The following is a 57,671-nucleotide window of genomic DNA, read 5'->3' as shown; positions in this document are numbered from 1 at the left end:
CGCACTCAACCTGCGCGCGCCGGTCGCTGGGCAGCTGTCCGGCTTCTCGATCCAGGTCGGCCAGTCGATGCAGCGCGGGGAGCGGATCGGCCAGATCGACTCGCCCGGCCGCAACAAATTGCAGGCTGGGGTGGACGAATTCTTCCTCGGCCGGGTGGAGGTGGGGCAGGTTGCCCGCATCGACACCGGCGGTCGCCAGCATCGCGCGCGTGTCACGCGGATCCTGCCACAGGTGCAGAACGGACAGTTCCAGATCGAACTGCAGTTCATCGGTGCGGAGCCGGAGCGGCTACAACGCGGCCAGACGGTGCAGGCGCGCCTGACGCTGAGCGATCCGGCGCCCGCCATTCTGGTCCCCTATGGCGCGTTCCTCAACGACACCGGCGGCACCTGGATCTTCGTCGCCGCGCCTGATGGCCGATCGGCCATCCGCCGCAACGTCCGGCTCGGACGCCGCAATGCCGATCATGTCGAGGTGGTCGACGGCCTGTCGCCGGGCGAGCGCGTGATCATTTCCCCCTACACCGGGTTCGCCGACAAGGACGTGCTCGATCTTGCCCAAGGAAAGGACGTTTGATGCTCCGTATGCGCGAGGTGATGCGATTGTACCGGACCGACAGCGTGGAAACGGTCGCGCTGGACGGGATCGATCTCGACATCGCCGATGGCGAATTCGTCGCCATCATGGGGCCGTCGGGTTGCGGCAAATCGACCTTGCTGAACGTCATCGGCCTGCTCGATAGCCCGACCAGCGGCTCCTACATGTTCGACGGGACGGAGGTCGCCGGCCTGCCGGAGGCGAAGCTCGCCGATTTTAGAAAAGCGAACATCGGCTTCATCTTCCAAAGCTTCAATCTGGTCGACGAACTCACCGTGCGCGACAACATCGAACTCGCGCTGCTCTACCACAATGTCTCGGCGAAGGAGCGGCGCGCGCGCGCCGAAACGGTGATGGACCGGGTCGGCATCGCGCATCGCGCCCGCCACCGGCCCAGCCAGCTGTCCGGCGGCCAGCAGCAGCGCGTCGCCGTCGCCCGCGCGCTCATCGCCGCGCCCAAGCTCATCCTCGCGGACGAGCCCACCGGCAACCTCGATACCAATCATGGTGAGGAGGTGATGCGCATGCTTCAGCAGCTCAACGCTGAAGGGTCCACCATCGTCATGGTCACCCACTCGCCGGCGCATGCCGATTACGCCAGCCGCGTCGTCAACATGCTCGACGGACGCGTCCTGCAGGAGCGGCGCCGCGCGGCCTGATCGCGGCGTCTCGACCCTCCACCCCTCGATCGAAGGCGACCGTCGGCCATGTGGCGAAACTATATCACCGTTGCATTCAACGCCTTGGCGAAGAACCGCGTATATTCGATCATCAACCTGCTCGGTCTGGCGATCGGCATGGCGGCGTGTCTGCTGATCCTGGTCTTCATTCGCTATGAGACGAGCTATGATCGCTGGCTGCCGCGCGGTGAGGATACCTACCAGTTCCAGACCTGGAGCCCCAATCCCCGCGATGGCGCGCCATACATGCTGCAAATGGCCAGCTACATCACCGCCGAGCGGCTGAAGAAGGATTTCCCGCAGGTGGAGGCGGTCAGCTACGTGCTCGGCGGCAGCCCGTCGATCACGCGGCAGGGGGAAGTGAGCACCGCCCAAAACTATCTCACCGCCGACAATGACTTCCTGGCGGTGGTGGACCTGCCGATCCTGCGCGGGTCGAAGAATGCGCTGAACGCCCCCGACACCGCGGTGCTGACCCGATCGGAGGCGATCCGCCAGTTCGGCACCGACGATGTCGTCGGCCGCACGCTCAGCCTGATCCAGAAGGGCAAGACCTACGATTACCGCATCAATGCGGTGCTGCACGATCTGCCGAAGAACTCGCACTTGCGCATCAACGCCGTCGTGCGCCGCGACTTCGGCTCCTATTTCACGCAGGAGCCGGATTTCCTGACCTGCTGGCAATGCCAGTCGGGCTGGGTCTATGCCCGACTGAAGCCGGGCACTGATGCCGCGTCACTCAATGCGCAGCTCCCCGCCTGGGAAAAGCGCAACATCGCCGATGAGAATTTGGCCGGCACGCGCTACAATGCCGGTGACGATACCGATTGGGCGCTGGTTCCGGTCGCCGACGTGCACCTTGGCGTCGCGCAGAGCGGAACGATGACACCGGGCAATGATCGCCGCTCGATCGTCACCTTTGCGATCATCGCGCTGCTGATCCTCGCCATGGCGGTGGTGAACTTCACCAATCTGGCGACTGCGCGCGCCGGCCAGCGTGCGCGTGAGGTCGCGCTGCGCAAGGTGCTGGGCGCGACGCGGCGGCAATTGATCGTTCAGTTCGTCGGTGAATCGCTGCTGATCGCGGCGCTGGCGATCGCGATCGCGCTGGCGCTGGGCGAGCTGCTGGTGCGCCCCTTCGCCGCCTTCCTCGATGCCGATCTTCGTTTCAGCTATCTGGGCGCCGACGGTATGCTGTTGCCGGCGCTGGCGCTGATGCTGATCGTCGGCGTACTCGGCGGCCTCTACCCCGCCTTCTTCCTCTCGCGCTTTCAACCCGCGAGCGTGCTGAAGGCGAACAAATCGTCCACCGAAACGCCCGGCACCGGCATGCTGCGCAACATGCTGGTGGTCGCGCAGTTCGCCATCTCGATCGGGCTGATCATCTGCACCGCGATCGTTTATGGTCAGACGGTCTACGCGCGCTCGGTCGATCCCGGCTATCAGCGCGATCACTTGCTCCAGGTCGGCAACATGAGCCGCTACCAATTGGTCGGCCGCGGGGAGCAGATCGCCGAACGGATGAAGCGTATTCCCGGCGTCGTGGCTGCGGGTCGAACCGAGATCGGCGTCGCCACCGACAATACCAACACCACTGGCGTGATGGTCCCGGGCAATCCGCAGCCGGTCGCGCTGGGGCGGTACCGCGTCGATCACGACTTCCGCGATGCGATGGGGCTTCAGATGGTCGCCGGCCGCTGGTTCGATCCCGCACGCCCGATGGATGATCAGACGCTCGCCTTCCCGGAGGATCCGGCGCAGGTGAGGGCGCTGGTCGCGCGCGGCGCGAATGTGGTGGTCAACGAATATGCCGCGCGAAAGCTGGGCGCGGCCGATCCCGCCGCGGTGATCGGCAAGACCTTCCGCATGGCGCTGGGCGAACAATATGGCGACGTGCCGATCACCGTCGTCGGCGTGGTGCGAGATTCCCGTTTTCGGTCGGTGCGCGAGCCGCTCGATCCGATCGTCTTCATCGGCGCACGAGAGGGGCATACGACGATGGTGATCCGCTACAATGGCGATCCCGCCGCCGTCCGTACCGCGGTGGAGCGGGTCTGGCGCGACAGCGCCAGCGACGTGCCGTTCGAAGGACAGTTCAGCGAGGCGATCATCGAGGATCTCTACGATGCGGAGGAGAAGCGCGCGCAGATCTTCGCCGGCTTCGCGGTGCTCGCGGTCGTGATCGCGTGCCTCGGCCTGTTCGGCCTCGCCGCCTTCACCGCCGAACGCCGTACGAAGGAAATCGGCATCCGCAAGGTGCTGGGCGCCCGCACGATCGACATCGTCCGGCTACTGGTATGGCAGTTCAGCCGGCCGGTGCTGATCGCGAACATCATCGCCTGGCCGATCGCCTGGTGGTCGATGCGCGACTGGCTGAACGGCTTCGACACCCGCATGGCGCTGACGCCCGTTCCTTTCCTTGTCGCGGGCGGGCTCGCGCTGGGGATCGCGGTCGTCACCATCGCCGGCCATGCGTTCAAGGTGGCCCGTGCCAACCCGATCCGCGCGCTGCGCTACGAATAGGGAAAGCCGCGCCGCTCCTTGTTCGCTCGTGATCGCCGTGCGATAGGCGCCGCCCCTTCGGCGGGTCACGTCACCAACAAGGAGCTTCGCGTGGACAGCGGCGCCACCGCGCTCGGCCTCGATTTCGGCACCACCAACACCGTCGCCGCTTTGGCCGACGGTTCGGGGGAATCGCATCTCGTCGACTTCGCCGGCGATCGCGCGACCGGCCCGGTGTTCCGCTCGGCGCTATGCTTCTGGGAAGATGAGGACGCCTGGAACGGCATCGCGCATGAGGCGGGGCCATGGGCGATCGGCGAATATCTCGATTCCCCGCTCGACAGCCGCTTCGTGCAATCGTTCAAGACCGTCGCCGCCAGCGCCTCGTTCGAACGCGCGCTGATCTTCGGCAAGCCCTTCCGCTTCGAGGATCTGGGACAGCGTTTCCTGCAGCGCGTTGTGGCGCACAGCGGCGGGCAGCTCGATCAGCGCCCGCGCCGCGTCATCGTCGGCCGGCCGGTGGAATATGCCGGTGCGCGTCCCGATCCGGCGCTGGCACGGCAACGCTATGACGCGATGCTCGACGGCTTCGGCGTCGAACTCCACTATGTCTATGAACCGCTCGGCGCGGCCTACAGCTATGCAGCGCGGCTGACCGATCCGGCGACGATCCTGGTCGCCGATTTCGGCGGCGGTACGACCGACTTCTCGATTGTTCGGGTCGAGGCGCCCGGCGCGCCGCGTCGCTGCGTTCCGCTCGCCTCCGCCGGCATCGGCATCGCCGGCGATCGTTTCGATCAGCGTATCGTCAACCAGCTGCTGCTGCCGCTGCTGGGAAAGGGCGGCAGCTATCGCTCCTTCGGCAAGATACTCGACATTCCGGGCGGCTATTTCGCCGACTTCGCCGATTGGTCGCGGCTCGCGATGATGCGCAACCGCCGCACGCTGGAAGGGCTTCGGCGGTTGCAGCGCGACGCACTCGATCCGGCACCGATCGGCCGGATGATCGCGCTGATCGAAAACGAGCAGGGCTTCCCGCTCTACGATGCCGTGGGCCGCGTAAAGCGGGCGCTGTCGCAAGGGGAGGAGGCGGAATTCCGCTTCGAGGGCGGCGGAGTCGCCCTGCGCGCGCCCGTCACGCGCCACGCCTTCGAACAATGGATTGCGGATGATCTGCGCCGGATCGAGGCTGCGATGGACAATGCGCTGGAACGCGCGGGCCGGGACACGGCATCGATCGACCGCGTGTTCCTGACCGGGGGATCGTCGCTCATCCCCGCGATCCGCGCGATCTTCGACCGGCGCTTCGGCACTGAACGGATCGCGACCGGCGGCGAACTCACCTCGATCGCACACGGCCTGGCGCTGATCGGGGAGCAGCCCGACCTCAGCGACTGGACGGCCTAACGACAAGGGCCCGGCCGCAGCCATTCTGCGACCGGGCCCTGTGGTGATGCGCGGCGGGCGATCGCTGACCGCCCGCCGCCTGTCCGATCAGAAGCGGATGCGTCCACCGATCGTGATGTACCGCCCGATCGTGTCGTACAGCAGCGGATCGACCACGCGCGACGTGCCGAGCGAGATGTTGTTCGTGTCCGACGGCGGCGGATCCTTGTCGAACAAGTTGTTGATCGACAGGAACAGTTCCGGCTTGGCGTTGCCGGCTTCGATCTGCTGGCGGATCGTGAGGTTGGTGTAGAACACCGCCGGCACATGATCCTGGTCGACCGTCACCGGCGGGATCACGCGGCGGTGTGCGCCGATGAACCGCTCCTGGATCGCGATGGTGGTGCCACCTGACGTGTAGGTCGCCTGCAGGTTCGCGCGCCAGCTCGGGAAGGAGCCGGTGCCCGCATATTGCACCGCCGCCACGCCGCGCGCTTCCTGCGTGTAATTGTCGAGATAGGTGGCGATACCGCGCAGGCTCAGCTGGCCGCCGGCGAAGCGCGTCTGGTAGCTCGCGTCGAAATCGACGCCAGAAATGTCCACCGTCGCGATGTTCAGCGCGATGCCGTTGACGTCGGTCAGCCGCCCATCGGCGCCGCGCACGGTCAGCGCGCACAGCCCCTGGTCACCCGCGAAGCACTGGTTGACCAGCTGCTGTGCCGACAGTGTCTGGATCGCGTCGTCGATCTTGATCTTGTAGTAATCGACCGAGAAGCCCAGCCCCGGCAGGAAATCGGAGCGATAGGATACGCCGGCCGCGATCGTCTTCGCGCGCTCGGGCAGCAGGTCGGGGTTGCTGCCGGTGAAGGTGAACACGTTCTGCGTCACCAGATTGTTGTTGAACGGGTCGACGATCGCCACGACGTTGCGCGACCGCGGCCCGAACAGGTCGCCGATATTGGGTGCGCGGATATCCTGCGAATAGGTGCCGCGCAGGCGCAGGCCGGACAGCACTTCGCTCGTCAGGCCCAGCTTCCACGTCGTCACGCCGCCGCTGGTGCTGTAGTCGGTGCGACGGATCGCGCCGTTGAAGTCGATCGACTTCAGGAAGCTTTCACCGCGGAACAGCGGCACCAGCACTTCGCCGAACACTTCCTTCACATTGTATCCACCGCCCGACGGCTGCGGATTGGTGGCGTTGAACCCGATCACCTGGGAAATCGGATCGACCGTGATGGTGCCCGACATGTCGCGATATTCGGCGCCCACTGCGGCGGCCACGTCACCCGCCCAGGTGGAGAACAGATTGCCACGCGCGGTCAGCGCTACGACGTCCTGCTTGGCGACCGACCGGGCGAACCCGGCACCCTGCTGATAGGCGCGCTGCTCTGCCGTCATCGGCGTCTGGCCGAACGGGTTCCACGGCACGCAGCCATTGTTCGGGTTCGTCAGCGACGAACGGCACACGATCTGGCCGGTTGCGGGATTGACCACCGCGTCGGCCGCCAGCCGCGTGTTGGCGTTGATCCGCTGGTTGCTGGTTTCCAGCAGGTAGCGTGATTCACCATGCTCATAATAACCATCGATGGTGAACTGGCCGACGGTCGCCTTGAACCCGGCCGTCAGGTTCAGCGTCTTGGTCGTGTTGGTCACCCGGTTCTGGCCAAAGGTCATGTCGACCTTGCCCAGCTCGATCGCGCTATAGCCGTTGGCGGCCATCGCGTTGCGCAAATTGGCGGGAAGGTAGGCGTTATCCGCCTGGACCACCAACGCCGCGGTGCCGATGAAGAACGGCGCCAGCAGCGGATATTCGCTGCGCGAATAGCCATAAGCCCCCTCGGCAAAGACCGAGAAATTGTTGCTGAACTCATATTCGGCATGGCCGAAGATGTTCTTGGCGTTCAGCTCGGACACGATCGCCGCCGGATAGCGCGGGCCGTCGCCGCCCACCTCGACGGTGCCGGTGAACAGCTCGCCATGGCGATAGGCGGATTGCGAACCATCCGCGCCGAACTGGATATCGCGCAGCGGCCCGGTGGTGACTCGCGTCCCGCCGCGGCGCATGCCGGTGATCAGGCCGCCATAGGTTGCCGCCGCCAGATTGACGTTCTCGCGCAGCAGCAACTGCGGCTGGCCGGCCTGGCCCGACAGCGGGTTGGGCACCATCGCCCAGCCCCGATTGGCCCATTCGCGCGCGCGGCCGTCGACCGGCGCCTGTTCGTTGATCGATCCGCTGATGACGATGCTGCCCCGATCGTCGTCGAAGCCGAATCCGGCGGATGCTTCCGCCGCCCAGCTATGCCCGTCGCCATGGGTCGAGATGCCGTTGCGCAGTTCGCCCATCACGCCGCGGAACTTGGTGTCGAGCACGAAATTGACGACGCCGGCGACCGCGTCGGATCCATAGGCCGCGGATGCGCCGCCGGTGACGATGTCGACGCGCTTGATCAGCTGTTGCGGGAACATCGAAATGTCCGCCGTGCCGGTCACGCCCGATGCCGGGGGACGGCGCCCGTCCAGCAGCACCAGCGTGCGGGTTATACCCAGGTTGCGCAGATTGGCGGTGCTCGACGTGCTCGATACCGAGCCGCCCGGTGTGAAGCTGGGGGTGGAGGGGCCGGTCGATCCGGTCAGCTGCGGCAACTGGCGCAGCGCTTCGGTCAGGTTCGGCGCGGCGTTGCGCAGATCCTGGCTGCCGACGACGGTGATTGGCGTCGGCGCTTGGTAGCCGTTGCTGACGACGCGCGATCCGGTGACGATGATGTCACCGTCAGTGGAAGAGGCGGAATTGGGCGCGGCCGCCGGTGCGGGCTCCAGCGTCTCGGTCTGCGACTGGCCGGGGGTGCCGGCTGGCGCCGTGCCCGCGACGGCATCGTCCGGCACGGTGCCCAGGCCAGTTGGTGCGCTCTGCGCCGCCGCGGTGGTCGCGCTGATGGCGATGATGGAGCAGCACGCCAGCATGTTGATGAGCTTCACAGACTTCCCTCTCCCTTGCACGCATCCCCCGCCATCCTGTCCCTGCCGCGATCCGTTTGCTCGGATGTCGCTGACGGGGGATGGCCGCGGACTTGACTGCCGCTCTCTTTAACGGGCGGACAACGACATGTTTAATGCTCTTTCACACGCTTCTTTACAAGCGTGAAAAATGAAGTCTATCCAGGAACGGCAAGGGATCATGTGCAAATGCGGGGCGGTGGAATGACTTACAATCGGGCTGCTGGCCAAAGTTCGCCGGAAGGCGGCCGGACGATCCCGGTTTTCCGCCATTGATGGGCCAGGAACAGGCCATCACTGATCGTGCAACGGCCGGCGCCGCGGCCCGGTTGGGTGCGTCTGCCCGCGATATCCTGCTCGATGCCGCGCGCGATCTGATGATCGAAGGCGGCAGCAGCGACGTGTCGCTTCACGCTATCGCTCGCCGCGCCGGCGTCACCGCGCCGCTCGTAAAATACTATTTCGGCAGCAAGGAAGGCCTGCTCACCGCACTGGTGGAGGCCGATACCAGCCGCTCCTTGTCGCAGCTTCAGGAACTGCTCGCCCTGGACGTTTCCGCCACGCAGAAACTGACGCTCCACGTCACGGGAATCATCCGCAATTACGCCCGCCACCCCTATCTCAACGGCCTGCTCAACCGCCTCGTGCGTGATGCGGGCACCGAGGCATCGGAGCGGATCAAGGCCAATTTTGTTGAGCCGCTGATCCACGCCCAGCGCCGCATTATCGAGGAGGGGATCGCCGCCGGCGAGTTTCGCGCGATCGATCCCGACCATGCCTATTTCCTGATCGTCGGTGCCTGCCAGTATCTCTTCGGCACCCGCGTCCCCTTCCGCGATCTGATGAACGGCGCGCCCTCTCAGGACACGTTCGTGCGCACCTTTACGGCGGAGGCGGTCGACTTCGTCCTGCGCGCCCTGCGAGCAAAGCCATAGCCATGCATCCCCGCCATTTTTCCGCGCAAACCCCTGACAAGCCAGCCTATATCATGGCGGGCAGCGGTGAGGTCGTCACCTATGCCCAGCTGGAGGACCGAGCCAATCAGGTCGCTCATTGGCTGCGCGATCAAGGTGTGCGGGCGGGCGACGTCGTCGCGCTCATGGCGGAGAATCACCCGCGGCTGTACGAATTTATCTGGGGGGCGCAGCGGATCGGCGTTCACTATCTCCTGATCGCCACTGCCCTGACCGCCAGCGAGGTCGACTACATCCTGCGCGATTCGAACGCCGCCATCGCAATCCTGTCAGCGCAGGTGCTCAATCGTCTTGATCATCCTCCCTTCCCCTGCCGCACGGCCACCCTCGACGATGATCTGATCGCGACGATCCGCCACTATCCGGCCGCGCCCGTCAGCGACGAAGCGCCGGGGACGGACATGCTGTATTCGTCGGGTACCACCGGCTTTCCCAACGGGATCAAGTCGCCCCTGCCGGTGGGGTTTGAGCAGCCAACGCGCGCCGTGGAGATCGGCAGCCGGTACTTCGGCTACGCGCAGGACAGCGTCTATCTGTGTCCCGCGCCGCTCTATCACGCCGCGCCGCTACGATGGAGCCTCGCGGTGCATCGTCTCGGCGGGACGGTCATCCTCATGGAGAAGTTCGATGCCGCCGCGGCGCTCGCCGCCATTGCACGGCACCGGGTCACCATCGCTCAGCTGGTGCCGACGCACCTTGCGCGCATGCTCGCCCTCCCGGCGGCGGAACGCGCTGCGCATGACCTGTCGTCATTGCGATCGGTATTCCATGCCGGCGCGCCATGCCCCGTTTACCTGAAATATCAGGCGATTGACTGGCTTGGGCCGATTGTCGGCGAATTCTACAGCGGGACCGAAGGGGTGGGGCTGACCGTCGCGACCTGCGACGACTGGCTCGCCCATCCGGGCACCGTCGGCCGCGCCGTTCAGGGCGAGCTCCGCATCTGCGATGAGGATGGGGAAGCGCTCCCGATCGGAGAGGAAGGGCTGGTGCGCTTCGCCAATCCCAATCCCTTCGCCTATCACAACGATCCCGATCGCACCGCCGCGGCGTACAACCAACATGGCTGGCCGACGCTCGGCGACATCGGGCGCATCGATGCCGACGGCTTTTTGTACCTGACCGATCGCGCCAACTTCATGATCATCTCCGGCGGCGTGAACATCTATCCGCAGGAAGTGGAGAACCGGCTAGTCGAGCATGCGCAGGTCGCCGACGCCGCGGTAATCGGCCTGCCAGACGCCGAAATGGGCGAGCGCGTCGTCGCCCTGGTCGAGCCGCGCTCCTGGCCGATCGCGGACCCGGCAGCATTCGCGCGCGCGCTTGATGGGTTTCTGCGAGAGGGGCTCAGCCCTGTGAAGGTGCCTCGCCGCTATGTGTTTCGCCAAACTCTGGAGCGAACCGACGCGGGCAAGCTGGTGAAGCGGCGCCTGCGCGATGCCTTGCTTGCCGAAGATGCAGGAGCCGTAACGGTATGAGCGATGTAGCCACAATAGAGCGACCCGGCACCCACCCCGAACCCGCAGCGTCATCGGTCGCCTCCGCGACCGCGGCAGATGCCGCATCCTTTCCGCTGCCCAGCACCGCCGCCGCCCAATATTCGGTGTTGCTGCTGACCGTCATCTACATGCTGAACTTCGTGGATCGGCAGATCGTCAACATCCTGGCGGAACCGATCAAACGGGATCTGGGCCTTGCCGACTGGCAGCTTGGGGCAATGACCGGCCTCGGCTTTGCCATGCTGTACACGACGCTTGGCATCCCGATGGCACGTCTCGCCGAGCGGTACCATCGCGGGCGCATCATCGCTGGATGTCTCGTCGTATGGAGCGGCTTTACGGTCGCGTGCGGCCTTACCACGACGTTCGCGCAGATTCTGTTTGCGCGTATTGGCGTTGGCGTCGGAGAGGCCGGCTGCACGCCCTCTGCACAATCGCTCATCGCGGATAGCGTCCCCGCCAACAAGCGCGCATCGGCGCTTGGCACCTTCTCGATGGGTGTGCCGATCGGCTCTTTGGCGGGCCTGATGATCGGCGGCCTCATTGCGCAAAGCTACGGCTGGCGCGCGGCATTCCTCGTGGCCGGTGCGCCGGGCATCCTCCTGGGCGTGATCGCCTTTGCTACGTTACGTGACCCGCGACCGGCGGGCACGGCGAAGGACCGGGCTACCCTGCTGCCGCTCAGCGCCGTGCTGGCGCAATTGCGGCGTCAGCCGGCCTTCTGGTGGCTGGCGGCCGGCTCTGCGATCACGTCCTTTGTCGGCTATGGGCAGCAGGCGTTCTACGTATCCTTCTTCCTGCGCAACTATACGCCGGAACTCACCGCGGCGGCGCAGGCGATCGGTTTCGCAGGTCCTTTGGCATTCATCGGCGTCGCGCTCGGCATCGTTCTTGGCGTCTCCGGGGGCCTCGGAACGCTGATCGGCGGCCGACTGGGTGACCGCTATGTCGCTCGGGGGCCAGGCGGCTACGGCATGGTGGCAGCAGTATCGATGCTGCTCGCCGGTCCCTTGCTGGCAGCGGTCTTCTTTCTGGGCAGCGGGCTGACCATCCTTGCGCTGCTGACACTCCCCCTGTTCCTCAAGAACATGTGGTTCGGGCCAGTGTTCGCGGCAATTCAGGGAATGATCGCGCAACGGTCGCGTGCGACGGCGACGGCGGTTTTCCTGTTTGTCCTTAATGCCGGAGGGCTGGGCCTCGGCGCCCTGCTCACCGGTCTGATCAGTGACCTGTTTGCCACCAGTTATGGCGAGGCGGAGGGCGTCCGCTATGCGCTCGCGGCCACGTCACTGATCTCTTTCCTTTCGGCGGCATGTTTCTGGCGTGCCGCGGTCGTGATGCGCCGCGAGGCCGCGAGCGCATGATTTCGCACATTCTCTGAAGGGAGTTCCGAATGCAGATTACCGCCGATACTGCCGCCGTCGTGACGGGCGGCGCTTCCGGCCTCGGCCGGGCGAGCGCCGAAGCACTCGCTGCCGCCGGCGTCAAAGTCGCCATTTTCGACCTGAACGAGGAAGCCGGGCAGGAGGTCGCGCAGGCGTTCGGCGGCATGTTCTGCCACGTCAACATCATGAGCGAGGAGTCGGTGCTGGCCGGCCTTGAGAAGGCACGTGCGGCGCACGGACAGGAGCGGATCCTCGTTCACTGCGCGATGGCGAACCGCAAGGGGAAGACCGTCGGGCGCAACAAGCAGACCGGGGAGTTCACTCGCTTCTCGACCGAGGATTTCGCCTTTGCGACGGACGGCATCCTCATCTCCAGCTACCGTATGGCGTCGCTGTCGGCGTTCGGCATGGCCGGCCTCGACCCGCTCGAGGATGGCGAGCGTGGCACAATCATCATGACGTCGTCGGTGGCCGCTCAGGACGCGCAGATCGGCCAGGTCGCTTATGGCGCCGGAAAGTCCGGCGTAAACGGCATGGTGCTGCCGATGGCGCGGGACCTCATGGACCTCGGCATCCGCGTCAACGCGATCATGCCGGGCATCTTCGGCACGCCGTTGCTGGGCAAGCTGCCCCAGCAAGTGTTCGATAACCTCAATGCCTCGGTGCCGTTCCCCAAGCGGCTCGGCAAGCCTGAGGAATATGCCTCGCTGGTTCTCGAACTGGTGCGCAATGCCTATTTCAACGGCCAGTCGATCCGCCTCGACGGTGCGATCCGGATGGCGCCGCGCTGACGCGCATGGCCCTGCGGCGGCGGTGCTGCGGGGCCGTTTGATACTGTTCTGGAAGGAAGTGACGCCATGTCTGCTGCCTATATCGTTGATGCCGTTCGCACGCCGCGCGGGGGCGGCAAGCTGGGTAAGGGCGCCTTGACCCACCTCCATCCCCAGCATCTTGGCGCCACCGTGCTGAAGGCGCTGCGCGAACGCAATGCACTGGATACCTCGCGTGTCGACGACATCATCTGGTCGACCAGCCAGCAGCGCGGGAAGCAGGGCGGCGACCTAGGGCGTCTGTCGGCGCTGTATGCAGGCTACGATACCCAGGCGTCCGGCGTGACGCTGGACCGCTATTGCGGTGGCGGGATCAGCAGCGTCGGCTTTGCCGCATCGCAGATCATTGCGGGGTTCGAGGATGTGGTCATCGCGGGGGGCACCGAGATGATGAGCCATCATGCCGAGGCGGACGGGTGGGAGCAGGGTACGCCCTTCGCCGAGCTTGGCCGTGCCAAGGGCAATTACGCGCTCTATGACGAACACCCGATTTCGCATGTCGGCGTCGCCGCGGATGCGATCGCCGCAATGGAAGGGATCAGCCGCCAAGAGCTTGATGCCTTTGGCGCCGAGAGCCAGCGCCGCGCCGCGATTGCCATCACCGAAGGGCGCTTCGATCGCAGCATCGTTCCCGTCTACAACGACGATGGGACGCTGGCACTGGACCGCGACGAATATCCGCGGCCGGAAACGACGGCGGAAAGCCTCGCGGCGTTGAGGCCGAGCTTCACCGCTATCGCCAACGTGCCTGCCTCGCCCGATGGCACGACGATGAAGCAGATGATCCAGCGCAAATATCCCGATCTGGATTGGGAGCCCGCGCATCATGCTGGCACATCCTCGGGGGTGGTGGACGGATCGGCGGCGCTCTTGCTCGCTTCTGAAGAAGGGCTGCGGGCAAACGGCTGGAAAGCGCGGGCCCGGATCGTTACCGCGATCAACCAGGGCGATTGCCCCACCCTGATCCTGAACGCGCCGGTGCCCGCCGCGCGCAAGGCGCTTGAGCGTGCCGGGCTGACGGTGGCGGACATCGACGTCTGGGAGATAAACGAGGCATTCGCCGTCGTGACCGAGAAGGCGATCCGGGATCTCGGGCTCGACCGAAACAAGGTCAACATCAACGGCGGTGCGATCGCGCTTGGCCATCCGATCGGCGCCACCGGATCGATGCTGATCGGAACGGCGCTGGACGAGCTGGAGCGTTCTGGCGGCCGCTATGCGCTTGTAACGCAATGCGCTTTTGGCGGGATGGCGCCAGCGATCATCATCGAGCGGCTGGAAGGCTGACCGACCGGGGCTAGCCAGTCGCGGCTACGTGCGAGGAGGGATCGTTGCGGAACGGGCCGTCTGGCGCTTCGTTGCCTTTGGCAGGACATCAGCGAACCATGGTCACGGAGGCTGTGGTTCGCAGCCGGAGGTGACGATGAGCAGCAAGCAACCAATGCAGGCAGACGGCGCCGGGAGCAAAGCGGCCCACGGCGGGACCAGCGGCGAAGAGCCGGGCCAGGAGAAGACGGGGGGCGAAAGCCAGGGGGCGGCGTACCCCAATCCGCATACCGGCAAGAAGGGCGGCAAGTTTGACGGTGGGCAGTCCGGCCGGGCCTATCACGGCACCGGGCAGCTGGGTGATGAGAAGACCGGCGAACAGCCGAACGCCGGATCCACCGAGTAGCTATTCACGCCGGTCGGACCTGCACCGACGGGGCAATCGTCCGTAAAAGGGAGGGTTGCCGCGGCCGCCCCCTGGGGCAGTTTGGCCTCGACCGGGTCAGCGCCGGCGCAGGATCGGCCTGTATGCGGCGAAGATTGGCCAGTTGATGTGCGCGTTGCCGCACGAGCCGCTCGACCGGCAGAACCATGACCCGAAAAGCGAAAGGCCGCCCTCTTTCGAGGACGGCCTTTCCATTGTCAGCCGTTCAAGGCTTTCGTCAGGCGGCGACCATCTCGGTGGAGGTCGCGTTCATCGAGTGGGCCTTGAGTGGCGTGGGACAATGAGACATTCGACCACCTCCTTTCAGTTGTTGCAGGGTAGCAGCGATGTAGAAATCATCGTTGCTGTTTCAAGAGGTTAGCGGCGCGGGCCCAGCCTACGCCGCTGATGATCACACCTTGGCGGCGGCGGCCCCGCTGTCGGCGTAGAGCGTGGCGTAGCGACGGGTAACCATGGGCAGCGATTCGTCGATCCAGGCTGCCATCGCCTCTTCCTCGCCGAGCGACTGCTTCAGCAGCGGGGTGGCGGTGGCGAAGCCGCCGTCGTCGGCCATGACGAGCAGCGATTTGTACGCCGCGATCTCGAAATGCTCGAACGCGTAATTGGCGAAGCTGTTCTTGACGATCTCGTCACCGGCGATGCTGTGGGTCATCGCCGCCATGCTGCCCGACATGCTGAGGCCGAGATCCTTCAGCGTCGAGCTGCTGGTGTCGAAGCCGGCGAGGATTTCCTCGAGCCGCGCGATCTGACCGTTCGTTTCCTCGATATGGGCGCGCAAGCGATCGGCGACCTCGGGATAATGTTCGATGCGGGCGACCTGCGGGGTCATGATCGACAGGGCCTGCTTTTCCACCGCATGGGCATTGACGAGGCCGGTGATGAACAGTTCGCGAAGTACGTCGTGATTGGGCATCGGGCTACACTCCTTGCGTTTCAGCCGGTCACGATCGCGGTCGGTAAAGGCGTCCAGAACGCTGTCCGGACGCCTGCCGTCCCCTCGATCGTCTGCAGTTCCCAACCCACGAACGTGGCGATCGTCTCCGACCAAAGCCGCGGAAATACTGGCAAAACAACTAACTCAGATCAGGGGGCAAAGGGCTGGGCGGTTCGCGCCAAGATGATCGGACATGCCGATGTCGCGATTTGTTGCATACGCGGAACGCTCGCGATCTGCCGCATTTGACCGCAAACAACGCTTGAACTTTTAGCGTTCTGGCACGTACCGCATCATTGATGCCTGCCTCGCACGAACCGTCCGATCCCACCAAGCACACCGATTCCCAGGGGGCGGGCCAGGCACGCGGGCGGCCGGCCGCCGGCACGCTGGACGACGGCAGCACCGAGACGACCCAGGCGCCCGGGCTTCACCATTGGCGTGAGAGCACGATCACCGATCCCGATCTGCAAAATCGCGGCGGCGTTTTCTTTGCCGCGATCGAGATGACGCGGATGCCGATGGTGCTCACCGATCCGAACATCGACGACAATCCCATCGTGTTCGCCAACAAGGCGTTCCTCGACCTCACCGGCTATGAGGAAGAGGAAGTGCTGGGGCGCAACTGCCGCTTCCTGCAGGGCGCCCAGACCGATCGCAATTCGGTGGCCGAACTGCGCGAGGCGGTGACGACGAACGGATCGGTTGCGCTGGAGATACTGAACTATCGTCGTGATGGCACACCGTTCTGGAACGCGGTGTTCGTCGGTCCGGTCTATGACACCGCCGGCAAACTGCAGTTCTTCTTCGCCAGCCAGCTCGACGTCACGCGGCGGCGCAACACCGAGCAGTCGTATCGCCAGGCACAGAAGATGGAGTCGATCGGCCAGCTGACGGCCGGGCTGGCGCACGATTTCAACAATCTGCTGCAAGTGGTGAACGGCAATCTGGAGCTGGTCACCACGACCGACGATCCCGACCGGGTGAAGCGATATGTCGCGGCAGCGCAATTGGCGGCGGAGCGCGGCGCCAAGCTGACGCGCCAGCTGCTGGCCTTTGCGCGCAAGACGCGGCTGGAGCCGCGCGCGGTGAACCTGACCCAGCTGGTGTCGGAATTCAGTGATCTGATCGACAGTTCGGTCAACAAGCAGGTCGACATCCATTTGAGCCTGCGCCGCGGGCTTCCCTATGTCGTGCTGGATCCCGACCAGCTCGAAATGGCGTTGCTCAACATCGTCAACAATGCGCGCGACGCGATGACCGACGGCGGGCTGGTGACGATCGCCACCCGCCCAATTCGCCTGACCGAAGAGTCCGTTCTCGCCGATCTGGAACCGGGCGACTACGTCGTGTTGGAGGTACAGGACGACGGCCCGGGAATGGACCCGGCGGTGGTCGAACGGGCTACCGAGCCGTTCTTCACCACCAAGGGCGTCGGCAAGGGCACCGGCCTGGGACTGGCGATGGCGAGCGGCTTCGTGCGCCAGTCGGGCGGCCGGCTGGAGATCGAATCCACGCCGGGAGCGGGAACGGTTGTTCGCATGCTGTTTCCGGTGCGCAAGGATGTGGAGGCCGAGCGGCCGCGCGCGGCGCCGCGGAGCGAGCCGGATACCGGCGGCTTTAGCGGGCCGGCGCACATCCTGGTGGTCGAGGACAATGAAGAGGTCCTGACGCTGGCGCGCGAGATCCTGGAAGGCGCAGGGTATCGGGTGTCGACCGCGATGACCGGCGATGATGGCCTGCGTCTGTTCGACGAAGTGCACGCCGAAACCCGCATCGACCTGTTGTTCACCGATCTGGTGATGCCGGGCGGGATGAACGGCCTGATGCTGGGTGACGCGATCGTTTCGCGCGATCCGTCGGTGTCGATCCTGATGACGACCGGCTATAATGAGGAACTGGTCGTCGACGGCCGGCGCGCGCGGGAATCCGACGTGCTGAGCAAGCCGTATCGTCACGCCGAGCTGCTCGATCGCGTGCGGCAGGCGCTCAATCGGCGCGGCGAAGGCGGCGACCGGCGTCGACGGTCCGATTTCGGCGCCGCGCAGGCCTGACCATCCGATGCCGCGCGCGCCGGCCAGTAGATTGAAAAGCCCCAACCTTTCCGCAGCGTGATTGCCTGTGCCCGCCGCCGGCGTCTAGCGGTCAGGGCACGTCGGGCACTTGCCCCTGGCCCGATCCGATTTGGCCGATCGTCCGACGGTTCAACCGCTGACGCCATGTGAACGGGCCTCCCCGTTGGTCGCAAGGGCGATGGAATGGACGCCCGAACGATGGATGATCGCTGGTCCGACATGGCCGAGTTGATCGCGGCACACCGCGAGGTGGCTGGCCTGCTGATCGGCGCACTCACCTTTCTGGAATGTACCGCGGCCGTCGGCGTCCTATTTCCGGCGACCGCGACGATGCTGGCAATCGGCGGAATGGTCGGCGCGCGGTTGCTCGATCCCCTCGTCATCGGGCCGCCGGCCATCGTCGGCGCGATCCTGGGTGGGTGGCTGTCGTTCCGGGTCGGCCGTTGGTTGGGCCCGCGGATACTGTACCGCCCGCCGTTCCGGCGGCATCGCGCCGCGGCGGCGCGCGCGCGGCTGCTGTTCAGCCGGCACGGCGTCGTGCTGCTGCTGGCAGCGCGCTATTATGCGCCCGCACGGGCGACGGTGCCGATGGTGGCCGGCATCCTGAACATGCGTCGGGCGCGTTTCCACCTGGCCGATGCGGCCGCGGCGGTGCTGTGGGTCGTGTCGCTGCTGACGATCGGCAGCCTCGCCGCTGCGGCGCTGGACGAGGTGGAGATTGGCGGCACGGGAAAGCTGATCCTGTTCGCGGTGATGGTGATCGCGACCAGCGCGCTCAGCACCGCCGCGATGAAGCGATTGTTTGCAGGGGAGCGGACGCGAGCACGTGGGGGCGACGCGGCGCGCGGGGCGATGCGCCCGTGACGCTTGCCTTTGCCGCCGAGATTCCCGCCGCGGCGGATCGCGTCGCGATTATCCGCAACATCTACAGCCGGCACAACAAGCGCCGGGTGGGCATCGGCGCGCCGGCGATGGTGGCTGGCCTGCGCGTCCACGAACCGGCGAACAAGACCGCGCTTCAACGCCATCTCTCACGGCTGGCAAGCGAGGGTGTCGATGCGCTGATCGTCGATGGCGGCGACGGGACGATCCGCGATGTGCTGACACTGGGCATCCCGCTGTTCGGCCACAGGATGCCGGCGATCGCGCTGGCGCCATCGGGGAAGACCAATGCGCTGGCGCACGATCTGGGGATCGGCGAGCGAACGCTGGAGCAGACCGTCGGCGCTATCGCGCGCGCTCGCCGGGTGACGCGGCGCGCGCTGGCGGTGACGCGCGCTGGCGAGCGGCAGGTGCTGCACGGCTTCCTGCTGGGCAGCGGCGCGTTCGTCCGTGCGACGGCGCTGGCGCAGCGGGCGCATCGGTTCGGGGCGTTCAATGGCGTGGCGGTGGGGATGTCGCTCACCTCGGTGATCGCCCGCACGCTGTTTGGCGGCGACACGGGGGTGTGGCGGCGTGGTGAGCCGATGACGTTCCTGAGCAATGACGGGGTCGGTACGACTGTCCCGACCTATCTGTTCATGGCGGCGGCGCTGACCCGCTTTCCACTGGGGCTCGCGCCGTTCGGGCGAGGGGCGTTTTCGGACGACCGTGTGGCGAGCCTGGCGATCGAGGCGCCGCCGCGGCAGTTGCTTCGGCATCTGGCGCCGCTGTTGCGCGGCACCGACGATGCGGCGCTGGCGCAGGCGGGGTATCACCGGTGCCGCGACGGCGAGGTGATGCTGGAAACGCAAAGCGGCTTCGTGATCGATGGCGAGCGATTCGAGGGCGGACGGATCGCCGTCCGGCGCGGGCCGGAAGTCACCTTCATTGCCGGTGACTGACAGCGGCCAACGTTGAAACGTGCCAATGTTTGCGACGAGTCAATCCGGGTTACGGCACCGTCCAGCTTATCATGCGTTATTGATCCGAAGCGACCCTAATGACGGGGTGCCGCAAGGAGAATGACCATGGGTGAAGCCACCGACAAGCTCGCGGCTGCTGGCAACAAGCTGGCTGGCAATGTCAAGGAAGCCGTGGGCAAGGCCACCGACAATCCCGACCTCGCCGCCGAGGGCAAGGCCCAGCAGCTCAAGGGCACTGGCCAGGACGTGAAGGGCAGCGTCAAGGGCGCGCTGGGCGACAAGATCTGATGCTGTTGGTCTGCCGCAGCGGGAAATCCCCGCGCGGCGGACCGGTCAGCTATCGGTCGGCGTCGCCGGCACGCGCGGCAGGATGATCCGTACGAGCAGGCCGGGCGTATTATCGGCAAGCTCGATCGTCCCGCCGTGCGAGGCGACGATCGCCGCCACCAGGCTGAGCCCCAGGCCATGGCCCCCGCCGCCGCTGCTCATCCGTTCGAACGGCTGAAGCGCGCGGGCGCGATCGGCGGCCGGGATGCCCGGGCCGTCATCGGCGATAGTCAGTTCCACCATGGGCGCCGAGGCGGTGCCGCCAGCCGCCAGCGATAGCGTGATGCGCGCGCCGGGCGGCGTGTAGCGCAGCGCATTTTCCAGCAGATTGACGACGATCTGGGCCAGCAGATCACGGTCACCGTTGACGGTGATCCCCGGTTCCAGCCGCGTGACGAGCGTGCGCCGGCCATCCTCGGCCGCCAGCGCATAGCTTTCGGCCAGCGCCTCCACCGTGGCGGTCAGCGCGACGGGGCGGAAATAGGCGCGCAGGCCACCTGCCTCCACCTCAGCGATCCGAAGCAGCGCCGCAAACAGCGACAGGATCGAATCGATATCGGCGATCGAACGTTCGATCGCGGCTGCCTCCGCCGTTCCCTCGCCAGCGTCGGCCAGCGATTGCTCCATGCGCAAGCGCAGCCGCATGATCGGGGTGCGCAATTCATGCGCGACGTCACTCGACACGCGGCGCAGGTTGACGATGTGCGCGGCGTTGCGATCGAGCATGTCGTTCAGCGTGGCGGCGAGCTTGTCGAATTCGTCATTCTGGCGGCTGACGGGGATGCGCGCGTCAAGCTGGCCGCGGCTGATCGCGGTGGCGATCCGGTTGATGGTGTTCAGCCGCCCGATGATGGTGCGCCCGAACAGCGCGCTGGCGGCAACGGCGATGGCGACCAGCAGCGCCAGGCCGAGCGCGAAGAGGAACAGCAAGCGGTTGCGCAATTGCACCGGCAGGTCGGATTCCATCGCGATGGTCAGCCGCTCGCCACCCGGCAGCCGGGTGACGAGCGAGCGGGCGGGGTGCCCCTCGCCATCGGGGTCGCGGAAACGGATGTCGTGCCACCCCTCTGCCAGCGGCTCGGTGACGAGCTCCCCACCGAGCGTGCGGCCGTCGGCCGTGGTCAGCAGATAACCGAAGCTGTTGACGCCGCGATCGTCGCGGCGGCGCAGCGCATCGACGAGCGCGGGCCGGCCGCCCTCCTCGGCGACCGTGCGCAGTGCGCGGGTCTCGGCGACGATCTGCGCGTCGAGCTGTTCGCGGACCACGTCGGCGCCCAGCAAATAGGCGCCGGCACCGAGCAGCAAGGTGACGAGCGCGAAACCGGCCGTGAAGAACAGGGTGATCTGCCGGACGGTATGCGCGCGTTCAGGCATCCGGGTTCAGCCGATAACCGACGCCGCGCACCGTCGTGACGGCATCGACCGCGAACCCGGCGTTCAGTTTCTGCCGGAGCCGGCTCATGTGCGTTTCGACGATGTTGGTCTGCGGATCGAAATGGAGGTGCCAGACCTGTTCCAGCAGCATCGTGCGCGACACCGTCTTGCCATTCTGGCTGACCAGCCGTTCGAGGAGCGCGAATTCGCGCGGCTGGAGAACGATGCGCTGATCGCCGCGCCACACGTCGCGGCGAAGCCGGTCGATGCGGATGCTGCCGCAGGTGGCGACTTCCTGAAGGTTCATGCCTCGGCGAAGCAGCGCCTCCACCCGCGCGATCAGTTCGGCGACGGCGAACGGTTTTACCAGATAATCGTCTGCGCCGGCGCGAAGCCCGGTCACGCGATCCTCGATCGAGCCAAGCGCGGTGAGCATCAACACCGGGCCGAGATAGCCCCGCCCGCGCGCCTCGATCACCATCGAGACGCCGTCGATGTCGGGCAGCATGCGATCGACGATAAGGAGATCGGGGGCATCCGCCTGAAGGCTGCGCAGCCCCGCCTCCGCGCTGATTTCGACGACCACCGAATGTCCTTCGGCGGTCAGGGCATCATTGATTCGTGCGGCTGCTTCCGCCTCATCCTCGACAATCAGCAATCGCACGCGTCACCTCCCGCCGTGGCCCATCGTGTTCCTAAACCGTGTTGGCCCGCATCGCGCGGCGGAATCGTTGCAAATTCCCAATGTTTCGGCACTGCGATTGTGAGCGCGCCTGTGGCTGCCTAGTGCCGCAGCCTCGTGACTTGTGCCTTGCCCTCCGCCGCGCGCCGTCGCGGCGATATTCCCCGGAGTTTCCGACTTGGATGAAGCGATTGGCCGCGTTGCCTCCTTTATCGCCGATCATGCCGGCTGGGCCGGGCCGATCGTGATGCTGCTGACCTTTGGTGAATCGCTGGTCGTCATCGGCATGCTGATCCCGGCCACCGCATTGATGATCGCGATCGGCGGGATGATCGGGACCGGGCTGCTTGATCCGGCAACCGTGGTGATCTGGGCGATCGTCGGCGCGGTGCTGGGCGACTGGGTGTCCTATGCGCTCGGCCGCTGGGCCGGCCCGGCCGCGTTCCGGCGCTGGCCGCTCAACCGCTATCGACTGGCGGCGGCAAAGGCGCGGCTGGTGTTTCGCCGTTATGGCGCGGCGTCGATCCTGCTCGGCCGGTTCCTGGGACCGATGCGTTCCACCGTGCCGCTGGTCGCCGGGGTGCTGGGCATGCGCCAACGCACGTTCCAGATCGCCAATGTCGTGTCCGCGATCCTGTGGGTGCCCGCGCTGCTGCTGCCCGGCTACCTGGCGGCACGATCGGTCGGGGGTGTGCAGATCACCGAGATGCACCTGCTCGCCGTAGCCGGAATCGTCGCGGTCATCACGCTGGGCGGCAGCGCGCTGAGCGTCCGTTTCCTGCGGCGCGGGATGGCGCCGCGTGAACGGCGTCCGCTGACTCCGCGCACCGTGCAGCACGATCCCTCCTGAGCATGGAGAATAGCTGGATCGAAGCGGCGATCCTCGGGCTGGTACAGGGGCTGACCGAGTTCCTGCCGGTTTCGTCGAGCGCGCACCTGCGCATCGTCGGTGCGTTGATGAACCCGGGGACGGACCCGGGCGCCGCCTTCACCGCGATCACCCAGATCGGCACCGAACTGGCGGTGCTGCTGTATTTCCGCCGCGACCTGTGGCGCATCGCCACCGCATGGCTGGGCGCGCTGGGCAAGCCATGGCGGGCGATGGATTCCGATGCGCGCGCGGGCTGGCTGGTGCTGATCGGCACGGTGCCGATCGTGCTGCTGGGCCTGTTGTTCAAGGATGCAATCGAAACGGTGCTGCGCGACCTGCGCATCACGGCAACGATGCTGATCGTGTTTGCGCTGGTACTTGGCCTGGCGGACCGCATCGGTGCGAAGCGACGCCCGCTGGAATCGATGACGCTGCGTGACGGCGTCCTGCTGGGCTTCGCGCAGGCGATGGCGCTGATCCCCGGTGTGTCGCGATCGGGCGGCACGATAAGTGCCGGCCTGCTGCTGGGTTATACGCGTGAGGCGGCGGCGCGTTATTCGTTCCTGCTGGCAGTTCCTGCGGTGCTCGGCTCCGGTTTCTACCAGCTGGCGAAAAGCTGGGGCGATTGGGGCCCGATTGGACCGGGCGAGACGGCGCTGGCGACGCTGATCGCCTTTATCGTCGGCTATGGCGTAATCGTCGTGTTCCTGCGGCTGGTGAGCACGCGCGGCTATTGGCCGTTCGTGATCTACCGCATCGCGATCGGCCTGGCGGTGTTCGCGCTGGTCGGCGCCGGGATCATTCCCGCCACCGCCTGAACCTGGCGCGCCCGCCACTTCCCCGTCGCTATTCCACTGGACTTGGGCAGCGCGGGGGCTAGCGTGCGCGCCGGACAAGAGGGGGTTGGGCGATGAAGCCGACGGTAGTTTGTGCGCTGTTGGCCATGCTTCTCGTCCCGGCCAGCGTATCCGGCGACAACAGCCCCCGCGTCACGATGGCCACCCCCGGCGGCAGCGGCGGGACGATCGATCGCTTCACGATCCGGTTCAGCCAGGCGATGGTGCCGCTGGGCGATCCACGCGCGCCGACGCCGCTTTCCGTCACCTGTTCGATCAACGGCGAAGGGCGCTGGGTCGATCAGCAGACCTATGTGTGGGAATTCGCCAGCCCGCTGCCGGGCGGCACCAGTTGCGAACTGAAGACACGTGAGGGGCTGAAGAGCGTCAGCGGCTATGCCCTGCCGGGGCAGCAGAGCTTCACCGTCGACGCCGGCGGTCCGCGCGCGCGCGCCGTGCTGCCCGCCAGCCGAAGCGACGATATCGAGGAAGATCAGGTGTTCCTGGTCGCCGCGAACATGCCGGCCGCGCGGTCTTCGATTGCCGCCAACGCTTATTGCGCGGTGGATGGGATCGGCGAAAAGATCGCGGTCGACGTGCTGCCCGCCGATGTGCCGGGCAAGGTGCTGGCCGGCCTGGGCAGCGACCGCTGGGAAGTGCGCAGCTTCCTGGAAAATGCCGGGCTGCCCGACACGCTCCCCGACAATGCGGCCGAGCGGCAGAAGATGCTGGCATCGGTGACGGCGCTGCAATGCCGGCGACCACTGCCGCCGGGGCGCGACATGGCGCTGGTGTGGGGCGGCAAGATCGCCGGTGCGGGCGGCAAGCTGGCCGGCGCTGACCAACGGTTCGACTATAGCGTGCGGCGGCCGTTCACCGCCCGCTTCGAATGCAGCCGCACCAATCCGCAGGCGGGATGCAGCCCGGTGCAGCCGGCGCATGTCCGCTTCACTGCGCCGGTGCCGATGAGCCTGGCAGCGGCAATCCGCCTGATCACCGCCGACGGCAAGCAGATCGCGCCCAAATTCTCCGACGAGGCGCGCCGCAACGCGACCGTCAGCGAGGTAACCTTTGCCGCGCCGCTGCCGGCGGGCACCACCGGCAAGCTGGAGATCCCCGCCGGGATCAAGGATGAGAGCGGCCGCGCGCTGGCCAATGCCGAGCGTTTTCCGCTCGACGTCCGCTTCGACGTGGCGCCGCCGCTGGTGAAGTTCGCCGCGACGTTCGGCATCCTTGAGGCCAAGCAGGGCGGGGTATTGCCGGTGACGGTACGCGACGTCGAGCCAGAGCTGCAGGGCCGCGGCGTGGCGGTAACGGGCGAAAGCATGCGCGTCGCCGGGAGCGATGGCGAGATCGCGCGATGGCTGCGCGCTGTCGAGAGCGCCGACGAAACCAACATCGAAACGATCGAGCGGGGATCGGAGACGATCCGTATCAATCGCACCGGTGAGAAATCCATTCTGCCGCCGGGCGCGGGCTCGCCGATCAAGGTGCCATTGCCGGGCAAGGGCAAGGAATTCGAAGTCGTCGGCATCCCGCTCGGCAAGCCGGGCTTCTACGTCACCGAACTGGCCAGCCCGACGCTGGGCCGCGCGCTGCTGGGACGCGATCAGACGCGCTATGTGGCCAGCGCCGCGCTGGTCACCGACATGGCGGTGCATTTCAAATGGGGCCGCGAACGAAGCCTCGCCTGGGTGACGCAATTGTCCGACGGCAAGCCCGCGGCCAATGCGCTGGTGCAAGTGACCGACAGCTGCACCGGCAAGCTGCTGGCGCGCGGGATGACCGATCGCACCGGCGGGATGTTCGTCCCCGCGGGACTGCCAGAGCCGGAAACCTATTCCAATTGCGAGTCCGCGGATTCGCCCCACGCGCTGATGGTGTCGGCGCGGCGCGGCCACGATTTCAGCTTCACGCTGAGCGATTGGGGCGACGGCATTCGGCCGTATGATTTCGACCTGCCTTACGGCTATTCGGCGCGCGGCGAGATCATCCACACCGTCTTTGATCGCGCGCTGGTGCGGCAGGGCGAGACGATCAACATGAAGCATATCCTGCGCCGCCCGGTCGGCGCGGGTTTTGCACTGGCACCCGGTGTGCGCGGCACGCTGAAACTGTCGCATCGCGGATCGGATACGCAGTTCGACCTGCCGCTGGCGATCGACGGCAACGGCATCGGCGAGAACAGCTGGGCCGTGCCCAAGGGCGCGCCGATGGGCGATTACGACCTGTCGATCGTCGCCGACAATCGATCGATCGAGACGAGCCAGTCGTTCCGCGTGGACGAATATCGCCTGCCGACGATGCGCGCGACGATCACCGGGCCGAAGAACGCGATGGTGCGCCCGGCGAGTGTCCCGCTGGACCTGTACGTCGGCTATCTGTCCGGGGGTGGCGCCTCCAACCTGCCGGTCGACCTGCGCGTCGGATGGTTCGCGCGCAGCGCGACGCCCGAGGGCTATGACAATTTCACCTTTGGCGGGCGCGCGGTGGCCGAGGGGGTCAAACCGCTGAACGGCGATGGCGAGGAGGAGCGGACCGAGCTTCCGCCGACCCAGACATTGCCGGTTCGCCTCAACGGTGACGGCACTGCGCGACAGACCATCGACGTGCCGCAGACGCTGGACGGCGCGGCCGACATGCGCGTTGAGATGGATTATCAGGATGCCAATGGCGAGACGCTGACCGCGTCGCGCACCATCCCGATCTATGCCTCCGGCGTGCAGCTGGGCATCCGCACCGACGGCTGGCTGATGAAGCAGGATGACCTGAGGCTTCGCTTCGTCGCGCTGGATACCGCGGGCAAGCCGATCAAGGGGCAGAAGATCAAGGTGGCGCTGTATCGCCGCGAGGTGCTGACCGCGCGGCGGCGATTGATCGGCGGCTTCTACGCCTATGACAATCAGATGCGCACGACGAAGCTGGACGCCAGCTGCTCGGCGACGACCGACGCGCAGGGGCTGGCGCAATGCACCGTCGACCCGGGGGTGTCGGGCGAGGTCTATGCCGTGGCGACGACCACCGATGCCGACGGCCATGTCGCGCGCGCGGTGCGCAGCATCTGGCTGGCGGGGGACGACGATTGGTGGTTCGGCGGCGACAATGGCGACCGGATGGACCTGGTCCCCGAGCAGCAGACCTACAAGGCGGGCGAGACCGCACGGTTCCAGGTGCGCATGCCGTTCCGCGAAGCGACCGCGCTGGTGACAGTGGAGCGCGAGGGCGTGCTGACCAGCTTCGTCACACATCTGTCGGGCAACGACCCCGTTGTCTCGGTGCCGATGGACGGAAGCTTCGCGCCCGACGTGTTCGTATCGGTGATGGCGGTGCGCGGCCGGGTGGAAAGCGGCCTGTGGACGTGGATCAACCGCATCGCGCACACGCTGGGCCTGTCGAGCAAGCCCGATGAGGCACAGGCGCCGACCGCCTTGGTCGACCTCGCCAAGCCCGCCTATCGCATGGGCATGGCCAAGGTGAAGGTCGGCTGGGAGGCGCATGAGCTGCGCATCGGCGTGAAGCCCGATCGCGAATGCTATGCGCCGCGAGACACCGCTCAAGTGACCGTGCAGGTGCGCCGTCCCGATGGCACGCCGGCGCGCGCGGCCAACGTCGCCTTCGCCGCGGTCGACCAGGCGCTGCTGCAACTGGCGCCCAACGAAAGCTGGAACGTGCTGGCCGCGATGATGGGCGAGCGGCCGCTGTCGGTGCTGACCTCCACCGCGCAGATGCAGGTGGTGGGGAAGCGGCATTACGGACGCAAGGCGGTGGAAGCCGGCGGCGGTGGCGGCGATGCCTCCGCGTTGAACCGCGAGAATTTCGAACCCGTGCTGCTGTGGCGCGGGCGCGTGGCGCTGGACGAACAAGGACGCGCGCGCATTCCGGTGCCGCTGTCGGATGCGTTGTCCTCGTTCAAGCTGGTGGCGATCGCCACCGACGGCGCGCAATTGTTCGGCACCGGCAGCGCAGACATCCGTACCGCGCAGGACCTGTCGGTCTTTGCCGGCCTGCCGCCGCTGGTGCGAACCGGCGATTTTTACTCGGCCGCCTTCACGCTGCGCAACGGATCTACCCGGCCGATGACGGTAACGGCCAATGTCGATGTCTTCCCGCGCGTGGCCGCCGGACGGCCGCTGACGGTGACGATCCCGGCCGGCGGGGCCAAGGCGGTGGCGTGGAATTTGACCGCGCCGGAGGGGCATGATCGCCTGCGCTGGCAGGTGAGTGCGCGATCCACCGATGGCCGCGCGAGTGACCGGCTGACGGTGACGCAGGATGTGGTGCCCGCAGTACCGGTGGAGATATGGGCGGCGACGCTTGCCCGCGTCGGCGGGGACACGCAGATCCCGATCACGCCGCCGGCGGGTGCGCTGCCCGGACGTGGCAATCTCACCATCCGGCTTGACGACAGCCTGGCGCCGCCGCTGCAGGGCGTGCGCGATTATATGGCGGCCTATCCCTATCAATGCTTCGAACAGCGGCTGTCGCGTATCGTGGTGCTGGGCGATGGGCCCGGATGGAGCCAGCTGGCGGGTGAACTGCCGACCTATCAGGCGTCCGATGGCCTGCTGCGCTACTTCCCAGGCGAGCAGCTGAACGGTTCAGAAGCGCTGACCGCGTACGTCCTGTCGATGACGGGCGAGGCGGGGCTGGCGCTGCCCGATGCCGCACGCGCGCGGATGATCGAGGCGATGAAGGCGGTGATCGACGGCCGGTTGCGGCGCGAGGATTATGGCGACGTACGGCTGCAGCGCGTCGCGGCCCTGGCGGCGCTGGCGCGCGTCGGCGCGGCAACCCCGGCGATGCCGGGGCAGATCGGCATGCCGATGTCCGAGATGCCCACGGCGACGCTGGCCGATTACCTGGCCGCGATCGAGCGCATCCCGGGGCTCGCCAACGCGCCGGCGCTGCGCGCGGAAGCCGAACGCGTGCTGCGGACCCGGCTGGTGTTCGAAGGGACGCGGCTGGACCTGTCGGACCAATCCTCCGCTGCCTGGTGGCTGATGTCGTCGGGCGATGAGGCGGCGATCAAGGCGACGCTGGTGACGCTAGGCCGGCCGGGGTGGCAGGACGACGCGCCGCGCATGATGGTGGGCACGGCGCTCCGCCAGAACCGTGGGCATTGGGATACGACCACGGCCAACGCATGGGGCACGGTGGCAGCGCGCAAGTTCGCCGCGCTGTATCCGGCCGAGGCGATCGGTGGGACGACGACGCTGAGCTACGCCGGGCGGCAGATCGCCAAGGGCTGGCCGCTCGGGACCGGGGCACGCAGCGCCTCCTTCCCGCTGGCCGCCGCGCCGTCGCCGCTTCGGCTGGCGCAATCGGGCGGCGCGGGGCCGTGGGCCAATGTCTCCGTATCCGCAGCGGTGCCGCTGACGAAGCCGCTCGCCGCCGGCTATCGCATGACGCGGCAAGTGAGCGTGGTTCAGGCGCGCAACCCAGGCCGGCTGACCCGCGGCGACGTGCTGAAGGTGACGATCGCGGTCGATGCCTCTGCCGAGCGCAACTGGGTGGTGGTGAACGATCCGATCCCGGCGGGCGCGACGATCATCGGCGATCTGGGCGGGCAATCCTCGATGCTCCAGTCGGGTAACGACGGGGAAGGCGTGTCGCCCGCCTATGTCGAGCGTGGGCGCGACGCCTGGCGCGGCTATTTCGCCTGGGTGCCGCGCGGGCGGTTCGAGGTGTCGTACAGCCTGCGGCTGAACGGCGCTGGCCGGTTCAGCCTGCCGCCGAGCCGGGTAGAGGCGCTCTATTCGCCATCGATCCGCGCCGCCGTGCCCAATGTGCCCGTCGTGGTCGCTGCCCAGTAACGTGGCGGCGAGCGGCAGTTGGGACGGCGGCGGCGACACGCGGCGGCGTGTCGGCGGGCGCGGCGTGGCGATCGCGGCGATCGGTGCGGCTGCGCTTGGCTTGGGCGGTCTCGACTATGTCACTTACCCCGCGCCGCTGCCGGACTTCGCCGCGGCGCGTGCTGCTTATCGGCCCTCGGAGGCGTGGCTGTACGATCGCAACGGCGTGCTGGTGGACAGCGCGCGCGTCGATTTCGCAGCGCGTCGACTGGCGTGGACGCCGCTGGAGCGGATCGCACCGGTCGTACCGCAGACGATCATCGCCGCCGAGGACCGCCGTTTCGAGGAGCATGGCGGGGTCGACTGGCTGGCGCTGGCGGGGTCGCTCTGGGGGCGAGTGAAGGGGCAGCGCGCGCGCGGGGCGAGTACGCTGTCGATGCAGGTCGCCGGATTCCTCTCGCCCGAGCTTGCCGCGCCGGGTGCGCGCGGCTGGCGCGACAAATGGCGGCAGTTGCGCGCCGCGCGCCAGTTGGAAGCGCGCTGGAGCAAGCCGCAGGTTCTGGAGGCGTACCTCAATCTGGCGCCATTCCGCGGCGAAGCGCAGGGAATCGGCGCGGCGTCGCTGGGGCTGTTCGGAAAGACCCCGGCTGCCTTGTCCCGCGACGATGCGGTGCTTCTCGCCGCGCTGCTGCCCGATCCGCAGGGAAGCGCAGCGCGGCTTGCAGCGCGCGCGTGCCGGCTGGCGCAGGCGCGCGATTGCAGCGTATATCAGGCGCAGGCAGCGTCTATGCTGGGCCCGGCGCGCAGCCTGGCGCTTGATCCCGGGCTGGCGCCGCATCTGTCGGACCGGCTGCTGACGAAGGCGGGCGCGCGGGTCGACACGACGCTCGACATCCGCATCCAGCGCATGGCGGCGGCGGCGCTGCGGCGGCAGTTGCAAGGGCTGGGCGGCAGCCGAGCGCGGGACGGCGCGGTGCTGGTGGTGGATAATGAAAGCGGCGACGTGCTGGCCTATGTCGGCGGGATCGGTGGGGCCTCCACCGCCCCATCGGTCGATGGCGCGAACAGCTATCGCCAGGCAGGTTCGACGCTGAAGCCGTTCCTGTACGCGCAGGCGATCGAGCGCGGCTATCTGACGGCGGCATCGATTTTGGACGATTCACCGGTTCAACTCGACACCGCATCGGGGCTGTACGTGCCGCAGAATTACGATCGTGGGTTCAAAGGGCCGGTATCGGCGCGCGCCGCACTGGCGGGATCGCTGAACGTTCCAGCCGTGCGCACCTTGCTGCTGGTCGGGGTCGATCCGTTTCGCGACCGGCTGTGGGACAGCGGTTATCGCGGGCTGACCGAGGACGGGCAATATTACGGCTTCTCACTGGCGCTGGGATCGGCGGAGGTGACCCTGCTGGAGCAGGCGGCGGCGTATCGCAGCCTGGCGCTGGGCGGCGCATGGTCGCCGTTGCGGGTGACCAAGGACCAGCCGCGGGGGGAATCGCGACAGGTGACGACCGGCCCCGCGGCATGGATCGTCGGCGACATGATGGCCGATCCCAACGCGCGGGCGGCGACCTTTGGCCTCGATTCAGCGCTGCGGCTGCCGTTCTGGGCGGCGGTGAAGACCGGCACGTCAAAGGCGATGCGCGACAATTGGTGCATCGGCTATTCCGAGCGCTTCACCGTGGCGGTGTGGGTCGGCAACGTGGAAGGCGATCCGATGCGCGCCGTGTCGGGCACCAGCGGCGCGGCGCCGGTGTGGCGTGACGTGATGATGGCGCTGCATGCACGCGTACCCGGACGCGCGCCGGCCCGTCCCGCTGGGATCGAGGCCAGGCAGATCGCGTTCGACGGGCAGGTCGAACAGCCACGGCGAGAATATTTCCTTGCCGGGACCGGACAAACGCGGATGGCGGCCGCGCCGCGTGAGGCACGGCGGCCGCGCATCGTCAGCCCGGTGGCGGGCACCGTCTACGCGATCGATCCCGATATCCCGCCGGACCGCCAGCGGTTCGCGGTGGCGGTGGCCGGCGACGTGGTGGCGCAGCGCCTGATGCTCGACGGGCGCGACCTCGGGCCGGCGAGCGCCACGCCGGTGATCGCCGCCGCACCGGGCCAGCACCGTCTGGGGCTGGTCGATGCGGGCGGGGCGATCGTCGATGAGGTGCGCTTTACCGTCCGGTAATCGGTCGCCGACGAGCCGTCAGAGCAGGTCGCCGCCGCAGGCCGAGGCGGTGGTGCCGGTGCGTTCGTACGCCTTGATGACGTTGCGGCCGACCGTCCAGCGGTGCACCTCGTCGGGGCCGTCGACCAGTCGCTGCGAGCGGATGTGGGTGTACCAGGCGGCGAGCGGTGTATCGAGGCTGAAGCCGAGCGCGCCGTGCAGCTGGATCGCGGTGTCGACCACCTGATGCACCATGTTGGCGAGGAAGATCTTGGCGATCGAATTCTCCTGCCGGATGTCGTCGCCGCGCTCTGCCTTGTACGCGATGTGGAGCAGCATCAGCCGCGCCTTGTAGATCTCTGCCGCGCAATCGGCGAGCATCCACTGAACACCCTGCCGCTCCTTCAGGAGCTTGCCGAACGTCTCGCGCTGGATGACGTGCGCGGTCGCCATGTCGAGCGCGCGCTGCGCCATCGAGACATTGTGCATGCCGTGGCGCAGACGGCCGTAGGCGAGGCGATGCTGGCCCATGTTGAAGCCATTGCCTTCGCCGCCGAGCAGATCCTCTGCTCGCACGACGAGGTCCTTGATCTCGACCTCCGAATGGCCGCCGCCGAGGATCTCGGTCAGCGGGCCGTGGACCGCCATCGTCTCGATATCGCGGACGATCTTGTAGCCCGGGTTGGGCAGTTCGACGATGAAGGTGGAATAGCGCTGGTGCCGCGGCGCGTCGGGATCGGTCATCGCCATGACGAGCGCGATGTCGGCGACGCTGGCGGCGGAGGAGAACCACTTCTCGCCGTTCAGCACGTAATTCTCGTTGCCGTCCTTCACCGCGCGGGTCTGCATGCCGGTGGCGTCGGCGCCGGCGGCCTTCTCGGTCATCGAGTAGCAGATGCGCTTTTCGCCGTTGAGCAGCGGCTTCAGATACTTTTCCTTCTGATGATCGGTGCCGTGCGCCAGCAGCGTCATCATCGTCGCGTCATCGGGGCCCTGCGTGTTCATCGACAGCGCGCCGAGGTGGCTTTCGCCAAGCTCCATCTGAACCAGCGCATTGGCCAGCGGGCCGAGGCCCATGCCGCCATATTCCTTGGGAATGAACGGGCACCACAGGCCCTGCGCCCGCGCCTTGGCGCGCAGTTCATTGAGAACCGTCTTGTAATCCTCGCCAGCGACCAGACGCTTTTCGGCCGGCTTGCATTCGTCATGCACCCATTGGCGCACCCGCTCGCGGATCGCCTTTGCTTCTTGCGGGATCTCGAAATCGATCGACATGTGATCACTCTCCTAATGCGTTCGCCGGCCGTTGCCGGTTCTTATTCCTTCAGGGCCGCAGCGGCCTTGTTGAGATCGGGCGCGTTGGGGGAGCGCATCGCAACGCCGCCCTCCTGCCCGGCCTTGAGCGCGGCGGCGGCGCCTTCGTGCGACATGATCTTTGACAGGACGGCCTGACCGGCGCGCTCGAACGCGTCGCGGTGTTCGACGACATATTGGCGCGAGGCGCGATAGCCCTCGAGCAGGCCGTGGATTTCCGGGATGACGTAGCGCGCGACGAGATCCCAGCTTTTCGCGGTATTCTCGCGATTGGCCCAATCGTGGACGAAGCCGAGCACGGTGCCAAAGCCGCCGGCCGAGGCGTGAAGCTTGCGGATCGCGGCGACGAGATCGTCGGGCGTGCCGATCACCGCGGCGGCGCCGTCGACGAAGGCGGTCAGGTCCACCGCCTCGTCGGGCGAGGCGAAGGGCTTGGCGCCCGGGCGCATCAGCGTGCCGACGGTATATTCATTGTGCCATTTCATCAGCCCGGCGCCGGCCTGGGCGCGCGCCTCCTCGCGCGTTTCGGCGATGTGCCAGCTCATCAGCACGCGCCAATTGTCGCGGCTTACCGTCTTGCCGGACTTCGCGGCGGCCTGTTCGGCAAAGCCCCATTGCGTCGGCAGCGCGGCAAGGCCGGCATCCGAATTGGAGCCGATCGAGAGCGCGCCGATGCCGTATTTGCCCGCCAGCGTCATGCCGGAAGGGCTGATCGAGGAGGCAACGACGAAGGGCATGTCCTCCTGCAGCGGGAACAGCTGGAGCCGCGCATCCTTCAGCGTGAACCAGTCGCTCTCATGCGTCACGCGCTCGCCCGCGAACAGGCGGCGGATGACGCCGATCGCCTCGTCCTGCCGATCGCGCTGGGTCATGGGATCGATGCCGAGCATGTACGCGTCGGACGGCAGCGCGCCGGGGCCGGTGCCGAAGATCACCCGGCCGCGCGTCATGTGGTCGAGCTGGACGATGCGCTGCGCGACGTTGAACGGATGGTGGTACGGCAGCGAGACGACACCGGTGCCAAGGCGAATGCGCTGGGTGTGCTCGCCGACGGCGGCCAGGAACATCTCGGGCGAGGCGATCACTTCCCAGCCGGTCGAGTGATGCTCGCCGACCCAGAATTCGTCATAGCCAAGCTCGTCGAGGTGCTTCGCGAGGCGGATGTCCTCGCGCATCTGGAGCATCGGATGCTCGCCAATGGGATGGTGAGGCGCCAGGAACGCGCCGAACTTCAAACGAGCCATGACCAGCCTTTCGAACCGAATAATCGCGCCAAGGCGACCCGACGGTCCGGCCAGGCCATTGCGGCCCGAGGCGAACGATCCTGCCACCCTCTCCCAGACATGCCGCACCGGCGATGCCTGCCAATTAAGTCTTATCGCTTAATTGGTGCCGTGATCCGTGTTGCGCGGCCCCGTGTCAAGAACGAGGGCTGCGATTCGGCGCGACTGGTCAGGGGAGATGGCGGGAACGCGAGGGGCGGCGCGGCGCCTAGAAGCGCGCGGGGTCGCCGCGCGACGCGGTCGAGGAGCGCAGCATGGCGATCGCTTCGTCCGCCGGCAGCGCCTCGCTGAAGAGGAACCCTTGCGCATAATCGCAGCCTCGCCGGGCGAGATAGCGGGCCTGCTCGGCCTGTTCGACGCCCTCCGCGACGACCTCCATGTCCAGTCGCTGCGCCAGCGTGATGATCGCATCGGCAATGGCGGCATCGTCCGAATCGGCGCGAAGGTTGGAGACGAAAGTCTTGTCGATCTTGATCACGTCGACCGGAAACGCCTTCAGATGCGTCAGCGAGGCATAGCCGGTGCCGAAATCGTCCAGTGCGATCCGGAAGCCGTGATCGTGGAAGGTCGCGAGCGTTGCCTCCAGCCGGTCGGTATCGCGGCCGAGCAACACGGTTTCGGTGATCTCCAGCTCGATCCGGTCGAACGGCACGCCGCGTTCCTGGAACGGGCGGGTGATCCGATCGACCAAACCATCATGGCGGAACTCCGCCGGTGACAGATTGAGCGCCACCGGGACCGGCGGCGCGCCCTGATCCATCCAGCGGCGCATGTCGGTGGCAATGCCCGCCAGCATCCTGTCGCCAATGGCGATCGCCAGCCCCAGGTCATCGAACGCGGAGGCGATCGTATCCGGCCCCTGAACGCCAAGCAGATCGTGATGCCAGCGCAGCAGCGCCTCGAAGCCAGCGATCCGGCCCGTCGCGAGGCAGATCTTCGGTTGGTAGAAGGGGACGATGAGATTGTCGCGCACCGCGACGCGCGCCACGTTCAGCATCGACGCGCGGCGCTGCACCTCCGCGCGCATGGCGGGTTGGAACAGCGACATTTCGCCGCGCCGATGCGCCTTGCCGACGTAAAGCGCGATGTCGGCCGACTTCAGGAGTTCGTCCGCGGTGGTGCCGTGCGTCGGGAACAGCGCGGCGCCGGCGGTCGCCTGCGTGTCGCAGGTATGGCCGTCGAATTCGAAGGGTTCGCGCAGCCGCAGCAGCGCGCGCTCGACATGCGCCTGGACACGGTCCCCCGCGACCCCGGTCAGCAGCACGGCAAATTCGTCCCCGCCCAGCCGGCCGACCGCCGCGCGCGGACCAAAGGCCTGCTGCAGCCGCCGCGCAAATGTCTTGAGCAGCATGTCGCCCGCGTCATGCCCGATCGTGTCGTTCATCTCCTTCAGATGATCGAGATCGAGCAGGACGAGCGCGAGTTGACTGCCCGGCGTGGTGGCGGCCAGCGCGCTTTCCAGCTCACCGGTGAAATGGCTGCGATTGGGAATGCCGGTCAGCGCGTCATGCGTTGCTGTCCAGCGGATCCTCTCCTTGGCGGTGCGTTCCTCGGTGACGTCGCGGATTGTGACGAGGATCCGTTCGAGCCGCCCGGTCGAGGTGCGGATCCGCCAGCCGCTGGTTTGCATCCAGCGTTCTTCCAGGTCGTTGGCGCGGCGCACGCGCAGCGTGACGTCGAACTGGGCGCTGCTGTCGCCGGACCATGCCGCCGTCGCCAGCGCCTGCAGCAGATGGCGGTCCTCCGGCACCACCACCGCCATTGCGGTGTCCAGCGAGGGGATGACATGCGGGGACAGGCCCAGCATGTCCTTGAACTCGGCCGACCATTCGCGCCGCTGATGGACCGCGTCATAATCCCAGATGCCGAGCCCGGCGGCCTGCGCGGCGAGGCGAAAGCGTTCTTCGCTGTCGCGCAGCGCCTGTTCGGTGGTGCGCTGTTCGTGAATGTCCTCCAGCGTGCCGTACCAGCGAATTACTTCGCCCGCCGCGTCGGTGCGCGGCGCCGCCCGGGCGCGAAACCAGCGCGCGGTGCCGTGGCAGAGCAGTCGGTAGGTGATGTCGATCGGCTCCCCCCGGCTGACGGCGGCGCGCCAGGCGATACGGGTGCGCTCGATGTCGTCGGGGTGGAGCGCCTGCAGCCAGGAATCGTGTAGCGAATCCTTGCGGCCGATACCGGTGATCTCCGACCAGCGCGAATTGACCTCCATCACCGCGCCGTCCGCAGCGGCGGACCAGGCGATCTGCGGCGCGAGTTCAACCGTGTGGCGGTAATGTTCCTCGCTTTCGAGCAGGCCCTGCTGCGCTTCGTGGCGAGCGGTGATGTCGGACGCGACGGTGATCGTCGATTGCGGACGGCCCGCCGCGTCGAGCACGAAGGACACGTGCACCGCGCACCAGCTGGCCGTTCCGTCAGGACGGATGTAGCGTTTCTCGATCTCGAACGGTTCGGCCTTGGCGAGCTGTTCGCGGTACAGCCGGCTCGACCGATCACGATCGTCGGGATGGGTGAATTCCTCGAACGGCAGGCCGGCGAGTTCCTCCGGCGGACGGCCGACGAGCGCGCAAAAGGCGTCGTTGACGAGGAGGACGCGGCGGTCGAGATCGCGGTGGAGGATGCCGACCCTGGCGCGGCTGAGGACAATTTCCAACCCCGCGCGGCTGGCGCCCGGGACGCTGCCGGGGCGAGCGATCACTACCTCGCCTTCGGTCGGCGGCGTGGCAGTCGACACGGCGCGCAAGCCGGTCAGGGGCGCTGAACCAGCACGCATCTCCTGAGCCGGAACATGTTGCACCGTGAATTGCCCTCCGTAACGATTCGCCTTTGCCCCGCGAACCAATCCGGCCGAAATGCGACAAAGGAATTAAGTTACGGTAAAACAGGGGGATACGTGATTCTACGTTGAACAGCTGATCAGCAAAGGCTTTACCGGATGTTCAACTGACGTGATCTGCCATTTGGCTGGCACGATTGCGCTTCATAAGTATATCCACATGGCAGAAACGCGCAGGATCATGCTGCTATTTCGGTTTGGTTGATACAGATCAGAACGGTCAAGCGATCATCCCGACGGACACGAAGTAAATGGATTCGGGAGAGACGTGATGGAATACGCAAGACTTGGCACAACCGGTCTGGAAGTGTCGCGCCTGTGCCTGGGATGCATGACCTATGGCGAGCCGACGCGCGGCAACCATGAGTGGACGTTGGACGAGGAGCGCAGCCGGCCGCTGCTGCGACGGGCGATCGAGGCAGGGATCACCTTCTTCGACACCGCCAACGTCTATTCCGATGGCAGTTCGGAGGAGATCCTGGGCCGCGCGGTGCGCGAATTCTCGCGGCGCGAGGATGTGGTGATCGCAACCAAGGTGCACGGCCGGATGCGACCGGGCCCCAACGGCGCCGGGCTGAGCCGGAAGGCGATCATGCACGAAATCGACGCCAGCCTGACCCGGCTGGGCACCGATTATGTCGACCTCTACCAGATCCATCGGTTCGATTACGACACGCCGATCGAGGAGACGCTGGAGGCGCTGCATGACGTCGTGAAGGCGGGCAAGGCGCGCTACATCGGCGCGTCGTCGATGTACGCCTGGCAGTTCGCCACCATGCTCCATGTCGCCGAGGCGAATGGCTGGACCCGGTTCGTCAGCATGCAGAATTATCTCAACCTGCTGTACCGCGAGGAGCAGCGCGAAATGCTGCCGCTATGCGCTGCGGAGGGGATCGGCGTCATCCCGTGGAGCCCGCTGGCGCGCGGGCGGCTTACCCGCGACTGGGATGAAAGCACGCGCCGGTCGGAAACCGACAAGTTCGGGCGGACGCTGTACCAGCGCACCGCCGACGCCGATCGCAAGGTGGTGGAAGCGGTAGCTGCCGTCGCCGCCGGGCGCGGCGTGCCGCGCGCGCAGATCGCGCTGGCGTGGGTGCTGGCCCAGCCCGAGGTATCGGCGCCGATCGTCGGCGCATCGAAGGCGGGCCATCTGGAGGATGCAATCGCCGCACTCGACATCGTGTTGAGCGATGCCGAGATCGATCAGTTGGAGGCGGCCTATGTGCCGCATGCCGTGGTCGGCTTCGCCTGAGCGCAGCTTATCCGGCGGGCGCCCAGAGCGGCGAGCGGGTAGGTGAACGATGGCGGGCGGGAGAGCGGCGTGCCGCTTCCCCGCCCGCCATGGGTTCAGATGGCTGCGGTGCGCGGGCGCGTGGCGCTGTGCCCGCCGGCGCGGAACAGGATGTCGGCGGCAGTCGCCGGATCGATCCGTGCGGCATTGGTGTCTACCGACACGAAGACGCCGCCGTCATGGATGCGCTCACCGTAATAGGCCGCATCCTCGCGGCTGACGCCATGATCGGTCATCACCTTTTCGAGGCCGCCGGCAGCACCGCCGAGTGCCGCGCCAGTGATCGCCGCGCCAGGCACCGCCGAGGCGGCGATCGCGCCGGCGCCGACCAGCGGACCTACGCCGGGGATCGCCAACGCCGCAATGCCCAGGAGCGTGCCGATACCGGCGCCCGCGGCAACCTTGCCGACGAATTCCTGCGTACCGCCATCGTGCCCGGTTTCATGACCATCTTCGTCATGCCGCGCGAGCAGCGAGATAGCGCTGTCGCTCACCCCGCTGTCGCGCAGGTCGGACACCGCGCGCTCCGCCTCGTGGCGGCTGTCAAGAATCGCGGAAACAATAGTCGTGCTCATCATCCCTCCTATCGTGGCGCCAGGCCATCAGGATGAAGGGAAAGCCCGCGGGGTGGCCGATCGTTCCGCGACAATCAGGGTAAATACGGGCTTAACCAGGCTCATTTGGCATCCATGAAGCGCAAGATCGCCGACTGGCTGCCGCTGGCGATCATCGTTCCATCCTCGGCAAACATGTGGATCGCGCCATGGCCGAAGCCGCGCGCCGCTGCACTGATGCGCACGTCGCACAGCACCCAGTCGGTTGGCACCAGCTGCGCCACGCGCATCGTATTGTCGAGGCTGTTGCCCCCGCCGCGCCGGCCGAACGCGACGGCCAGCCCCGAAGGCACGAAATCGGCAAAGATCGCGAGCAGGCTGGCATCGATAGGCGAGCCGTCGCGCGGCCGCATCCACAGCACCATGCGCCCGTCCGCCGAGGGTGCGCCATCGCGCGGCACCGCGCCATAGCGGCCCGGCGCGACGCGCACGTCGAGCCGGCTCATCAGCGCGGCGTCCTGAGCGGGCCACATCTGCTGCGGCGAGCATTCGTCGGGCGGCGGCATGTCGGGCGAGGCGATCCATTGATGCGCGGGCATATTCTCGCGATCGCCAAGCGCCGCATTGACGCTGATGATCGGCTTGCCGGCATCGGTGCCGGTGATGCGGACCTGGGTGATGTTGCGTCCGGCCGACAATATCTCAACATCCAAGTCGAGCGTGTCGCCGATCCGGGCATAGGAAATGAACTGCGCGCTGGACCAGATCACGCGGCGCCCCGTCGCCCGTTCCGCCGCGATCGTCGCTGCGCCCAGCCCGACGCCGCCGAACATGAAGACGTTGCCCGGCGGGCCGACGCAAATCTGGTCGGTAATGGCGAGGCGGTAGCTGAGCGGATCGGCGGTATTCTCCACCTGGAGAAAGGAGGCTGGCGTGGCGCTGGATGGGTGCGCGCCACGGCTGTCCCCATGATGACCTTCGGAATGCAACGTCACGATCCTCCCCCGCACAGATGATGGTGTGTCACCCGTAACTTCTGTTATGGGTGGCGCAAACAGAATCAGGAGAGAGACGCGATGAACTTCGACAGCGATTATCGCATGCTGATCGGCGGCGAGCTGGTGACCGGCTCCGCGACGCTCGACGTGGTAAATCCCGCCAATGAGGACGTCATCGCCAGCGTGCCCGACGCGACGCGCGAGGACCTGGACAAGGCGATTGCCGCCGCGCGCAAGGCGTACCCCGGCTGGGCGGCGACGCCGATCGCCGAGCGCAAGGCGAAGCTCGCCGCGCTGGGCCAGGCGATCATGGCCAATGCCGATCCGCTGATGCGCCTCCTCACCAAGGAGCAGGGCAAGCCGCACGCCGAATCGCAGGGCGAGGTGATGGGCGCAGGTTACTGGCTGATGGCCGCCTCGCAGCTCGACTTGCCCGTTACCGTCAACGAGAATTCGGACGAACGCTACAGCGAGACGCGCCACGTCCCTCTGGGCGTCGTCGGCGCGATCGCGCCGTGGAATTTCCCGATGATCCTGGCGATGTTCAAGGTCGGCCCGGCGCTGCTGGCGGGTAATACGATGGTGCTGAAGCCGTCACCCTTCACGCCGCTGTCGACGCTGAAATTCGGCGAGCTGGCAGCGCAGCTGTTGCCGCCGGGTGTGCTCAACATCGTCACGGGCGGTGACGATCTGGGGCCGTGGATGACCAGCCACCCGGGCTTCGACAAGATCAGCTTCACCGGATCGACCGCCACCGGCAAGCGCGTGATGCAGTCCGCCGCGCCGACGCTGAAGCGCGTGACGCTGGAACTTGGCGGCAATGACGCGGCGATCGTGATGCCCGATGTGGACGTGGAAAAGGTCGCGGAGGAATTGTTCTGGGCGGCGTTCCGCAACAACGGCCAGATCTGCATCGCGACCAAGCGGATGTACGTCCACAAGGACATTTACGATCAGCTGCGCGACGCGCTGGTCGCTTATGCCAAGACGGTGAAGGTCGGCGACGGATCCGAACAGGGCACGCAGATCGGCCCGATCAACAACAAGCAGCAATATGCCCGCGTGCTGGAACTGATCCAGGATGCCAAGGACAAGGGCTACAAGTTCCTGGTGGGCGGCGAGAAGGCGGATGTGCCGGGTTTCTTCGTGCCGGTCACCATCCTCGACAATCCGCCCGAGGACGCGCGGATCGTTCAGGAGGAGCAGTTCGGCCCGGTGCTGCCGCTGCTGAAGTTCGACGATCTCGACGAGGTCGTCGCGCGCGCCAATGCGACCGATTACGGCCTCGGCGGTTCGGTCTGGGGCAATGACGAGGACAAGGCGTTCGAGATCGCGCAGCGCATTGCGAGCGGCACGGTGTGGGTCAACGAGACTCAGCATCTGTCGCCGATGGCGGCGTTCGGCGGCATGAAGCAGTCCGGCGTCGGCGTCGAAGGCGGGATCGAGGGCCTGCTGGAATATACCAACGCGCAGACGATCGTGCGCAAGAAGCGCAAGGAAGCCGTCGCGGCCTGATCGCCGCGGCTGACGCGCGGGCGGGTGGCCGATCAGGCCGTCGCCCGCGCTGGCCCCGGAGCGCATCCGGCTAAGGAGTGCGCCCAGCTAAAGAGTGCGCTCAGCCCGTGAGTGACAGGAAATCCATGATCGATCTTCTCGGTACCTGGACGCTGTTGTCCTGCGTCAGCCAGCGCGGCGACAAGGAACGCCGCACCTTTGGCGATCCGCCGGCGGGGCAGCTGCAATATGCCGCCGATGGGCGGATGTCGGCGTTTCTGATGGATCCGGCCTGGGCGGCGGCGGGCGATCCCGCGGCCGACAGCTTCACGCAATTCTTTTCCTATGCCGGCACCTGGCGCCGCGAGGGCGAGCGGCTGACTCACGACATCCTGTTCGCCTCTCAACCGACGCGGGTGGGCACCAGCTTCGTCCGGCTGATCGTGCCGGTCGATGACGACACGATCGAACTGGTGACCGAGCCGGAGGTGTCGAAATCGGGCCAGACCTATGTCACCCGACTGCTGTGGAAGCGGGTGGCGGCAACCGCCTGACCATTCGTCGCGCCGCTCAGGCGGCGGCGAGCGCGTTCAGCGTATCGGTGACCTGCTGCCGCAATTCCGGATCGCGAGTGATTTCGAGGATCGTGCCCAGGCTGGCGCGCGCCTTGGCAACATCGCCATCGACCAGTTCCAGCCGGGCGCGCTGCCACCAGGCATGGGCATATTCAGGCGCGACGATCGTCATCCGTTCGTACAGCGTCAGCGCGCGACGACCCTGGCCGGCCTGCTCGGCACGGCTCGCCTGATTCTGCAGCAGGCGGATCAGGATCGCGCGGTTGGGCATCGCACTGACGTGCGTCACCGGCCCATTGTCGCTGGCGAATGCCGTGGCGAGTGCGGCAAGCCGCTCCGCATCGACGCGCGTACCGCCAATGAAGGGGTCGATGATGACCGGCGCCACGTCAGCGCCGACCAGCACCAGCACATGGCCGGGAAAATCGAGGATCTCCGCGCGCCAGCCCACCCGCCGCGCTGCCGCGACATACAGGATCGACAGGCTGATCGGCAGGCCGCGGCGGCGATCGATGACGCGGATCAGATCGGCATTGGCGGGATCGTCATAGGTTTCGTCGTCGCCGATGAAGCCGAACTCGCCCGCCAGCACCGTCTGCAGCGCGGCGGCCTGGTCGCCGGCCTCCTCCAGATGTTCGCCGATGCGCTCCAGCCCGGCGGTGATCGCGTCAAGCGTTCGATCATAGGGTTCCAGATCAACGTCGGGCTGATCGAGCAGGGCGAGCGACAGGGCGGCTTCGTCGAGCACGATTTCTTCATCGTCAATCAGGCCGAGGCGGTTCAGGTCATCATGCATGCAAAGCAAGATGGGGATGGAAAGCCGATGCTGCAAAGCGATCGGACAAAGCGGGCGCAATGCCGGCGCACGGCAGCATTTTTTTGCGCCGTCGCGCGACTGAGGTGCGATCGGCGGTTTTCAGGGCGGAGCGATTTAGGTTAGGCCGCGTTTTAACCTTAAGACGCCGGACGATTTTCCCACGGCCCGCAGGATCTTGCTCTGACGATGCTGGAATTTTCGCCGCAAGGTCTCCGCCACGGCAATGGTAATGCCACCGGTGCTGCGGGATCTTGCGCTGAACTGGTCGCCACGCGGGATTGGTCGCGCACCCCGCTAGGCCCGCTCGATCGCTGGCCGCAGAGCCTGCGCAGCGCCACCGCCATCCTGCTTCGTTCCCCTGTGCCAATCGTCATGCTGTGGGGCGAGGAAGGCGTCATGCTCTACAATGACGCGTATTCCGGCTTCGCCGCAGGCCGACACCCCGATCTTCTTGGCTCCAACGTGCGCGAGGGGTGGCCCGAGGTCGCCGATTTCAACGATAATGTGATGCGGGTGGGCCTTGCCGGCGGCACGCTGCATTATCGCGACCAGGAACTGACGCTCAACCGCAACGGCCGCCCCGAACGGGTATGGATGGACCTCGATTATTCGCCGGTGCCGGACGAAAGCGGCAATCCGGCGGGGGTAATCTGCATCCTGGCGGAAACGACCGAGCGGGTGGCGGCCGAGCGGCGCAGCCAGTTCCTGCTGTCGATGTCGGACGAGCTGCGCGCGCTCAGTACCCCGCGTGAGATTACCTGCGCGGCCGCAACCCGGCTGGGCGAATGGCTGGGGGCGAGCCGCGTCTTCTATGCCGAAATCGCCAGCGGCATCATGACCGTCGACGAGGATTACCATCACGGCGTCCCGACCATCGTCGGCCGCCACTCGCTCGTGTCGTTCGGCGAGGAACTGCTCAACGCCTATCAGATCGGTACCCCTGTCGTGGTGCGCGACGTACCCGGCGATGAGCGGCTGAGCGACAATGCGCGCGTCGGGCTGACCGACCGGCAGGTGGGCGCCTTCATCGACGTAGTGCTGTTCGAAGGTGACCAGCGGGTCGGCCTGCTGGCGGTGCAGAGCGCGACCCCGCGGGTGTGGACGCCGGCGGAGGAAAGCCTCGTGCAGGAGGTGGGCGAGCGCGTCAAAAGCGCGATCGAACGCGCCCGGGCGGAAATCGCGCTGCGCGAACTGAATGAAACGCTGGAGGCGCAGGTCGCGCTGCGGTCGGCGGAAAGCAACCGGCTGTGGAACCTGTCGCAGGACATGCTGGCGCGCGCCGATTACCAAGGCATGATGTCCGCGGTCAGCCCGGCCTGGACGCAGGTGCTGGGCTGGAGCGAGGAGGAGCTGCTGTCGCGCGGCTATGCGTCCTTCATGCATTCCGACGACGCCGACGCGACGCTGGCAGCGATCCAGCGCATGGCCGAGACGCGCGGCGCCGCGCGGTTCCAGAACCGCATTGCCACCCGCGACGGGGAATGGAAGCCGATCGAGTGGACGGTGGCGCCCGAACCGGACGGCGTGAATTTCATCGCGGTCGGCCGTGACCTCAGCGAGACCAAGGCGCGCGAGGCGGAGCTGGAAATAGCGCAGGAGGCGCTGCGCCAGAGCCAGAAGATGGAGGCGATGGGCAGCCTGACAGGCGGCGTCGCCCACGATTTCAACAATCTGCTGACCCCGATCATCGGGTCGCTCGACATGCTGGTGCGCCACGGCGTGGGCAGCGATCGCGAGCGACGGCTGATCAACGGCGCGCTGCAATCCGCCGAGCGGGCCAAGACGCTGGTGCAGCGATTGCTCGCCTTTGCTCGGCGCCAGCCGCTGAAGGTGACCGCGGTCGATGTCGGCCGCGTGATCGACGGGATGATGGGGCTGATGCGCTCCACCGTTGGGCCGACGGTCGAATTGCGCACTGATCTGGCCGCGGATCTGCCCGCGGCGATGGCGGATGCCAACCAGCTGGAGATGGCGCTGCTCAACCTTGCGGTGAATGCGCGCGACGCCATGCCGGGCGGGGGGCAGCTGACGATCGCGGCGCATCCCGATTGCGTGCGCCATGATCGCCCCGGCGGGCTGTCGCTGGGCCATTATATCCGGCTGAGCGTCATCGACACCGGGATCGGCATGGATGCCGATACGCTGAAGCGCGCGATCGAGCCGTTCTTTTCCACCAAGGGCGTGGGCAAGGGCACCGGCCTTGGCCTGTCGATGGTGCATGGCCTAGCCGCGCAATTGGGCGGCGAGCTGACGATCGAGAGCGCGCCGGGCGCCGGCTCCACCGTCACGTTGTGGTTGCCGATGAGCGTGAGCCAGGCGGATCGCGCGACGCCGGCGCTGCATCTGCCGACGCAGGGCACCGCGCTCGGCACCGTGCTGGTCGTCGATGACGAGGATCTGGTACGGATGAGCACCGCCGACATGCTGGTCGACCTGGGGTATAAGGTAGTCGAGGCGCGATCCGCCGAGGCGGCGCTGACACTGATCGATGATGGGCTGGAGCCCGATGTCGTCGTTACTGATCATTTGATGCCGGGCCTGAGCGGCGCGCAACTCGCGCATACGCTGAAGGCGTCGCGGCCCAGCATGTCGGTCCTGATCGTGTCGGGCTACGCCGAGGAGGAGGGGATCGACGCCAGCCTGCCGCGGCTGACCAAGCCGTTTCGCGCGGCCGAACTGGCGGCGAGCTTGATGGCGCTCTCCCCACGCGCCCTCAGCCACGCGATGCACTGACGGCCGGCTGAGCGTGTTGGCCCGATGCGGCTAATGGGCCGCGGGTACTCGCGTGCGTGTCGCCAGCGCCATCAGCCGTAGCAATGCCGGCGCACGGGCGACGGCCGCCAACAGCGGGGTCGCCAGCGCAGGACGTTCCGCCACTGCCCGGATGACCGAGGCGAGGCCGATCGGGCGGTGCAGCGCTGTGCGGAATTCGGCCTGCCATTCGGGCGCGATCCCCGCCCCGCCGTGCAGATAAGCGCGCGCGGCGTCGCTGCCGCTGGTCATCGCGATGGCCAGCCCTTCGCCGGCGAGCGAGGGGATCACCCCGGCCTGATCGCCGAGCCGGAACAGCCCGGCCGGCCCCGGTCCGGTTCGCCAGCCATAAGGGACATTGGCCACCGCATCGATCGCCGCGCCGGTCAGATGCCCCAGCCGCTCGCCCAGCGCGGGCAGTTCGTCGCCGATCGCGCGCAGCAGCGACGCCGGATCGCCCGCCTCGCCCAGACGCGAGCGGCGCACCGCGAGGCACAGGTTCACGCTGCCGTCCTCCTGTCGAACCGCGCCGGCATAGCCGCGATCGAACAGGTGAAGCTCGACCGCGTCACCCACCAGCCGGTCCAGCGAGGGGGAGGGGGCCAGGCGAAGGCGAAGGCCCAGCGACGGATCATCGCCGCGTGCGCTGGCGGGACGCGGCAGGCCGCGCACGTCATGCTTGCCGCTGGCGAGGAACAAGGCGTCATGATCGATCACGGCGCCATCATCGGTATGAGCGGTGCCATTGATGCTGCGCACGGCGATACCGCGCTCCACCGCCGCCCCGACGGCACTCGCGCGGTCGAGCATCACCGTATCCAGCCGGTGGCGCGATACGCCCAGCGCAGGTCGGGGCAGCCGCGCCTCGGCCACCGTCGTTCCCGACAGCACGCGCACGCGGTTGACGCGCGCCGGCCCCAGCGCGGCGACATCGACCCCCAGCTGCTCGAGCTCCGCCAGCGTTCGCCAGCTCAGAAAGCCGCCGCACAGCGCGTCGCCGGTGTCGCGGCTGCGCTCCACCAGTAGATGCGGCGCGCCCGCCCGCGCCAGCACGATCGCAGCGGCAGCGCCAGCGGGGCCACCGCCAACGATCAGCGCCGGCGTTCGACGCATAACCGGAACGGGAAATGGCGCGTGACGTCAGCGCCGAAGACGCCGGCCTCGGCAAGGATCGGTGGCCATTCGGCGGGGCGATAGCTGCGGGCGATCGACAGCGCGCCGTCGTGCCGCACGATCGGATGCCAGCCGAACAGGCGCGCCAGCACCGGATAGCCGAGGTGCGACACGGGGTGACGATGCAGGTCGTTGACGATCCACCCGCCCTGCGCCTCACGCTCCATGAAGCGCAGGAAGGCGACGAGCTGGTCGTGCGTCATATGATGCGCGACCAGGCTGGAGATGACGAAATCCCATCGCTCGCCGGCAAGATCGGCATAATCGCCGGTGATCCAGCGGATCGGAAGGTGCGCCGGGGTATGCGCGCGCGCCGCGACCTCGCTTCGCGGGTTCAGATCGACCCCCGTGAGATCGAAGGTGATATCGCGTCTTTGCCCCCAGCGCGCGATACGACGGAGCATGTCGCCATCGCCAAACCCGACGTCGAGCAGGCGATAGGTTCGGCCCGGCTTGGCCGCGCGCGCGAGGAAGCGGAGCGTCGGCCGGGCCGCCAGGGTAACGACGTTCACCTTCGCCAGATCACGCACGACCGCAGCGTAGATCGCCGGATCGAGATCGTCGGCGTCCATCAGTTCCTCGGCCTGCGCACGCTGGGCAAGCGACCCGCCGAACCAGCGATGCGGAGGAGCCATCGGTGCGGGGGCGAGGGAGCCGGCGTCGGTCATGCGGCGCTCCGGAAGTGGAACCCCTCCGCCGCGAGGCCGGGGCCGAATGCCATCGCGACGCCGTGATCGACCGGCTCGCCCTGCAGCAGTCGGGCGAGAACGAACATCAGCGTCGCCGATGACATGTTGCCCGCCTCCGCCAGGACGCTGCGTGATGGTGCCAGCGCGTCGCCGGGCAGGCCCAGCGCATGTTCGACCGCATCGAGGATCGATCGGCCACCGGCGTGGACGGCCCAGCGATCGACCGGCTGGTCGCCGGTGATCGTCGCCCGCAACGCGGGTTCTGCCAGTGCTGCGGCGATGCGGCCCGGGACCTCGCCCGACAAATGCATCGCGAAGCCCTGATCGGTGATGTCCCAGCGGATCAGCTCCGCCGCTGCCGGCAGCGTGGCGGCGAAGGGCGCCTCGATCGTGAAACCGCCGGGCTCCGCCGTTACCAGCGCCGCTGCCGCACCATCACCGAACTGAAGCATGGCGAGGAGCGGCTCCAGCTGTTGCGAGGCCTGGAGATGAAGCGTCGACAATTCCACCGTGACGACCAGGACGCGCGCCGCAGGATCGGATCGCACGATATGCCGCGCGGATCGCAGCGCGACGACCGCGGCGTAACAGCCCATGAAGCCGACCAGCAGACGCTCGACCGATGGCGACAGGCCGAGCCGTGCGGCGATGATCTGATCAATACCGGGCGCGACGAAGCCGGTGCAGCTGGCGACCACCAGGTGCGTGATCCCGTCCGTCGCGCATTGCTGCGCCAGTTGATCGATCGCGGCCAGCGCCAGCGTGGGTGCGGCGTCGGCATAAAGCGTCATCCGCGCGCCTGTGCCGGGGTGCGGTTCCGTCGCGTAGAAGCCGCCATCCGATACCGGTGAGCCGGGTGCGAGCGGCAGAACCGACCAACGGTGCGCGATGCCGGAGCGGGCGGACATGCGATCGAACAGCCGGGCCTCGCGTTCGGGCAATCGCTGGCGCGCCCAGTCGACAAAGGCAGTGTGAATGTCCTGATCGGGCACCGCCGTCCCGATTGCCTGGATAGTCGCGTGCACGAAATTCGCGTCCTCTTCCTGCCGTCAACGCGCGGCATGGGTGTTCGGCCCCATTCCCCCGCCCGCGCCGCTGTCCAGCCGCCCTGCCACCAACCTGTGGACGGCGCCGGAGTGCGGGCTTCGTTGGAGTGTGGGCTGGGCCGATAATCAGTCAACGGGTTGTTCGATCGCGCGCCCTCATTACCTTGTGCGCAACCGGATGGCATCGAACGACGCCCCCCACCTGCATTCTTTCGAGGAGACCTTTGTGCCTGTCGACACGCTGCTTCGACCGATGACCCTGACGCGCGGCCCCGCGTGGAAGAGCCGCTTCATGCTGGCACCCCTCACCAATCAGCAGAGCCACGCCGACGGCCGTCTGTCGGATGAGGAGGCGCGCTGGCTGACGATGCGCGCCGCTGGCGGCTTCGCGCTGACCATGACCGCCGCCGCGCATGTCCAAAAGGGCGGACAGGGCTTCGAGGGGCAGCTCGGCATCTTCAGCGACGACCACCTGGAGGGGCTGACCCGCCTGGCGGCAGCGATCCGCGCGGAAGGCTCCGTTTCGTCGGTTCAGCTTCACCACGCCGGCAATCGATCGCCCAAGGAACTGGTCGGCACGCCGGTTTGCCCGTCGGACGATCCGGAAACCGGCGCGCGCGGGCTGACCACCGCCGAGACCGAGCAGCTGCGGGATGATTTCATCGCGGCGGCAAAGCGTGCCGAGCGCGCGGGGTTCGACGGGGTCGAGATCCACGGGGCGCACGGCTATATTTTGGCGCAGTATCTGTCGCCGGAGATCAACCGCCGCGACGATCGCTACGGTGGGAGCCTGGAGAACCGCGCGCGCCTGATCTTCGAGATCATCGACGGCATTCGCGCGACGTGCCGACCCGATTTCCAGCTCGGCCTGCGCTTGTCGCCCGAACGGTTCGGGCTGAAGCTGGCCGAGATTCGCGACGTTGCGGCCGAAGTGCTGAAGCGCGGTGACATCGACTATCTCGACATGTCCTTGTGGGACGTCAGCAAGGAGCCGGTGGAGCCTGAGCATCAGGGGCGGCCGCTGCTGAGCTATTTCACCGATTTGCCGCGCGGCGATGTGCGGCTGGGCGCAGCGGGCAAGGTGATGACCGCGCGCGATGCGGCCGGTGTGATCGACGCCGGATGCGATTTTGTGGTGATCGGCCGCGGCGCGATCCTGCGGCACGATTTCCCCACCCGCGTGGCGCAGGATGCCGACTATCGCTCGCCCCCGATCCCGGTCACTGCGCAGCATTTGCTGGACGAGGGGCTAAGCCCGCAGTTCGTCACCTACATGCGCAACTGGCCCGGCTTCGTGGAGGCGGAAGCCGCCGCCTGACCGATGTGATCGGCAGGGGGCGTGGTTCCCCTGCCGATCCACCTGTTTCTCGATCGGTGTGGCGGCGACTCGCCGGCCGCACATCGCCCCCCCGGCGTTGAAGCGGGCGCTCGATCCCTATTCGACTGCTGCATCGCCCGGCTGCAGCATCGTCGCTCCCGCGCAACAATATTGCTGTTCGCACAGCGGTCGTACGGACTGCAACACTGCGCAGCGATCACCCGGCGAGCCTTGCAGCAGCTCTCGTGACTGGCGTGGCGCCTCCAATGGTACAAAGATACACACATGTTAGGGGAGGCAATTGCTGTTCACCCATCTCCATGCCAACGAGCTTACCTTACTCAGTGCGGACGAGCTAAGAGTATAGAACAAGTAGAAATTGTCGTTGGCGCTTTGCCTTTTTGTGCGAGCATCCGCCTGGCGCCGTCTATGTCTCGCCGCTTCAAACAGGTTTCAAGTGAAACAAACACCTGTTTTCGCGAAGCCAAAGCACCCGCCGGGCGGCCGTGCGCATAACCCAGAGTTTTACCCCGCAAACTTTAGTTCGCTATGCGAATAGAAGTTGACAAGTAGATTGGGCGTGGCAATTCCGTGCTGCGGCGCAGCGGGAGTCGGGGAGCGCCACGTTTTTGGGGGGGAGTAGACATGCGAAAGACTTTCGCGGTCGGTGCTGCTGTTGCAGCGCTGGCAACGGCACCGTGTGCGCTTCAGGCGGAGGATTTCCGCGTCGAGCTTTCGGCACCAGCGGCCAAGGAAGCGCCCTATGAAGGGCGCGTCATCCTGGTGATCGCGGCGGACGACAAAAGCGAGCCGCGCTTCCAGGTCGATGCCAGCCATGACGCCGCGCAGGTGTTCGGGATTCCGGTGGAGGGGTTCCGCAACGGCCAGGGGCGTGTCGTTGGCAAGGACGTGCTCGGCTATCCCGGCCGCAGCCTCGCCGATGTGCCCGCCGGCACCTACACGGTGCAGGCCGTCCTGCATAAGTATGACACGTTCAAGCTGGGTAATGGCAAGGTGGTGAAGCTGCCCGCCGCGCGCGGCGCGGGGCAGAACTGGCGCAAGGAGCCAGGCAACATCATCAGCAAGCCGATGAAGGTGAACTTCGATCCGAAGCGCCCCGGCGAGATCAAGATCGCGCTGACCGAGGTGATCGGCCCGGTCGAGGAGCCCAAGGACACCGAATTCGTCCGGCACTTCAAGTTCAAGTCCGAGCGGCTGTCCAAATTCTGGGGCCGCGACGTCTATATGCGCGGCCACGTGCTGGTCCCGAAGGATTTCGACAAGCATCCCGAGGCGAAGTATCCGCTCGCGATCTTCCACGGGCATTTCCCGGACGATTTCGGCGGCTTCCGCACCACGCCGCCCGATGCCGACATCAAGTGCGAGCCGAGCAAGCGCTTCATCAACGAGACCTGCTACGCCCGCACCGAGCAGCAGGAGGCGTATGATTTCTACCAGAAGTGGGTGTCACCAGACTTCCCGCGGATGCTGATCGTCGAGATCGATCACTCGAACCCCTATTACGATGACAGCTATGCGGTGAATTCGGCCAATATCGGCCCCTATGGCGACGCCATCACCTATGACTTCATCCCCGCGCTGGAGAAGAAGTTCCGCGGGCTGGGCCAGGGCTGGGCACGGTTCCTGTACGGCGGCTCGACCGGCGGCTGGGAAGCGCTGGCAGCGCAGGTGTTCTATCCGGACGAATATAACGGCGCCTTCGCCGCGTGCCCGGATCCGATCGATTTCCGTCAGACGATGGTGACGGACATCTACAAGGACAAGAACGCGTATTTCTGGACCGGCCCGTTCGGAAAGGTCGCGAAGCCCGGCAAGCGCGATTACCTCGGCCATCTGTCGCACACGATCGAGGACGAGAACCGGCTGGAGCTGGTGCTGGGCGACAAGACCCGCTCGGGCGGCCAGTGGGACGTGTGGGAAGCGGTGTATTCGCCGATGGGCGAGGACGGCTATCCCAAGCGGATCTGGGACAAGGCGACCGGCGTGATCGACCCGGCCGTCGCGGCGCACTGGCGTGAGAATTACGACATGCGCCACATCCTGGAGCGCGACTGGCAGAAGCTGGCGCCCAAGCTGCAGGGAAAGATCCACATCTATGTCGGCGACATGGATAATTTCTACCTGAACAACCCCGTGTATCTGATGGAAGATTTCCTGAAGAAAGCGCAGCCCGCTTATGGTGGCGAGATCCTTTATGGTGATCGCGACGAGCATTGCTGGAACGGCGATCCGACGCAGCCCAATTCCATCGGACGGCTGCGCTACAATTGGATGTACGTGCCCAAGATCCTGAAGCGGATCGAGGCGGCGGCACCCAAGGGCGCTGACCTGACGAGCTGGCGCTACAAGTAACACACCGGCCACGTCGCTGGCGGGGGCTGGCGACGTGTGCCCGATTTCCACGAAAAATCGATAAAATCAGGGAGTCACACGATGACGAACAGGTCACACTTGCGTCAATTCCTGCTCTGCTCCGCAGTCATGCTGGGCGGCGTTGCCATGCCGGCGATGGCCCAGGACAGCATTGCCGAGGCCGCCGGGCCGACCGACGATGGCGAAATCGTCATCACCGGCTCGCGCATCCGTTCGCCCAATCTCGAAAGCGTCAGCCCGGTGACCACCGTGTCATCGGAGGAATTCGCGGTGCGCGGTACGGTGCGTACCGAGGATCTGGTCAACCAGCTGCCGCAGGTGTTCGCGGCGCAGGGCGCGGCGAATTCGAACGAGGCGACCGGCACGGCGCAGGTCGACCTTCGCGGGCTCAGCCCGTCGCGCACGCTGGTGCTGATCAACGGTCGCCGCCTGCCTTATGGTTCGCCCAAGAACATCCCGTCGGATCTTAACCAGGTACCGACCCCGCTGATCCAGTCTGTCGAGGTGCTGACCGGCGGCGCATCGGCGGTCTATGGTTCGGACGCGATCGCGGGCGTCGTGAACTTCAAGCTGCTCGAGAATTTCAGCGGCCTACGCTTCTCCGGCAGCATCGCCGGTTTCCAGCACAACAACAATGACGAGGGTCTGCGCGACCTGCTCGATCGCAACAATGCCGCGGTGCCGGGCGGCTATCTGAAGCCCGACAAGAATGTCTGGAACGGCTTCACCACCGAATTGTCGGCGGTGGTCGGTGGCAACATCGACGACGATCGCGGCAACGTCACGGCCTATGCGACCTATCGCAAGGTCAATCCGATCCTGCAAAAGGACTATGATTACAGCGCCTGCGCGCTGGGTGCGACCGGGCCGGGCGGCAGCGCCTTCTCGTGCAGCGGTTCAGCCACCAACGATCCGGCGAACTTCACCAACGCCGGCCGTATCCCGGGTCTGCCGACGTCGTTCCGCGCCACGCGCGATGGCCAGTTCGTGCCGGGCACGCAGACCTATAATTTCGCGCCGTACAATTATTACCAGCGCCCGGACGAACGTTACTCCTTCGGCGCCAACGCGCATTATGAGGTGAACGAGAATTTCGTCCCCTACCTCGAACTGTCGTTCATGGAGGACCGCTCGGTCGCGCAGATCGCGCCGGGCACCAACAGCGCCGGCATCACCGTGGGCGCGGGCAGCATCAGCGGCATCAATTGCGACAACCCGTATCTCAGCGCGCAGCAGGCCAGCTTCCTGTGCACCAGCCGCGGCCTGTCGACCGGCAGCATCTATGACGCGGCGGGCAATTATGTCGGCCCGCAATCGGTGGCGAACGGCGTGCTCGTTGCGCGCCGCAACGTCGAAGGCGGCAACCGTCAGGACGATATCCAGCACCAGAGCTATCGCGTCGTGCTGGGCGCGCGCGGCGACATCGCCGGTCCGTTCAAATATGATGTCTACGGCATCTATTCGAAGGTGAATTATCGCAGCCGCTTCTCCGGCGACGCGAACCGCCAGCGGACCGCCAATGCGTTCAACGCGGTGCGTAATTCGGCCGGGCAGATCGTCTGCGCGATCAACGCCGATGCGAACCCGAACAATAATGACGCGCGCTGTTCGCCGCTGAACTATTTCAGCGGTGCGGCCAGCCAGGCGGCGGTCGATTACGTCGGCGAAGTGAAGTCGATCACGGGCGACACCAATCTCGTCAACATCGTCGCCGCGGTTGACGGCAATCTGGGCGAATGGGGCATCACCTCGCCGTTCGCCAACACCGGCGTGGCGGTCGCCTTCGGCTATGAATATCGCAAGAATTCGGTCGATTATCAGCCGGACGAAATCTACCAGGCCGCCGCCAGCCCGGAACTGCCAATCAACGGCTCGGTCGGCGTGAAGGAGTTCTTCGGCGAATTGATCGTGCCGCTCATCGAGCAGCAGCCGTTCTTCCAGAGCCTGTCGTTCGAAGGCGCCTACCGCTATTCGGACTATGACAGCGGGTTCAAGACCGACACCTACAAGCTGGGTCTGAACTGGTCGCCGGTGCGCGATTTCCGCGTCCGCGGATCGTACCAGCGCGCGGTTCGCGCCCCCAACGTGATCGAGCTGTTCTCCAGCCAGCAATTGTTCGAGGTCGAACTGACCGAGAACGCCAATGGATCGTTCGATCCCTGCTCGGGCGCGGTGCCGATCGCGACGCTCGCGCAGTGCGTGCGTACCGGCGTGACGGCAGGGCAATATGGCAACATCGTCGACAATCCGGCCGGCCAGTTCAACTCGCTGATCGGGGGCAATCCGAACCTTGATCCGGAAACCGCCAAGACGCTGTCGCTCGGCGCGGTGTTCGAACCGCGCTTCGTGCCTGGCCTCGTCATCTCGGTCGACTATTTCGACATCAAGGTCGAGAACCTCGTCGGCAGCGTCAATCCGAACCTGTCGATCGCCAACTGCCTGGCGAATGGCGACCCGTATTTCTGCAGCCTGATCCAGCGCAGCCCGGACAGCGGATCGCTGTGGCAGGGCGAGAACGGCTATTTCCGCCGCTTCAACGTCAACACCGGTTCGCTGCAGACCAAGGGCGTCGACGTGGTGGTCGATTACCGTCTGAACCTGAACGATCTGGGCATCAACGCAGGGCGCCTCAGCTTCAACCTGGTCGGCACGTACCTTGACTCCTACAAGACGGTGCCGCTGCCCAATTCACCGCAGACGGACGTGTACGAATGCGCCGGCCTGTACGCGGGTCTGTGCGGTCGTCCGCGGCCGGAATGGCGCCACAAGTTCATGACCACCTGGGCACCGGCCGACCGGTTCAGCCTGACGGGGACGTGGCGCTATGTGTCGTCGGTGAAGATCGCGCAGACCAGCAGCCAGCCGGCGCTGACCGGCAGCTTCTCCGAAGTGAACCGTGAACTGGGCTCGCGCAGCTACTTCGATCTCGCCGCCGCCTTTGAGGTCCGCAAGGATCTGACCTTCCGTGCCGGTGTGAACAACCTGTTCGACAAGGATCCGCCGCTCACCACCACCGCGGCGATCGAGGATGGCGGCAACGGCAACACCTACCCGCAGTTCTACGATGCGACGGGGCGTTATTTCTTCCTCAGCGCATCGGTCGGCTTCTAAGGAACATTGCCAATAGCCGGAGGCGCGCTGTAGCGCCTCCGGCATCATTTGTGGGTGGGGAATTGTTATGAAGTTGCGTTGGTGTGCCGGTGCCGCGATGGCGCTTGTCCTGTCGTCCGTCGCCGTAACGGCTTCGGCTGCGCCCGTGACCGACGCTGATCGGGCGATGGCACGCCAGATGCTGGAAGAGGCGATCGCCATCCCGACCGCCAAGGGGCGCGGGCAGGTACCGACGCTGATCGAGAAATATTCCAAGCGGCTGCGTGACGCTGGCTTCACCGCCGACGAGATCATGACTGTTCCGGTCGAGATCGATGGCGAAAAGACCGCCGGGCTCGTCGTCCGCTACGCCGGGCGCAATGCCAAGGCGAAGCCGATCGCGTTCCTCGGCCATATGGACGTGGTGGACGCGCTGAAGGAAAACTGGGCGACCGATCCCTATGTGCCGACCGAGAAGGACGGCTACATTTACGGCCGCGGTTCGACCGACAACAAGGCTGGCGTGACCTCGCTGGTCGCGAGCTTCATCCGCCTGAAGAAGTCGGGCTTCGTGCCGGAGCGTGACCTGTTGCTCGCCTTCTCGGGTGACGAGGAAAGCGGCATGATGACGACGCGCGCGCTGACCAAGCACCCGCTCGTCTCGCGTGCCGAATTCGCGCTCAATTCCGATGCCGGTTCGGGCGCGATGGGCGAAGACGGCAAGTATCGCTTCAACATCCAGGCGGCGGAGAAAACCTACGCCAATTTCGCGATCGCCGCGAAAAATTCCGGTGGGCACAGCTCCGCGCCGCGCGCCGACAATGCGATCTATGATCTCGCGCGCGCGCTGACCAAGCTGGAGGCGCTTCGCTTCCCGGTCGAGTTCAACGAAATCACCCGCATCATGGTCGCCGACATGGCGAAGGAGAAGGGCGGCGAACTCGGCACCGCGCTGACCACGCTGATGGCAAACCCGAACGATGCCGCCGCGCGCGCGGTCGCGGAGAAATATCCACACCAGTCGAACCTGCTGTGGACCACCTGCGTGGCGACGATGCTTCAAGCCGGCAATGCGCCCAACGCGCTGCCGCAGAACGCGACCGCGACGGTGAATTGCCGCATCTTCCCGGGCACCACCGTCGAGGCGGTGCAGGCGAAGATCGCCGATACGCTCGGCAACGACAAGCTGACCGTGTCGCTGGTCGGCGAAGGCGTGGCGAGCCCGGTATCGCCGGTGAACCCGGCGCTGTTCGCGCGGCTGCAAAAGGCGATGGACGCGACCTATCCTGGCGTCACGCTGAAGCCGAGCATGTCGTCGGGCGGCACCGACGGGCGCGAGTTCCGCAGCGCGGGTATCCCGACCTATGGTGCCGGCGCGCTGGCGCTGGGCGCGGACGACAGCCGCGCGCATGGCACCGACGAGCGCGTGCCGATCGCGGGTTATCTGAAGCAGCTCGATTATTGGGACTTCCTGCTGCGCGACCTTGGGGGGCGCAAGTGATCGGCAGCCAGTTGGTCGACGGGCTCGCGCGACGCGACGTGTTGCGCGGGGCGGCGGCGGGCGGTGCGCTCGCCGCGCTGCCCGGCGCGGTGTTCGCCGGACAGGGCGGCGCGGCAGCTCCATCGTTTCCGCCGATCGCGCCGATCGGCCGTGCGGAACGTGAGGCCAGACTGGCCCGGATGCAGGCCGAGTTGCGCCGCCGGAATATCGGCGCGCTGCTGGTCGAGGCCGGATCGACCCTCGTTTATTTCACCGGAATCGACTGGTGGCGCAGCGAGCGTACCACGGCGGCGGTGATCCCCGCCGACGGCCCGGTGCTGATCGTCACACCCTTCTTCGAGGAACCGTCGATCCGCGAGATGCTCGACGTGCCGGGCGAGGTGCGCGTGTGGCAGGAGGACGAAAGCCCCTTCGCGCTGATCGCCGGCTGGCTGAAGGAGAAGAAGCTCGACACCGGCACCTTGGCGGTGGAGGAAACGACGCGCTTCTTCATCAGCGACGGCGTTCGCCGGCTGCTGCCGTCGGTGAAAACTGTCTCCGGCGCCGGTGTGGTCAACGCGTTGCGCATGATCAAGAGCCCGACCGAGATCGCGCTGCTGCAACGCGCGAACGACATCATGATCGCCGCCTATCGCGCCACGCACGGCCAGGTGCGGGCTGGCATGACCGGCAATGACATCAACGCGATCATGGAGCGTGAGCTGACGCGCTTCGGCGGCCAGCGCGCGTCGAGCAGCGCGCAGGTCGGACCGGGCAGCGCCTTGCCGCACGGCTCCAAGGAGCGGCTGAAGCTGACCGAGGGAACGGTCGTGCTGATGGACTGCACCTGCAGCACGCACGGCTATGTCTCCGACATCTCGCGCACGTTCGTTTTTGGCGAGCCGACCGCCGAGCAGCGCCGCGTGTTCGGCCACATGCGCCAGGGCATGAATGTCGCGATGGACGCGGCGAAGGTCGGCGCGCCCGCCGGCAGCGTCGATGATGCGGTGCGCGCCTATTACGAAACGCTTGGTTACGGCCCGCGTTACGCTCTGCCGGGGCTGTCGCATCGCACCGGGCACGGCATTGGCCTCGATGTGCATGAGCCAGTGAACC

Annotated in this window: 40 protein-coding genes (2 of these 40 cut by a window edge); 27 read left to right on the top strand and 13 right to left on the bottom strand. The window is 66.5% G+C overall.

The window, feature by feature from the left end; translation table 11 throughout:
- The 4 genes from K0S66_RS03665 to K0S66_RS03650 form a co-directional block, all read left to right on the top strand.
- A protein-coding gene (locus tag K0S66_RS03665; protein WP_301073757.1) for an efflux RND transporter periplasmic adaptor subunit crosses the window boundary here: on the top strand, positions 1-577 show its final stretch. It extends 749 nt beyond the left edge of the window; the window shows 577 of its 1,326 coding nt (coding positions 750-1,326); its start codon lies off the left edge, out of view; its stop codon occupies positions 575-577.
- Complete coding sequence (locus tag K0S66_RS03660; protein WP_301073756.1) at positions 577-1,257, top strand: ABC transporter ATP-binding protein; 681 nt, start codon at positions 577-579, stop codon at positions 1,255-1,257. The genes K0S66_RS03665 and K0S66_RS03660 overlap by 1 nt, the downstream gene beginning before the upstream one ends.
- Before the next feature lie 48 nt (positions 1,258-1,305).
- On the top strand, positions 1,306-3,801 hold the full coding sequence (locus K0S66_RS03655) for an ABC transporter permease (RefSeq protein WP_301073755.1): 2,496 nt from the start codon (positions 1,306-1,308) through the stop codon (positions 3,799-3,801).
- A 90-nt stretch (positions 3,802-3,891) separates the two neighbouring features.
- Positions 3,892-5,187 carry an Hsp70 family protein gene (locus tag K0S66_RS03650; RefSeq protein ID WP_301073754.1) on the top strand — a complete coding sequence of 432 codons (1,296 nt, stop codon included), beginning with the start codon at positions 3,892-3,894 and terminating at the stop codon, positions 5,185-5,187.
- An 87-nt stretch (positions 5,188-5,274) separates the two neighbouring features.
- On the opposite strand, the gene K0S66_RS03645 is transcribed toward K0S66_RS03650, so the two are convergent.
- The gene (locus tag K0S66_RS03645; protein ID WP_301073753.1) at positions 5,275-8,142 is read right to left on the bottom strand and encodes a TonB-dependent receptor; all 2,868 of its coding nucleotides are present in this window, start codon (positions 8,140-8,142) and stop codon (positions 5,275-5,277) included.
- A gap of 293 nt (positions 8,143-8,435) precedes the next feature.
- Between K0S66_RS03645 and K0S66_RS03640 the strand changes: the two genes are divergently transcribed.
- The 6 genes from K0S66_RS03640 to K0S66_RS03615 all read left to right on the top strand — a co-directional run bounded on the left by K0S66_RS03640 (position 8,436) and on the right by K0S66_RS03615 (position 14,520).
- On the top strand, positions 8,436-9,095 hold the full coding sequence (locus tag K0S66_RS03640; RefSeq protein WP_301073752.1) for a TetR family transcriptional regulator: 660 nt from the start codon (positions 8,436-8,438) through the stop codon (positions 9,093-9,095).
- 2 nt (positions 9,096-9,097) lie between these two features.
- Positions 9,098-10,612, top strand: coding sequence for an AMP-binding protein (locus tag K0S66_RS03635; RefSeq protein ID WP_301073751.1), 1,515 nt, complete (start codon positions 9,098-9,100; stop codon positions 10,610-10,612).
- Complete coding sequence (locus K0S66_RS03630; RefSeq protein WP_301073750.1) at positions 10,609-11,997, top strand: MFS transporter; 1,389 nt, start codon at positions 10,609-10,611, stop codon at positions 11,995-11,997. Before K0S66_RS03635 ends, K0S66_RS03630 begins: the two co-directional genes overlap by 4 nt.
- A gap of 29 nt (positions 11,998-12,026) precedes the next feature.
- Entirely contained in the window at positions 12,027-12,809 is a 783-nt protein-coding gene (locus K0S66_RS03625) for an SDR family oxidoreductase (protein WP_301073749.1), read from the top strand.
- A gap of 66 nt (positions 12,810-12,875) precedes the next feature.
- Complete coding sequence (locus tag K0S66_RS03620; RefSeq protein WP_301073747.1) at positions 12,876-14,135, top strand: acetyl-CoA C-acetyltransferase; 1,260 nt, start codon at positions 12,876-12,878, stop codon at positions 14,133-14,135.
- Positions 14,136-14,271: 136 nt separating this feature from the next.
- Entirely contained in the window at positions 14,272-14,520 is a 249-nt protein-coding gene (locus K0S66_RS03615; protein ID WP_301073745.1) for a hypothetical protein, read from the top strand.
- A gap of 430 nt (positions 14,521-14,950) precedes the next feature.
- Here K0S66_RS03615 and K0S66_RS03610 read toward each other — a convergent pair whose 3' ends face one another.
- Entirely contained in the window at positions 14,951-15,472 is a 522-nt protein-coding gene (locus K0S66_RS03610; protein WP_301073744.1) for a ferritin-like domain-containing protein, read from the bottom strand.
- 320 nt (positions 15,473-15,792) lie between these two features.
- On the opposite strand from K0S66_RS03610, the gene K0S66_RS03605 reads away from it, so the two are divergent.
- The 4 genes from K0S66_RS03605 to K0S66_RS03590 all read left to right on the top strand — a co-directional run bounded on the left by K0S66_RS03605 (position 15,793) and on the right by K0S66_RS03590 (position 19,700).
- Complete coding sequence (locus tag K0S66_RS03605) at positions 15,793-17,547, top strand: histidine kinase famiy protein (protein WP_301073743.1); 1,755 nt, start codon at positions 15,793-15,795, stop codon at positions 17,545-17,547.
- Between the two features lie 204 nt (positions 17,548-17,751).
- Entirely contained in the window at positions 17,752-18,432 is a 681-nt protein-coding gene (locus tag K0S66_RS03600; RefSeq protein ID WP_301073742.1) for a DedA family protein, read from the top strand.
- On the top strand, positions 18,429-19,391 hold the full coding sequence (locus tag K0S66_RS03595) for a diacylglycerol kinase family protein (RefSeq protein WP_301073741.1): 963 nt from the start codon (positions 18,429-18,431) through the stop codon (positions 19,389-19,391). The genes K0S66_RS03600 and K0S66_RS03595 overlap by 4 nt, the downstream gene beginning before the upstream one ends.
- Before the next feature lie 126 nt (positions 19,392-19,517).
- Complete coding sequence (locus K0S66_RS03590; protein ID WP_301073740.1) at positions 19,518-19,700, top strand: CsbD family protein; 183 nt, start codon at positions 19,518-19,520, stop codon at positions 19,698-19,700.
- Between the two features lie 45 nt (positions 19,701-19,745).
- Here K0S66_RS03590 and K0S66_RS03585 read toward each other — a convergent pair whose 3' ends face one another.
- Together K0S66_RS03585 and K0S66_RS03580 are read right to left on the bottom strand one after the other, a co-directional pair.
- Positions 19,746-21,113: a HAMP domain-containing sensor histidine kinase gene (locus K0S66_RS03585; RefSeq protein WP_301073739.1), complete on the bottom strand. Its 1,368-nt coding sequence runs from the start codon at positions 21,111-21,113 to the stop codon at positions 19,746-19,748.
- Entirely contained in the window at positions 21,106-21,777 is a 672-nt protein-coding gene (locus tag K0S66_RS03580) for a response regulator transcription factor (protein ID WP_301073738.1), read from the bottom strand. Before K0S66_RS03580 ends, K0S66_RS03585 begins: the two co-directional genes overlap by 8 nt.
- A gap of 196 nt (positions 21,778-21,973) precedes the next feature.
- Between K0S66_RS03580 and K0S66_RS03575 the strand changes: the two genes are divergently transcribed.
- From K0S66_RS03575 to pbpC, 4 genes are all read left to right on the top strand, one after another.
- Positions 21,974-22,645, top strand: coding sequence for a DedA family protein (locus K0S66_RS03575; RefSeq protein ID WP_301073737.1), 672 nt, complete (start codon positions 21,974-21,976; stop codon positions 22,643-22,645).
- 2 nt (positions 22,646-22,647) lie between these two features.
- Positions 22,648-23,484, top strand: a complete 837-nt coding sequence (locus K0S66_RS03570) for an undecaprenyl-diphosphate phosphatase (RefSeq protein WP_301073736.1) — start codon at positions 22,648-22,650, stop codon at positions 23,482-23,484.
- Between the two features lie 92 nt (positions 23,485-23,576).
- Entirely contained in the window at positions 23,577-29,315 is a 5,739-nt protein-coding gene (locus tag K0S66_RS03565) for an Ig-like domain-containing alpha-2-macroglobulin family protein (RefSeq protein WP_301073735.1), read from the top strand.
- 64 nt (positions 29,316-29,379) lie between these two features.
- Positions 29,380-31,476 carry a penicillin-binding protein 1C gene (pbpC, locus tag K0S66_RS03560; protein ID WP_301073809.1) on the top strand — a complete coding sequence of 699 codons (2,097 nt, stop codon included), beginning with the start codon at positions 29,380-29,382 and terminating at the stop codon, positions 31,474-31,476.
- 18 nt (positions 31,477-31,494) lie between these two features.
- Here pbpC and K0S66_RS03555 read toward each other — a convergent pair whose 3' ends face one another.
- From K0S66_RS03555 to K0S66_RS03545, 3 genes are all read right to left on the bottom strand, one after another.
- Positions 31,495-32,730, bottom strand: coding sequence for an acyl-CoA dehydrogenase family protein (locus K0S66_RS03555; protein WP_301073733.1), 1,236 nt, complete (start codon positions 32,728-32,730; stop codon positions 31,495-31,497).
- Between the two features lie 41 nt (positions 32,731-32,771).
- Complete coding sequence (locus tag K0S66_RS03550; RefSeq protein ID WP_301073732.1) at positions 32,772-34,013, bottom strand: LLM class flavin-dependent oxidoreductase; 1,242 nt, start codon at positions 34,011-34,013, stop codon at positions 32,772-32,774.
- Positions 34,014-34,260: 247 nt separating this feature from the next.
- Positions 34,261-36,822, bottom strand: coding sequence for an EAL domain-containing protein (locus K0S66_RS03545; protein WP_301073731.1), 2,562 nt, complete (start codon positions 36,820-36,822; stop codon positions 34,261-34,263).
- 334 nt (positions 36,823-37,156) lie between these two features.
- Here K0S66_RS03545 and K0S66_RS03540 point away from each other — a divergent pair, with 334 nt between their 5' ends.
- Positions 37,157-38,137, top strand: a complete 981-nt coding sequence (locus K0S66_RS03540; RefSeq protein WP_301073730.1) for an aldo/keto reductase — start codon at positions 37,157-37,159, stop codon at positions 38,135-38,137.
- A gap of 95 nt (positions 38,138-38,232) precedes the next feature.
- Here K0S66_RS03540 and K0S66_RS03535 read toward each other — a convergent pair whose 3' ends face one another.
- The gene (locus tag K0S66_RS03535; RefSeq protein WP_301073729.1) at positions 38,233-38,751 is read right to left on the bottom strand and encodes a hypothetical protein; all 519 of its coding nucleotides are present in this window, start codon (positions 38,749-38,751) and stop codon (positions 38,233-38,235) included.
- Positions 38,752-38,852: 101 nt separating this feature from the next.
- Positions 38,853-39,725 (bottom strand): acyl-CoA thioesterase domain-containing protein, encoded by an 873-nt coding sequence (locus tag K0S66_RS03530; RefSeq protein ID WP_301073728.1) that lies wholly within the window; start codon positions 39,723-39,725, stop codon positions 38,853-38,855.
- An 81-nt stretch (positions 39,726-39,806) separates the two neighbouring features.
- On the opposite strand from K0S66_RS03530, the gene K0S66_RS03525 reads away from it, so the two are divergent.
- Positions 39,807-41,243 carry an aldehyde dehydrogenase family protein gene (locus K0S66_RS03525; RefSeq protein ID WP_301073727.1) on the top strand — a complete coding sequence of 479 codons (1,437 nt, stop codon included), beginning with the start codon at positions 39,807-39,809 and terminating at the stop codon, positions 41,241-41,243.
- A 125-nt stretch (positions 41,244-41,368) separates the two neighbouring features.
- Positions 41,369-41,776, top strand: a complete 408-nt coding sequence (locus K0S66_RS03520) for a lipocalin-like domain-containing protein (protein ID WP_301073726.1) — start codon at positions 41,369-41,371, stop codon at positions 41,774-41,776.
- A gap of 16 nt (positions 41,777-41,792) precedes the next feature.
- Here the strand turns inward: K0S66_RS03520 and K0S66_RS03515 are convergent, their stop codons facing one another.
- Positions 41,793-42,593, bottom strand: a complete 801-nt coding sequence (locus tag K0S66_RS03515; protein ID WP_301073725.1) for a transglutaminase-like domain-containing protein — start codon at positions 42,591-42,593, stop codon at positions 41,793-41,795.
- Positions 42,594-42,800: 207 nt separating this feature from the next.
- Here K0S66_RS03515 and K0S66_RS03510 point away from each other — a divergent pair, with 207 nt between their 5' ends.
- Entirely contained in the window at positions 42,801-45,347 is a 2,547-nt protein-coding gene (locus tag K0S66_RS03510; protein ID WP_301073724.1) for a PAS domain S-box protein, read from the top strand.
- Positions 45,348-45,377: 30 nt separating this feature from the next.
- Here K0S66_RS03510 and K0S66_RS03505 read toward each other — a convergent pair whose 3' ends face one another.
- From K0S66_RS03505 to K0S66_RS03495, 3 genes are read right to left on the bottom strand one after another with little or no spacing between them, the layout of a single operon-like run.
- Positions 45,378-46,478, bottom strand: coding sequence for an FAD-dependent monooxygenase (locus tag K0S66_RS03505; protein ID WP_301073723.1), 1,101 nt, complete (start codon positions 46,476-46,478; stop codon positions 45,378-45,380).
- Positions 46,457-47,173, bottom strand: coding sequence for a methyltransferase domain-containing protein (locus K0S66_RS03500; protein WP_301073807.1), 717 nt, complete (start codon positions 47,171-47,173; stop codon positions 46,457-46,459). Before K0S66_RS03500 ends, K0S66_RS03505 begins: the two co-directional genes overlap by 22 nt.
- A gap of 29 nt (positions 47,174-47,202) precedes the next feature.
- Positions 47,203-48,252, bottom strand: coding sequence for a type III polyketide synthase (locus K0S66_RS03495; protein WP_301073722.1), 1,050 nt, complete (start codon positions 48,250-48,252; stop codon positions 47,203-47,205).
- Positions 48,253-48,499: 247 nt separating this feature from the next.
- On the opposite strand from K0S66_RS03495, the gene K0S66_RS03490 reads away from it, so the two are divergent.
- The 5 genes from K0S66_RS03490 to K0S66_RS03470 all read left to right on the top strand — a co-directional run.
- The gene (locus K0S66_RS03490) at positions 48,500-49,591 is read left to right on the top strand and encodes an NADH:flavin oxidoreductase (RefSeq protein ID WP_301073721.1); all 1,092 of its coding nucleotides are present in this window, start codon (positions 48,500-48,502) and stop codon (positions 49,589-49,591) included.
- 645 nt (positions 49,592-50,236) lie between these two features.
- Entirely contained in the window at positions 50,237-51,964 is a 1,728-nt protein-coding gene (locus tag K0S66_RS03485) for a hypothetical protein (RefSeq protein WP_301073720.1), read from the top strand.
- Between the two features lie 81 nt (positions 51,965-52,045).
- Positions 52,046-55,096, top strand: a complete 3,051-nt coding sequence (locus K0S66_RS03480) for a TonB-dependent receptor (RefSeq protein ID WP_301073719.1) — start codon at positions 52,046-52,048, stop codon at positions 55,094-55,096.
- 67 nt (positions 55,097-55,163) lie between these two features.
- Positions 55,164-56,576, top strand: a complete 1,413-nt coding sequence (locus tag K0S66_RS03475) for a M20/M25/M40 family metallo-hydrolase (protein ID WP_301073718.1) — start codon at positions 55,164-55,166, stop codon at positions 56,574-56,576.
- Positions 56,573-57,671, top strand: the 5' portion of a protein-coding gene (locus tag K0S66_RS03470; protein ID WP_301073717.1) for a Xaa-Pro peptidase family protein. 173 nt of this gene lie beyond the right edge of the window; 1,099 of the gene's 1,272 nt are visible here — the first part of the coding sequence; the start codon lies at positions 56,573-56,575; its stop codon lies off the right edge, out of view. Before K0S66_RS03475 ends, K0S66_RS03470 begins: the two co-directional genes overlap by 4 nt.

The organism is Sphingomonas sp. (assembly GCF_029239295.1).
In the GTDB taxonomy this organism is placed as follows: domain Bacteria; phylum Pseudomonadota; class Alphaproteobacteria; order Sphingomonadales; family Sphingomonadaceae; genus Sphingomonas.
This window is presented reverse-complemented; position numbering and strand designations above follow the sequence as displayed.

Bases quoted from the DNA above. Each gene is read 5' to 3' on its own strand.
- K0S66_RS03660 (WP_301073756.1), top strand. From the start codon at position 577: ATGCTCCGTATGCGCGAGGTGATGCGATTGTACCGGACCGACAGCGTG.
- K0S66_RS03655 (WP_301073755.1), top strand. From the start codon at position 1,306: ATGTGGCGAAACTATATCACCGTTGCATTCAACGCCTTGGCGAAGAAC.
- K0S66_RS03640 (WP_301073752.1), top strand. From the start codon at position 8,436: ATGGGCCAGGAACAGGCCATCACTGATCGTGCAACGGCCGGCGCCGCG.
- K0S66_RS03635 (WP_301073751.1), top strand. From the start codon at position 9,098: ATGCATCCCCGCCATTTTTCCGCGCAAACCCCTGACAAGCCAGCCTAT.
- K0S66_RS03630 (WP_301073750.1), top strand. From the start codon at position 10,609: ATGAGCGATGTAGCCACAATAGAGCGACCCGGCACCCACCCCGAACCC.
- K0S66_RS03625 (WP_301073749.1), top strand. From the start codon at position 12,027: ATGCAGATTACCGCCGATACTGCCGCCGTCGTGACGGGCGGCGCTTCC.
- K0S66_RS03620 (WP_301073747.1), top strand. From the start codon at position 12,876: ATGTCTGCTGCCTATATCGTTGATGCCGTTCGCACGCCGCGCGGGGGC.
- K0S66_RS03615 (WP_301073745.1), top strand. From the start codon at position 14,272: ATGAGCAGCAAGCAACCAATGCAGGCAGACGGCGCCGGGAGCAAAGCG.
- K0S66_RS03610 (WP_301073744.1), bottom strand. From the start codon at position 15,472: ATGCCCAATCACGACGTACTTCGCGAACTGTTCATCACCGGCCTCGTC.
- K0S66_RS03605 (WP_301073743.1), top strand. From the start codon at position 15,793: ATGCCTGCCTCGCACGAACCGTCCGATCCCACCAAGCACACCGATTCC.
- K0S66_RS03600 (WP_301073742.1), top strand. From the start codon at position 17,752: ATGGACGCCCGAACGATGGATGATCGCTGGTCCGACATGGCCGAGTTG.
- K0S66_RS03590 (WP_301073740.1), top strand. From the start codon at position 19,518: ATGGGTGAAGCCACCGACAAGCTCGCGGCTGCTGGCAACAAGCTGGCT.
- K0S66_RS03585 (WP_301073739.1), bottom strand. From the start codon at position 21,113: ATGCCTGAACGCGCGCATACCGTCCGGCAGATCACCCTGTTCTTCACG.
- K0S66_RS03570 (WP_301073736.1), top strand. From the start codon at position 22,648: ATGGAGAATAGCTGGATCGAAGCGGCGATCCTCGGGCTGGTACAGGGG.
- K0S66_RS03565 (WP_301073735.1), top strand. From the start codon at position 23,577: ATGAAGCCGACGGTAGTTTGTGCGCTGTTGGCCATGCTTCTCGTCCCG.
- K0S66_RS03555 (WP_301073733.1), bottom strand. From the start codon at position 32,730: ATGTCGATCGATTTCGAGATCCCGCAAGAAGCAAAGGCGATCCGCGAG.
- K0S66_RS03550 (WP_301073732.1), bottom strand. From the start codon at position 34,013: ATGGCTCGTTTGAAGTTCGGCGCGTTCCTGGCGCCTCACCATCCCATT.
- K0S66_RS03545 (WP_301073731.1), bottom strand. From the start codon at position 36,822: ATGCGTGCTGGTTCAGCGCCCCTGACCGGCTTGCGCGCCGTGTCGACT.
- K0S66_RS03540 (WP_301073730.1), top strand. From the start codon at position 37,157: ATGGAATACGCAAGACTTGGCACAACCGGTCTGGAAGTGTCGCGCCTG.
- K0S66_RS03535 (WP_301073729.1), bottom strand. From the start codon at position 38,751: ATGAGCACGACTATTGTTTCCGCGATTCTTGACAGCCGCCACGAGGCG.
- K0S66_RS03525 (WP_301073727.1), top strand. From the start codon at position 39,807: ATGAACTTCGACAGCGATTATCGCATGCTGATCGGCGGCGAGCTGGTG.
- K0S66_RS03520 (WP_301073726.1), top strand. From the start codon at position 41,369: ATGATCGATCTTCTCGGTACCTGGACGCTGTTGTCCTGCGTCAGCCAG.
- K0S66_RS03515 (WP_301073725.1), bottom strand. From the start codon at position 42,593: ATGCATGATGACCTGAACCGCCTCGGCCTGATTGACGATGAAGAAATC.
- K0S66_RS03510 (WP_301073724.1), top strand. From the start codon at position 42,801: ATGCTGGAATTTTCGCCGCAAGGTCTCCGCCACGGCAATGGTAATGCC.
- K0S66_RS03505 (WP_301073723.1), bottom strand. From the start codon at position 46,478: ATGCGTCGAACGCCGGCGCTGATCGTTGGCGGTGGCCCCGCTGGCGCT.
- K0S66_RS03500 (WP_301073807.1), bottom strand. From the start codon at position 47,173: ATGGCTCCTCCGCATCGCTGGTTCGGCGGGTCGCTTGCCCAGCGTGCG.
- K0S66_RS03485 (WP_301073720.1), top strand. From the start codon at position 50,237: ATGCGAAAGACTTTCGCGGTCGGTGCTGCTGTTGCAGCGCTGGCAACG.
- K0S66_RS03480 (WP_301073719.1), top strand. From the start codon at position 52,046: ATGACGAACAGGTCACACTTGCGTCAATTCCTGCTCTGCTCCGCAGTC.
- K0S66_RS03475 (WP_301073718.1), top strand. From the start codon at position 55,164: ATGAAGTTGCGTTGGTGTGCCGGTGCCGCGATGGCGCTTGTCCTGTCG.